Origin of the sequence: Sporosarcina sp. FSL K6-6792 (assembly GCF_038004885.1) — a bacterium.
Taxonomy (GTDB): Bacteria; Bacillota; Bacilli; order Bacillales_A; family Planococcaceae; genus Sporosarcina; species Sporosarcina psychrophila.
In genome coordinates this window covers 749,731-807,401 of sequence record NZ_JBBOSA010000001.1, presented here as the reverse complement: position 1 = coordinate 807,401, position 57,671 = coordinate 749,731, and the positions used below count along the sequence as shown (strand labels likewise).

Sequence of the window (57,671 nt, the reverse complement as noted above, 5' to 3'; positions counted from 1 at the left end):
TGTTTATATGGGTGCAGAATTTATGAGATCCACTTTTGATTATCATTCTGATATAGAAGAATCTCTTACCTCCCTTAATATTGATACTACTCAAATAGAAATGGACGCTAGTTACTATAACGATACTGAAATTTATCAAACACTCCTGTATTGTAAAGAACATGAAGAAACATTATATCGAGACAATTTGCGAAAATTGAACTTTATCCGTTGGCATGAATATTCGATGGATGTTCTACCTCTTGGCGGCTCTAAAGCGAAGGGAATTGAAAAGTTCATTGAGAAGAAAGGGTTCTCGAAAGATCAAGTCTATGCTTTTGGTGATAATTTAAATGATATTGAAATGCTTCAGTATGCTGGACATAGTGTTGCGATGGGGAATGCTCCTGAGGAAGTGAAAAAAGCAGCAAGATATGTTACGAAAGATGTGGGCGAAGATGGTATTGCTTACGGATTGCAGATGGTTGGATTATTATCTTAACTAATTGGAGAAATAAATGATCTATTACAATTGCCTACAGTGAAAACAACAATTAGTCATTCAAATGAATGGCTGATTGTTGTTTTTATTTTCGTGGATTTAATTCGATAACTTACACATTATGTAATATGATTTCATCGCTAAATCGCTAATAATACCCTATTCTCAAAACAAATTTTAGTTGTTTTGGAGAAGGGTTTCTTTTTATTTAATTAGAATGTTTGTTTTTCAAAGATTCGGGGCAATACTTGTGGAAACAAATTATCGATTGCTGTTTAGGATAAGCAATCGTATTTGAAATGAAGGAGGAGACTTTTGTTGAAAATGAAAATATTTTTGTTAGCCCTAATTTTTGCGTTTTCCACTTATTCAGTAACAGATGCGGCGATACTCTCAGATGCCCAACTGAGTGATGATGAACTGACATATTTACAAACCCTTTCAAATGCAGTTGACATGATTTTGGGAGAAGCAGAAGAAAGTAAGGTACCTGATCAAGAAGTAGTAGATCAGGAATTAGTCGCACCAGTGGAATCAACTCCGAAGCCGAAAAGTTATACAGTAAACGCAGGCGATAATTTGTATCGAATTGCACTTAATCATAACATTACTATAGAATCTCTCACGAGTTGGAACGGCCTAACAGGCGAGGTGATCCACCCTGGTGATGTATTAATCGTCAGTGGGCATGTAGAAGATGCGGGAACGAAAGATACAATTGCGGCTGCAATCGTGCCAACGCCACCACCTGCAAGTGATGGAAAAGAGATGCTGGTTACAGCGACAGCCTATACAGCCTACTGTACGGGCTGTTCAGGAACTACCGCTTACGGCATTGACTTACGTTCTAATCCAAATCAGAAAGTAATTGCAGTAGATCCAAAACTTATTCCGCTAGGTACAAAGGTTTGGGTGGAAGGCTATGGAGAAGCGATAGCTGGAGATACAGGAGGAGCCATTAAAGGGAATAAAATCGATGTTTTCATTCCATCTTATAATAATGCAATGGAGTGGGGAGTCAAAAAAGTGAAACTTAAAGTACTCAATTAATAAAGAAAACCTGTGCAAAAATACTACTTTTGCACAGGCCTTTCATTCTAGTTAAGATAGACGGTTTCTAAAATCGTCATACCCAAACTGTTTAATCACTTGAATACCATCACTAACGGTATTTAAGGCGATAGAAGGTAAGTTAACACCATTAAATGTATTGTTTTTCACCATCGAATAGTGGCCCATATCACAAAAGACAAGCTTATCACCAGGCTTTAAAGGCTCATCAAAAGAATAATCGCCAATGACGTCTCCAGCTAGGCAAGTAGGTCCACCGAATCGATAGGTGTAAGCCTTTTCGTTTGGCATTCCTGCACCAATGATTTCAGGGCGATAAGGCATCTCCAATACATCAGGCATATGACATGCTGCTGAAGTATCTAAAATAGCAATTGGCATACCGTTGTGGAGGGTGTCCAAAACAGTCGCAACAAGATAGCCAGTATTCAATGCAACAGCTTCACCAGGCTCTAAATACACTTGTACACCGTATTTATTCTTCATAAACAGTATCGAACGGATAAGTGTTTCGATATCATAATCGGGTCTTGTGATATGATGCCCACCGCCGAAGTTGATCCACTTCATATTTTTAATGTATTCCCCAAATTTTTCATCGACAACTTGCACGGTGCGCTCCAGCGTATCAGAGTTTTGTTCGCACATCGTATGGAAGTGTAAGCCATCGATGCCTTCAAGCTGGTCAGCTTCAAAATTCTCAAGCGTAACGCCAAACCTTGAATGCGAAAAACAAGGATTGTACATATCGACTTCGATTTCAGAGTATTCAGGATTAATGCGAAGTCCAATTTCTATTTGTTTTGGATGGTTTTTAATTTTTTCTTTGAATTGATTATATTGTTGAAATGAATTAAAGACGATGTGATCTGAATAAGAAAGAATCTCATCAATCTCTGTTTCCGAAAAGGCAGGGGCGTAGGTGTGTACTTCCTTGCCCATTTCTTCGAAGCCCAGTCTTGCTTCGTGTACGGAACTAGATGTTACCCCGTTCAAGTATTCTCCGATTAACGGATAAACTGAGAACATCGAAAATCCTTTTTGAGCAAGTAGAATCTTACAGCCCGTCTGGTCAATAACAGACTTCATTTTTTCCAAGTTTTTAATAAGCAATCCTTCGTCCACTACATAGCAGGGGGAGGGGAGTGCATTTAAATCAATATTCAATTTCAAGCCCTCCTCAGTCAATCAATTCAGGATTGAAGCTTTCCTGCCATGGTAGACCATATTTGTTGAGTGCTTCCATGAATGGATCAGGATTGAACTCTTCGATATTGTGTACGCCAGGATTCTTCCATTTACCCGTCATTACCAGCATCGCACCGATCATTGCAGGGACACCCGTTGTATACGAAATTGCTTGTGAACCTACTTCTTTGTAACATTCTTGATGGTCACAAATATTGTAAACATAATACGTTTTCTCTTCGCCGTCTTTGATACCTTGGAAAATACAGCCGATATTCGTTTTTCCTATTGTTCTTGGCCCAAGAGAAGCTGGATCCGGTAGCACAGCTTTTAAGAATTGAAGGGGAGCGATTTCTTTCCCTTCGAAAAGGATTGGTTCAATAGAAGTCATTCCAACGTTTTCAAGCACTTTTAAGTGGTTCAAATAGTTCTCTGAGAACGTCATCCAGAAACGAATTTTTTTGATACCTGTAATATTGAGTGCAAGGGATTCCAGTTCCTCGTGATGTAATAAGTAAACATCTTTTGGACCGATTTCAGGAAGATTATAGACACGTTTAATTGATAATGGTTCAGTTTCGATGAACTCACCATTTTCAAAATAGCTTCCATTAGCTGTGATTTCACGGATGTTAATTTCAGGATTAAAGTTAGTAGCGAAAGGATAGCCGTGATCACCAGCGTTTGCGTCCACAATGTCAATCGTATGAATTTCATCGAAATGATGTTTTAGTGCATGTGCAGAGAAGACACCTGTAACGCCCGGATCGAAGCCGCTTCCAAGTAGGGCAGTGATGCCAGCTTTTTCAAAACGTTCTCTGTAAGCCCATTGCCAGCTGTATTCAAACTTAGCTTCGTCAAGAGGTTCGTAGTTTGCTGTATCGACATAGTCAACGCCAGTAGCAAGACATGCATCCATGATCGTTAAATCCTGATATGGCAATGCAACGTTAATGACGATATCTGGTTGAAATTTATTAATAAGTTCAACCAGTTCTTCCACATTATCAGCATCTACTTGAGCCGTTTGAATTTTAGTACGGCCGCCATCCAGTTTTTCTTTTAACGCATCACATTTAGATACTGTACGACTTGCGATACAGATTTCTTCGAATACGTCAGGAACCTGACAACATTTATGAACAACTACTCCTGCAACTCCACCAGCACCAATAATTAACGCTTTTCCCATAATGAACACCCGCCTATAATATAGTTTTTTTTAGATTGAAAAGTTGAAGTAAAGAATTCCTTCAAATCTGTTGCGGCGCTAGGGGATGCCTCCCGCCAAGATTAATCGAGATATCCTTGAACCTAAAGGAAATAACCTCTGGACATTAACTGTATAATTTCTGCAAAGTACTCAGAAATTATACAAACCGACCTTTCGTTGTTCGGTTGGCTATCCCTTTTAATGCGCCTACGCTCAGTTTGTACATGTATCCAAACGCCACACCTCGGTGCCAGTTACTGCCACCGAATTCAAATTGCCAATAACAATTCGCGTAGTACTTTACATGCTACCGCTGTCGAGACACCGCTTTGATCGTAAATCGGAGATAGCTCGTTTACATCACAAGCAACAATATTGAGGCCGCTTACTGTTAACATGGCATTCAGTAATTCCATAAAGCTGACTCCGCCGGCTTCAGGTGTACCTGTTCCAGGAAATACAGAAGGGTCCAATACATCCAAATCGATGGTTAAATAGACTGGTTTTCCTTTAAGCTTTTCAACGACTTCTTCTAATCCGTTAAAGTTAAACTTGTTCGTAAACACATGGTCTTTACCCCATTGGAATTCACTGCGGTCTCCAGAGCGGATACCGAATTGGAAGATCTTGTCGTCTCCGAGTAAGTCCCATACTCTGTGAATAACCGTGGCATGAGAAAGGGTTTCCCCAAGATAGTCCTCACGTAAATCTGCATGTGCGTCAAATTGAATGACATGAAGGTCAGGATGTTTTTTGGCAACAGCACGCATTGCACCGAGTGTCACCAGATGTTCCCCGCCAATCATGCAGGGAATCTTGCCGTCATCCAAAATTTGAGTTGTGAAATCTTCAATTTGTCCTAATGCTCTTGTCGTGTTCCCAAAACTTAATTCTAAATCGCCACCGTCAAATACAGCGATATCCTCTAAGTCTTTATCCTGATAAGGGCTATACGTCTCAATTCCAAACGATTCACCACGCATTGCTTTACTTGCGAAGCGTGTACCAGGACGAAAAGAAGTTGTAGAGTCAAAAGGAGCTCCGAAAATAACGATTTTCGATTCTTCGTACTCATTGTCACAGCCAATAAACGTTTCAATATTTCTATTCAACATCTTTTAATTGCTCCTTTACATAGTTTGGAAGTGCAAATGAACCAACATGAATGTCTGTATTGTAATACCTTGTTTTCAAGTCAAGGTCATTCCATGCTGTTGCATCCAAATCTTGAATAGGGTCAAATTTCTTCGACGCAAAACCAAACAACCAATGACCGGATGGATAAGTTGGCATGTGAAATTGATAAACTTTACAAACAGGGAAGAAGCCCACGATTTTTTGGTGTGCTTTCCTCATACCAAGCGCATCCTCAGCGTAAAAGGGACTTTCATGTTGATTCACAAGAATCCCATCTTCTTTCAGCGCTTTATAACAGTTGCCGTAGAATTCTTTTGTGAATAGCCCTTCACCTGGACCGAATGGATCTGTCGAGTCCACAATGATCAAATCATAATCATTTTCGATTTTACGAACAAATTTTAGCCCGTCTTCAAAGTACAGATTAACCCTCGGGTCATCTAATTTCGAGGCTGTCTGCGGTAAATATTCTCTGCAGACATCAACAACCATCTTATCAATTTCAACCATGTCGATTTGTTCAATAGTTGGGTAAGCAGTCAATTCACGGATTGTTCCACCATCACCAGCCCCAATGACTAGTACTTTTTTTATAGTAGGATTGGTTGCCATTGCTACATGCGTAATCATCTCGTGATATATAAATTCATCTTTTTCAGTACACATTACGAGTCCATCTAGTGTGAGAACACGGCCAAACTCCGACGTTTGTAAAATATCGATTTTTTGAAAATCACTTTTACCCGTGTAGAGGTGCTCTTCCACTTCCAATGAAAAACGGACATTAGGCGAATGATTTTCTGTATACCATAAATTCATTTCGCCAACTCCTTCAACACATTAATATTTGCAATGTCGCTGTCTTCAGTACCTGTTAAGAAACAGCCTTTGTCTTTGGAGTATTGAATGAAATCCAAAATTTCCTCTGTAATCCGTTCACCAGGCGCCAAAATCGGGATACCTGGGGGGTAACACATAACGAATTCACTGGAAATATAACCTGCGCTCTCCGAAATGGGCAACTTTTGCTTAGGCGCATAAAAGGCTTCTTGCGGTGTGAAAGCAACTTGTGGACGAATGTAATCATGGATGAAAACGCTGTTTTTATTCTTAGAATAGCGGCGTTTTATTTCAGCGAGTGCTGCGACTAACCGTTCAAGATCTAGATGCCTGTCACCTACTGAAATATAGGCCAAAATATTACCGATATCGCCAAATTCAATTTGAATATCATACTCATCCCGAAGAATGTCATAGACTTCAATTCCGGCTAAGCCAATGTCGCGGGTATCCACCGAAAGTTTCGTAACATCAAAGTCGAAAATCGTATCTCCATTAATCAATTCTTTCGAATAGGCGTAATAGCCGCCAATCTTATTGATTTCAGTCCTTGTATAGTGTGCCATTTCGGCAACCTTTTGAAATATCTCTTTTCCGTTAAGCGCTAAACTTCTTCTCGATATATCCAGGGAAGAGAGCAGTAAATAAGATCCGCTTGTCGTTTGTGTCAAATTGATAATCTGCCTCGTATAACCTTCGCTGACGTCATTGTTTATCAACAAAAAAGAGCTTTGTGTCAATGACCCGCCGGATTTGTGCATACTAACGGATGCCATATCAGCACCAACTGACATAGCAGAAGCGGGAAGATTATCACCAAAGTAAAAATGAGTACCATGTGCCTCATCGACAAGGACGAGCATATCGTGTTGATGTGCAAGATCGGTAAGAGCTTGCAGGTTTGAACAAATCCCATAATAAGTAGGATTGTTGATGAGAATGGCTTTAGCATCTGTGTTTTCTAAGATAGCTTGTTCTACATCTTTTACGGCCATCCCTAAAGGAATGCCAAGTTCACTGTGTACGCCCGGATTTACATAGATAGGAACGGCACCACTTAAAATGAGGGCATTAATCGCACTGCGATGTACGTTCCGTGGCATAATGATTTTATCCCCAGCTTTACATGCCGTCATGATCATTGCCTGTACTGCAGATGTTGTACCATTGACCATGAAAAAGGCGTGCTTGGCATTAAATGCTTGAGCTGCTAATTCTTCTGCCTCTTTTATGACCGAAACAGGGTGGCAGAGATTATCAAGTGGTTTCATGGAATTGACATCCATAGTCAAGCATTGTTCACCTAAAAATGCAGCTAATTCAGGATTACCTCTTCCACGTTTATGACCTGGAACGTCAAAAGGGACGACGCGCATTGATTTGTATTGATTCAGCGCCTCCATTATGGGGGCTTTATGTTGCAAAAGATGTGTCACGTAATCACCCCTCATTCATCTATATTAGAACCATTAAAAATTTCAGTCATCTCTTTTCGTAGCATGGTTGTGATTTCGAGCCTTTCATTAAGAGGTAGCTCCGAGACATCTGTATTGAACAAATAGTCCTGCAGGTTTATGTCTTTTATAAGTAGCTTTGTATGAAAGATATTGGATTGGTGGACATTTATATCTTTCCAATGGTATTTCAGCAATGTATTGCTGTCAATATAATCCCGAATGGACTCTATAGAATGATCTATATACAATTTTTCGCCTTCCATATTGCGTGTAAATCCACGCACTCGGTAATCAGTTGTAATAATGTCTGAGTCGAAACTCCCGATCAGATAATCAAGTGCATTCAACGGAGAAATTGTGCCGCACGTTGAAACATCAATATCGACTCGAAAAGTAGCGATAGAATTATCGGGATGATATTCCGGATATGTGTGAACAGTAACGTGACTTTTATCGAGGTGACCAACGACTGTTTTACGAGTTCCCAAAATGGTTCGTTCACCTTTATTACACGATTCATCAATCAATGCGATAGGAAAGGCTTCTTCCGAAATAAGAATGGTCACACTTGCACCTTGTGGATCATAATCCTGTTTACTGACATTCAAGACATGTGCCCCGATAATATCAGTCACTTCGTACAGGATACTGGTTAATCTATCGGAATTATATTGCTCATCAATATAAGCAATATATTCACTTTGCTCCCGCTCACTTTTCGCATAGCAAACATCATAGATGTTGAAGCTAAGAGTCTTTGTGAGGTTGTTAAAGCCATAAAGCTTCAGCTTATTTTCCAACCCTACCATCACGCCTTTCATGTAAAACAAATCTTATTATAAAGTATAACATTTCTTAGTCAATAGAATTTATTCTTCATAAATTAAAATAAAGAATCCCATTGAATTCGCTTCGGCGCTAGGGGATGCCTCTCGCCTTAAGCCAAGCAGCTTCGCGGCCAGTCTTAAGGCTTTTGCTACCCTTTGTAAGACGCCTGCGCTCGGTTGATATAGGTATATGCAGATAAAATATTTAGTAGGCATTCACTAGAGTTGCAGTAGAAAAAAAGTGGAACTACTTTAAAATATTATTAATTACTTGCGAAAAAATGCCCCTAATTAGTAGTAAGGAAACGACGACTAAATCAGTTACCTATACTATTAAAAGGAGCTTCATGAAAAGTGTAAACTAAAGTTTAATCTTTCGTCAATAGTTTTTAAATTCAGTGTTAGTTGACTATGGAAAAAATGGGGTGGAAAATAGGTTGAAGTAGTGCAAATAAAAATGAAAAATCAATATTTTTATGTTATATACTAATTTAAAATATTTATTTATTAATTAAGTTTATTCTTCTGGAAATAGGATGGTTTCAAAATGTGAGAAGATTATTTCCTGGGAAACTAATTTTGATTATTCTTAATACAAGGAACTCTTAACGAGAGTATGTGTATTTTAAAGAATAATTTGCGTTAGATAATTTATCTGACACGGTAAAAGATGGGAATAATATCTTTCATGGCTGTATTTTCAGAAAAATACAACATGTTAATAAAGTGTATCCATTCCGCTTGTAGTTCATACGCTATTGAGTGAGTATGAAACGGAGGGAATATTGCATGATAGATGTTGTGAATTTACAGGCGATTATTGAGGAGCATCGAAGACAAATAAAGCCTAGGAGAATGACAAGTGGAGAGAAGCGAGTTCTTTCACTGCAAAAAGAGGACAGACGACTTAACGGGCAAAAGCCCTGACAGTCGTTTTTTTGATTATTTTAAAGGACGTGTGTAGTAGTATAGATGAGTATCCATTGTTCTAATAATTATCTTCAAAACTGATTCTGATTAGGGAAGAGTTATAAATCCATACCTATATAAACTGAGCGAAGGAGCTTTACAAGGGGCAGTCGAAGCCCTAGCGTCGTAGCGAATTCAATAAGGTTCTTTATTTCTACATTTATAGTACCGTAAATACACACGTTGTAGATGAATACACCAAACTGGCAAACTAAAATGTACACTTATTATTTTTGTATAGTCATGTTACACTTAAATGTATTCTTAATTAGTTAAAGGACGTGTTTATGTGATTGGACGTAATGATCCATGCCTCTGTGGCAGTGGGAAAAAATATAAAAAATGTTGTGAATCGAAAGCGACATTTTCAATAGAAGAAGTGCAATCGGAAGAGCTTGAAAGAATTTTGCAAGCGTTTTATGAAGAGTATCCTGAAAAACGTGACCTAAATGAATTCTTGAGCTTGGTGAAAAAATGGAGTGAGCCACTTAAGGAATATTTAGTCGAGGAAATGATTGAAGCGATTGTCATGGATGAATTCTTTTTCCATCACAAACCGGACATTTGGACGAATTATATGAAGAAACAACAAAAGAAAATTATCCGTCCATCTGTAGTGAAAGTGTTAGAAACATGGTCTGATCCACGTATTTTCATTGGAGAAGTAGTAGCTGTAGATGATACATATATGTCCATTAAAAATATATTAGAAGACGAAACGATACGTTTACGACGTGAAAGTGAAAAGCCTGTTCCAGTAGGCGTCCATGTGTATTGCTTCATTTTACCGGATGGCTCATCCAAAGATAATCACTATTTGGCGATTTCAAGCTTGATTTTCTTCCCAACCGATTATACAAAAGCATTCGGGAGATTTGTGAAGCAATTTGAATCACAAGAAGAACAATCTGTTCCCTCATTTTTAAAAGAAAATGGAATTGCATTTTGGAAGCTACTTGGTGAGGATGGCTACGACGGAGGAGAATTTACAAACTTTGAAGCGGGTGTACTCCAAAAAGCAATAGAGTTTTTAGAGGAAAATGAACGTGAATCTGAGCAATTAATAGAAATAATAGAAGATTATTTAGTAGAACAGCAGCCGAACGCACGTAAAGAAGTAGCGATTGCAGCTGGAGCAATTCGATTTGGCCAAGAAAATGCCTTATTTGAACCTCTTACGATAACTGTGAAAGAGATTGCTGAATGGTTTGAAGTGTCTACCTCTTCATTGAATAAATATTATAATGATTTAAATGCGTATTATACTAGCAAAGACTGATCCATATTTTTATAAAGAACATCCTACTCATTTGAAAAAATGGAGTGGGATGTTCTTTTTTTATTTCATCAAAAAATGAATTGATTTGTATCTTAAACTCGTTATAGCAAGAGAATATGCTGACTCTTCACGGGTCGCATTGTCATTCAAAGTCTTGGAGAAAAACAAAAAATCATAAAAACTGTATGTAGTATGAAGAAGACAAAGAGAAATGGGAGGTGCCATTATAATAGGTAGATTCACATATTTGTTTTGTCATGAAGCACTGCAAAGGAGGAACTCCATAAATTTTGGAGTCTTTTTTAAGTGCTTATAAGTGTTAGGGTTTTCTTCCGAATGTTGGTAAATGGTAATCCTTTAATTGTAATGAATAAATTTAAGTTTGTTAGGGCAAGTGCTGATATAATGAAATTTAACTCTTTGGAATAATCGGTTCTCAGTAAACGCGGGAGGTGACGTAGTCATTTAAGTAATTGGTTATTACGTTAATGGAATACATAGAACTTCTTAACTGGAACGTACGTGCTTTTGTGGAAGGGAGTAGAATACATGAAACTACATTTTTATAATCATGCTTTTGCTAAACTCATAGAAAACTATACACTAAGTGGCGAACAGCTACGATTTACGGGAACCCCAAAAGATTCTATTGATCTCTCGAATGCAGAAGAGAATCGCTATTCGATTTTAGCGGTAGAAAATGAGCAACTTGTAACGTTCTTTAGCCTACATAAAGGTGAAGGGGTTAACCCTTTTTCTCCTAATGACGATGCTATATTAATTAGAAGCTTTTCAACGGATTTTCATCAGCAAGGTAAAGGTTATGGAAAGAAAGCATTGATGCTTATACCAGAATTTGTTAGAAGTAATTTTATTGGTATTGTTGAGATCGTACTAGCTGTAAATGTTAAAAATGAGATAGCTCAAGCCCTGTATAAAAAGTGTGGCTATATTGATGAAGGCGTTCGGAAGATGGGGAGGAGTGGTGAACTCATTGTGATGAGCTACCACCTGTAGGGAATTCTTTTATAACGAGCAAGTGGAGGGAATAAACAGTGGACCAACAAGTACTAGTGGAAGAATATCGTAATGACATTTTAGAGAACGTTCATATGGGTGTTATTTGTGGAATCAATGCAATTGGCGATATCCTTTATTCTGTTGGCAACGAAAATCATATGACATTTCTTCGTTCGGCGGCAAAACCATTTCAGGCGATTCCAGTTATTCAAAACGGAGTGGATGACAAGTTCGGACTTACATCCAAAGAAGCTACTTTATTTGCTGCTTCGCATCGTGGAGAAGACTATCACATCGAGGCGCTGGAATCGATTTTACAAAAGACCGGGATTGATGAAGAGCAATTTTATTGCTGTCCAACCTATCCGCTGAATGAAGAGCCAAAAGCGGACTATCATCGAAAGCACGGGAAGCAGCGAAAGCTTTACCATAACTGTTCAGGAAAGCATAGCGGTTTTATCGCTTTGGCAAAAGTGCTGGGATACGACATTGACGGTTATTGGAAGCTAGAACATCCCGTACAGCAGCAAAGCTTGGCCGCGATGGCTGATATGGCCAATTATTCGAAGAAAGATATTGGCATTGGAATTGATGGATGTGGATTCCCTGTGTATGCAATGCCGCTTCAGAACATTGCTCAAGCGTACCTGAAACTTGCTTGTCCAGATTTGATTCAGCAACGAGAAATGGGAGAAGCTGTCGTTAAAATTACTCGCTATATGAATGCACATCCGGAAATGATTGCGAGTCATGATTTCATTTGCTCTGTTTTATTGGCGGACCCAAATATCGTTGCTAAAGGTGGAGCTAAGGGCGTGTATGGTTTTGCACTTAAGAATGAGCGAATGGGCTTTGCATTAAAAGTAATGGATGGATCCGAGCTTGTGTGGCCAATCATTATTGCATCTATTTTGGAGCAGATCGGTTATGAAAACCATGAAACGATTGAGCGTTTGTATAAGTTAGCGCCAAAAGAAATTATAAATGATAATAATGTGATTGTCGGGGAAAGAAAAGTCGTATTTGATTTACAAAAATAAAATGCATTCATAGGAGGTGTAACCAAAATGATGTTAGAAATTATAGCTACAAGTTTGACGGATGCAATTGCTGCAGAACGAAGTGGTGCCGACCGATTGGAACTTTGCGTAGCTTTGACTGAAGGTGGCCTAACGCCAAGTTTGGGATTGGTGGAAGCAGTGGTTGCAGGTGTAAATATTCCAGTCCATGTAATCGTTCGGCCACATAGTCGAACTTTTCACTATGATGACAACGATTTAGCTGTAATGATAGCTGACATTCGCCAAATTAAACGTGCGGGAGCTACGGGAGTTGTTGTTGGAGTACTAACTGAAGAGCGTAAAGTGAATACGGATGCCCTCTCACGTTTGTTGGAGGAAACTGGAGAGATGAAAGTCACTTTTCACCGTGCATTTGATGAGATAGAAGATCAGCTGGAAGCTTTAGAAGTCATTGCTCGTTTCCCACAGATTCAGCGGATTTTGACTTCAGGGGGACAAGCTCCAGCGCCAGAAGCTGCTGAACAGCTGAAAAAGTTGGTGGACAAGTCTAAAGATACTTCTGTCCTAATTTTAGCAGGGAATGGTATGAACCCTGAAACGCTGTCTTCATTGGTGTCTGCAACAGGGCTAGAAGAAGTTCATTTTGGGTCGGCTGTTCGTGTTAACAGGAGCTTCATGTATCCGATTGATGGAGCGATTATTACAGCGATAAAAAGTGAACTTGAGCATAGTTGAATTTGGAGAAAAGTGAAATTATACCTACAAACATTGGGATTACGACAAATGAGATTATAGAAATAATAGTTGAAATAGGTTCGGAGGATCGAATGGAAAACAAAACCTTTATTGGAAATGTGAAATTACTACTACAAATGCATGCTGAAGGCTTGCTTGGCGGTGAAATAATGCCAGAGGATGCTCTGATTGGAATTGTTCCCAAAGATGATTTAATGAATGTACTGACATTAGGAATGGTTTTAAATTATCAAAGAAACTCATATAAATTATGGGAGTCGGTTGCACAAGCTTATTTGGATAAAAGTTCTCGTTGGATCTTTAATCCAAAAGTCGTATCTGAAAGTAATTTGGATGAATTACGTAGTATTTTGGTTTATTACCGAGTTGCTTTACAACCCAATCGCCACCCGGAAATTTGGCAACGTGTGTCTAAGGGAATAACTCAATCATCTCAAAGAGGTGACGTAATAGGATTGATTGAATCTGCTCAATTTGATATAGCCATCTTAAAAAGCATTATGGAAATCAATAGAAAGCCAGAATTTCCATATCTTTCTGGACCTAAGATTTTCAATTACTGGTTATATGCCATGGAAACGTATACGGGAGTTTGCTGGAGGTCTCGAGAATTGATTACAATAGCTCCTGATACGCATATTTTGAAAGCTAGCGTAAATTTAGGTCTATGTTCTTCTGAGGTATTAGAAGGTTCGTCGGATAATAGACAGGTAGTTGCTAAATCATGGGAAAAGGCGCTAATTGATAGTGAGTTATCTCCAATTGATGTTCATACCCCTTTATGGTTGTGGAGTCGTGCTGGTTTTCCACCTCTTTCAGTCTAATAACTTTGAAATGTTACACAAAAGCTAGCTATTAAAATGAATAGAATTATATGTTTGAGTAAGCAGTAACTGATAATAATAGTGTAGTTACGACTAGATAAGTAAGAGAACCGCTTGTGTTATTAGAATCAAATTATTCCCTTGTATGACATCGGGATAGCAGGATACTTTGATACAAAAGCTAATTAATCTTGACTGACTTTTTGTTCTTAAACCAATTGAATATAGGACGAGTAATCAGCCATTTAACGAATGTGACTGATTTTTTTGATTTCCCAAAACTGTTGTGATCTCACTATCATTCTGCATATATTAGTGAATAGGGGGATTAGAAAAAAATCTAGTCTTACTCTCTTTATTTATTGACAAAAAAACAGCAAGTTATGTAAGATGATAAAGTTGATTCATAGCTACTAGTACTAGATAAGCTATTGGTCACCGCGTGTAAAAGGAGTGAAAATCGTGCGTTAAATGTAAATCGGAAAACAGTTAAAGCGCCAGTGCTGAAGAAATCGGACGTTACTAATTTTCAGCAGACGAGGTGGAGGAGTATCGAACTTTCGGCGGAAGCCTCCCAATCGCAATTGCCCGGTTGTATTTTTTGCTAGTAAATCATTTGAGCAATCGGATGGACAAAGGAGCAAAAAGGCAAAATCATTCAAACAATATGTAAGGACACTTCGCTAATTCAGCTGAGGTGTAGTTAAGTATTGCTTATTTTGCAAATATCGGAGGAAAAAATATGTGTGGAATAGTAGGTTATATTGGTGATTTAGATGCGAAAGAAATTCTATTAAAGGGACTTGAAAGGCTAGAATATCGTGGGTATGATTCGGCGGGAATCGCACTCCGCAATGAAAAAGGTATTACTGTTATAAAAGAAAAAGGACGTATTACAGACCTACGTGCAGCAGTAGATTCAACAGTGTTAGCGTCAACTGGAATTGGTCAAACACGCTGGGCGACTCATGGCGTTCCAAATCAAACAAATGCACATCCACATCAAAGCACATCGAGTCGGTTTACACTTGTGCACAATGGTGTAATCGAGAATTATCATAACCTTCAAAAAGAGTATTTACAGGACGTTCAAATGATTTCTGACACGGATACGGAAATCATCGTACAACTTGTTGAAAAGTTTGTTAATGATGGTATGACTACTGAAACAGCTTTCCGTCACACGCTGTCTTTACTCCATGGTTCCTATGCAATCGCCATGTTAGATGCTGATGAGGCAGACACTATTTTTGTTGCCAAAAACAAGAGCCCATTATTAATAGGAGTTGGAGACAACTTCAATGTGGTTGCTTCTGATGCGATGGCGATGTTACAAGTAACAAACCAATACGTTGAACTACACGATCAAGAAGTTGTCATTGTTCGTAAACAAGCAATCGAACTGATGACATTGGATGGCGAAACTATTGACCGTGCACCTTTTACTGCAGAGCTCGATATGAGTGATATTGAGAAAGGCATGTACCCTCACTTTATGCTGAAAGAAATGGACGAACAGCCAGGTGTTATTCGTAAAATTCTTCAAGCATATGAAAACGAGCAAGGTGAACTTGCAATGGATGAGAATATTGTAAATGCGTTTAACGAAGCTGACCGTCTTTATATAATTGCAGCGGGCACAAGCTATCACGCTGGTCTAATCGGCAAGCACTATTTTGAAAAAATTGCTGGTATTCCGGTTGAAGTGCATATTTCAAGTGAATTTGGCTATAACATGCCACTTCTTTCGGAAAAACCGTTATTTCTTTTCATTACACAATCTGGAGAGACTGCGGACAGCCGTCAAGTATTGGTGAAAATAAAAGCGTTAGGCTACCCAAGTATTACGTTAACAAACGCTACAGGCTCCACACTTTCGCGTGAAGCGGATCATACATTACTGTTATACGCTGGTCCGGAAATTGCCGTAGCTTCGACAAAAGCATATACAGCTCAAGTAGCAGTTCTTGCAATCGCAGCTTATGTTGCAGCCAAAAAACGAGGGAAAACAGTAGAAATTGACTTGAAGAAAGAGCTTGCCATCACAGCGAATGCAATCCAAACACTTGTGGATTCAAAAGAGGAAATGGAGCAAATCGCACATGAATTTTTAGCTGTTTCTCGAAATGCTTTCTTCATCGGGCGGAACCTAGACTATTACGTTAGCTTAGAAGGTGCACTTAAAGTAAAAGAAATTTCCTACATTCAAGCAGAGGGCTTCGCAGGTGGGGAATTAAAACATGGGACGATTGCGCTGATTGAAGAGGGCACACCTGTGTTTGCAATTGTTACACAACAAGCAGTGAGTCTCAACACTCGTGGTAATGTTAAAGAAGTTGTCGCGCGCGGAGCGAATCCTTGCATACTGTCAATGGAAGGGTTGGAAGAAGAGAATGATCGTTTTGTTCTGCCCAAAGTGCATGCCTTACTTACACCTCTTGTTGCCGTTATCCCCTTGCAGCTAATTAGCTATTACGCTGCTCTTCATAGAGGATGCGACGTTGACAAACCTCGTAATTTAGCAAAATCAGTTACGGTGGAGTGAGGTTAGTTTCAGTATCAATTTTTTGATGTGATGTAGCTTTGAAATAAAGTTGTGGATTTAAAATAAAGTCGCGATGTTTGTAAAAAAATGCGACGTTTATAAAAAAGTTACGAAACACCCCTGTGGATTTTTATCCAAAGGGGTGTTTCGTTGTAAAAGGGCTTATTTAATGAAATAGTTGAGTGTAAACTGGATTTATAGAAATAAATGAAATGATATATGGAAGTTTGTTGAGGAATGTACTTAAACTCCTAGGAAAATAAAAAAACTCATATTATTGATAATAGTGCATAAATATACAAGGGGAGTTGAAACTGTACGGGTTCATTAAGGGAAATCTAAAGTAGAGAGCTTCATTCGTACTCGTTTAGCGCATATGGTGATCGCAATGAAGCTGTACTTCAAGACAGATTAAAGGTATGGAAATTTTTTCTTGGATGCGGAGATATGAATCATCCAAAATGGATAAGATGGTAAACAAAATCATTACGGAATTAATCAAGAAATAAGTTCGGAGTACACGAGTCTCTTTGAATGACTAATGGTTTCAGAACCTGGTATCATTCAATAAAAAGTATACTCGAAGTATTCTATAATTAAGGGAATATAGATTTTAAGGAAGGAGACATTTTACAATGGGAACTTCAAACAGGAGCTTACGAATATGTAGCAACGGACACAACTATTATAAAAGTAGTGATTGTCCAAGCTGTCCGATATGCGAGAAAGAACGTGAGCCGGACAAGGGATTTCTCTCAAAGCTCTCAGCACCTGCAAGGAGAGCGTTAGAGCATCACGGTATTGGAACGTTACAACAACTATCAATGTTTAGCGAAAAAGAAATTTTACAATTTCACGGTATTGGCCCAGCTTCTCTGCCTATACTTAGAAACTCTTTGGAGGAAATTGGATTAGTATTTAAACCTTAAAGACAGGATCGGTCTCCTTATTTTTGCGAAGGTACCAAAGCGAATTCAATGGGATTTATTGTATGAGTGTATCTAGGTCGGTACTACGTGTTTGAATTATGAAATCTGCATACCAATCATTTTCAATTAATGCGGCAATAAATGCCATTTTAGTAATCAAAGAGGAGGTTGATCATGTATATTCCCAAGTATTTTAAAGTTACAGACGTAGATGAAATTAAAGAATTTGTTCAAGAGAACTCATTTGGAACTATTGTTACAATAAAACAAAATAAACCAATTGCTAGTCATTTACCTTTGGCGCTAAATAAAAAAGGAGATGATTATTATATTACCGGGCACATGGCATATGGGAATCCACAATGGAGAACATTCCAAGGCTGTGATGATGTACTAGTTATGTTCCAGGGGCCACATGCTTATATTTCTTCTTCTTGGTACGGGCATGAAAATGTTCCAACATGGAATTATCAAGCCGTACATGTATATGGCATTGCGAGTATTTTGGATGAAGAGGAGTTAAAACAAGACCTAATAATGATGCTGCAAAAATACGAGAAACATCGTAAGAATCCGATTTTATGGGACAAACTATCTCCTCAGTTAGTAGAAAAAGAACTAAAAGGAATTGTTGGATTTAAGATTAAAGTACGAGAAATTCAAGCTGCCTATAAATTAAGTCAGAATCGTAATGAGGAGGATTATCTTAACATAGTTGATAAACTGCATGGGGAAGAAGAAACAAGTTCCCAACAAATGGCGAAGGTGATGAAAAAGAGAGTAGAGAATTACGGAGATTCTGATTAATACGTTAATAAATCCGATAATGGCGTGGAAAATCCTTTCCCTAAATGCCAAATAATGCTTACTTGAAAATCAAAAGGGTACTATTTGGCGTTTAGAATAAGAGGTTCACTAAATAGAAATACAAACAACAAATTGGAACTTCAAATTGGTATACTATCTTTTGGTCATGTCCTAACAAAATTTCTTTCGAGTAAAGCCCAATATAATATAGTTAAGTAGAATAATTCGCTTGTGAATATAAGTATATTCTTATATGATGATCTGAGGAGGGATGACTAATGAATGAAACAGTAACGATTGATATGCAGCAAGCATCGCAACTCTTAAAATTACTCGGAGATCCAACCCGTTTGACCATGATGCAGCTACTCAAGTCACATGAATGCTGTGTGTGTGAATTTGTTGAGATTTTTAATATGAGTCAGCCAGCAATCAGCCAACACTTGCGTAAACTTAGAGATATTAAGGTAGTGAAAGAAGAACGTAGAGGACAATGGATTTTCTTCTCGATTAACAAAAGTCATGAAGACTATCCGTTTATTCAAAGCATTCTTGAACAGCTTCCTGAACAGAATGAGTCTATAGCTAGATTGGAAGCGCAAGGGCTTAGAGTTTGCTGTGAGTAGGAAGGGGAAAGAGCGTTGGTTTCAGTAATAATGGCATCATTGATATTCATCATTACACTTATTTTTGTTATTTGGCAGCCTAGAAATTTATCAATTGGATGGTCCGCTTGTATTGGAGCAATAATCGCTTTATTAGTAGGAGTGGTTAACTTTCAAGACGTTATTGATGTTACAGGGATTGTATGGAATGCTACTCTTGCTTTCATCGCCATTATAATCATCTCATTGATCTTAGATGAAATCGGATTCTTTGAGTGGGCTGCCTTACATATGGCTAGATTAGCTAAAGGCAGTGGGATTCGCATGTTTGTTTACGTCAGTATTTTAGGTGCAGTTGTTGCGGCTTTGTTCGCAAACGATGGGGCTGCATTAATACTAACGCCAATTGTTCTTGCAATGGTCAGAAATTTGAATTTCAATGAAAAGATGATTTTTCCATTTATTATTGCAAGTGGTTTTATAGCTGATACCACTTCGTTGCCATTAGTTGTGAGTAACTTAGTCAATATTGTTTCAGCAGACTTTTTCGGTATCGGATTTGTTGAATATGCAACCAGAATGATTGTTCCGAATTTATTTGCATTAGTTGCGAGCATTTTAGTGTTGTTGTTATTCTTCCGTAAAAGTATTCCTAAAGACTATGATGTCTCGGATTTAAAAGAACCGAAGGATGCTATCAAGGATATAAAAATGTTCCGACTAACTTGGCTGATTTTAAGCGTATTACTCTTAGGTTATTTCTCTAGTGGGTTTACGGGATTGCCTGTTTCTATTATTGCTGGGCTTACGGCGATATTCTTTATGGCCATGGCACAAAGAAGTCCAGCTGTACACACGAAGCAAGTACTTAAAGGGGCACCTTGGGCCATCGTTTTCTTCTCTGTTGGGATGTACGTTGTTGTCTACGGATTACGTAATGTTGGTCTTACAGCTGTATTGGGCGATGTCATTCAATTGGCAGCCAATCAAGGACTCTTTATTGCAACGATTTCTATGGGGTTTATTGCAGCGATATTGTCATCACTTATGAATAATATGCCTACGGTCATGATTAACGCGTTAGCTATATCAGAAACGACTACGACAGGTCCTATTCGCGAGGCTTTGATTTATGCAAATATCATCGGATCGGATTTAGGTCCCAAAATAACACCAATCGGTTCGTTGGCCACTTTACTATGGCTACATGTTTTATCTCAAAAAGGTGTGAAGATATCTTGGGGTAGCTATTTTAAAATCGGAATTATTTTAACGGTTCCTACACTTCTGATTACACTAATAGGACTGTATTTATGGCTGTCAATCATACAATAAAACACAAAAGGTGGCTTTAATTATGTCGAAAAAAACACTCTATTTCTTATGTACAGGTAACTCATGCCGTAGCCAAATGGCTGAAGGTTGGGGCAAAAAGTATCTTGGTGAAGAATGGCAGGTTCTCAGTGCTGGAATTGAAGCACATGGAGTTAATCCAAATGCTGTCAAAGCCATGAATGAGGCTGGCGTCGACATTTCGAATCAGACTTCGGATAGTATTGATCCACAAATCTTAAATGATGCAGATTTTATCGTCACGCTTTGTGGGGATGCTGCTGACAAGTGTCCGATGACACCACCCCATGTAAAGCGTGATCATTGGGGATTTGATGATCCTGCAAAGGCAGAAGGAACGAATGAAGAGAAGTGGGCTTTTTTCCAAAGTGTTCGTAATGAAATTGGTGATCGTATTAGGTACTTTGCTGAAACTGGGAAATAAATAATTAATAAAGGTCGGGAGAAACCATCTCTCGACCTTTATTCCGAAATGCATATAAGTATATTATTATCTTTTTATGAAGGGGTCGATCCCAAGATGAATATCTAACGTACGACTTTGAATCAGCACAAAAAGTGGAACTGGATTTACCAAAAACAGGAGTATGCAATGTGAATCTGACACCAATAAGCAAGAACAGTCTTGATGCCGTTAAGTCAGCTAATGATTCTGCAATAATATAGGCGTTAGGTGATGAGATGAATAAAGAGGATCATGATTTTTATGCAAAAGGAAAAGTATTGTAAACCATTAGTCTTAAAAATAGAGTAGGATTAGTATTGAAGGGAAATCGAAAGCCTCAAGAACGCAACTGGGAGGGGATGGAAGAACGTGATATGTATTGACATACCATTAGGAACAAGTTAGTATAATTTTAAGCTTTGAAAGGAGCGATAGAGGTGGGATTTTTACAACTATACTGATCGATATGTACATATTTTGTTGACCACTCTTTTGAGGGGTTATTTGTTGTGCGTACTAGGTTAGATAGGGAGTAGAAGCTTTATCGCTCTACGGATATCTTTACCATTTTTTAAGTACGCAGTAAAATGCGTACTTTTTTTTATAGACTTTGGGAGACAGGTGCTGTAGTCGTTTCTAAGCAGTCGCATTGTGATTTTATGATTTGGAGGGATTTCACTATGATGATGTTACTTTTCTATTGATACGGGCTTAGTAAGTCAAGCTCGTATCGGTGAAGAATCGATACGCAATTTCAGGAGGTATCGATTATAATGGAAAATAAAAATTGGAAACGAAAATTTATTGCGTTATATACAGGACAGTTTTTCTCATTGCTGAGTAGTGCCGCTGTTCAATTTAGTATTATTTGGTGGTTGACAGATACAACGGGTTCTCCACTTGTATTAGCACTGGCAGGGATAGCCGGCTTTTTACCGCAAGCTTTGCTCGGTCCATTTGCAGGGACGATTGTTGATCGTCATTCCCGTAAAGTGATGATGATTTTAGCAGATCTGATTGTTGCACTGGGTAGTTTATTCTTGTTTTTATGGATGTATTATAGCGAGCCAAATATCACGTTAGTCATACTTGTGTTAATTGTTCGATCCCTTGCAACTGCTTTTCATATGCCGGCAATGCAAGCTTCTGTACCATTGCTTGCACCAAAAGAGCATCTTACAAAGGTTGCAGGCTGGGGGCAGATGGTGAGTTCAATGACCAATATTGCAGGACCCGCAGTAGGGGTGTCGTTACTGGCAGTTAGCTCCCTTGAATGGGTGTTATTGTTCGATGTTTTTGGCGCTATTATCGCTTGTAGCGTGCTATTGTTCATCCGAATTCCGAGCGTAACAAGAACAGAAGAAATGGCCACTGATAACTTGATAGCTGAAATGAAAGAAGGCTATCATGCGATTGTGAAACATCGCCTTGTCCTAAAGCTAACCATCGTGATGATCGTTGTAGCTGTTCTATTCATTCCCGTTGGAACTTATTTCCCGCTTATGGTACGGAATCATTTTGAAAAAGGCGTAGTAGAAGCAGGTATCGTTGAGATCGTATTTGCAATTGGTTTGATTGTAGGCGCTTCGTTTTTAGGTGTACTGGGAGATCGGTTCGATAAGGTTAAAACAATGGCAGCAGGCATGATCTTGATGGGCATTTCCTTATTTATTTCCGGTCTGCTTTTGCCGTCGATGTTCTATGTGTTCGTAGTGATGAGTTTTTTAGTCGGTTTAGCTGGTCCATTATTTTCAGCGCCATTCTATGCTTTTATCCAAGCGGAAATTGAACCTCAATTGCTTGGACGGGTATTCAGTTTTGTGACAAGTCTATCGTTATTGGCAGCACCAATTGGATTAGGTTTAGCTGGATTTTTTACGGAACTCACGAATGTAGCCGTCTTCTTTAGCGCGGCAGGTCTCCTTATTGTTCTAAATGCGGCAGTGACTATAAAAGTGAAGTAGGAGGAAGCGACATGCAATTTTTATTATTCTTTTAATACGAGCTTGAAATAGAAGCTCGTATCGATTCTAGCTATCGGTACGAAATTATAATATTTCGGAGGTAGTGAATTTGGAACAAATCTGTTTTGAAATAAAAAATGTTGAAATGACTTATTTAGATAAAGAAATATTGAAAATTGAACGGTTAGCTGTCCATCAATTTGACCGGATTGGTATTGTTGGGAAAAATGGTGCTGGGAAAAGTACATTATTGAAATTGTTAGCTAATAATATTAAACCGACACGTGGAACAGTGAAACTTCATGTGGAGGGCGGTTACTTTGAGCAACTGGGCCCCACTGTTGTAGAGGCGGACGGGGCCTTACTTGGAAGATTGGCAGTTCCGCAATATTCTGAAGAGCTAAGTGGTGGTGAGCAAACAAGGTTGAAGTTGGCACAGTTGTTTACGCATTATTACGAAGCACTATTGATTGATGAGCCGACTACGCATTTAGATCAAGAAGGTATATCTTTTTTACTCGATGAACTGCGCTATTACTACGGGGCACTAGTATTAATTAGCCATGACCGCGCTGTTTTAGACTCGCTCGTTACCACAGTATGGGAAGTGAATGACGGAGTAGTACATGTCTATTCAGGAAATTACAGTGATTACCAGACGCAAAAACAGCTCGAACGTGAACAACAAAGTCAATCGCACGAACAATTCGTAAAAGAGAAGAACCGTCTTGAAAAAGCAGTGCAAGAAAAAATGAAAATAAACAATTGAATCAAGTGTAATTTCTAGTGAAATCTAAGCCGTTGAGAATATCTCAACGGCTTATTTTTCAGGGGCCTGGTGGAGAATATTCTGTTCGAGAACTGTTCACATCAGTCGAACTGATATATTGTACAGTAGGAAACCCTTTTTTTATATTAAATTTCTCTAAATTTGCTAAGAACCTGGTTTTCACAAAATTAGTAAGGATATCGATTGCTTACGCTTAGATAGTAGCTAAACAAATTCGCAAATGATTTGCAGAAGAGGGGGTTAATTTTAGATTGAAGTAACTTTTGCAAGCTATGGATTTGATTGAGGGGGATAGGTTTTGCTTGATTGTCAAGGCTATGGTTCGATTTTCCAAGAAATTATCATTGTAATATATAAATACGATTAGTGTAGAGTGCTTCTCGATTCTTGTGGATAAAACAGTTACATGTGCATGAAAAGATAGAGCAAATCCCACAGTGAGTGGAATAGAAAAGCATTAGGAAATTAAACGTAGCAGGCAAAATTAATAATTGCATTGGTACAAAGAGGCTGTCCCGTCAGCCGATAATTTACAACTCATGGACAGCCCCTTTTTAATTTGGGTAGTACAATACCATACTTAAACGAGTCAATGTTTCTCCTGAATTATGATAGCTATGGGGTCTGTCGGCTTTAAATCGGATGGAATCACCGCTTTCAATGGTATACTCCTCGTAATTTACACGTACCGTTAGCTCCCCCTCAAAAATTGTTAATAGCTCTTCGGTACCCTCCATATGTGAATCTGCACTTAGGAATCCACCTTTGTCTATCTCAACTGCATACACTTCAAAGCGTTTGTCTTCATCAAATGGAAAATGGGGGTATACTCGATATTTTCCATTATCTTCGGACAAGATTTGAATATCACTTTTCGATACTACTATTGTGTCGGGCTGAGGGTGATTGATGAGTGAAGTAAAAGAAACTTTCAAACCATTAGCTATTTTCCAGATAGTTGTAATGGTTGGAGCTGATTCGCCACGTTCAATTTGACCGATCATTGTTTTACTTACACCAGTCAATTCAGCCACTTTTTCAAGACTTAATTTTTTACTCTCCCTTATTGCTTTTAAATTCTTGGCAATGATAAGATGAATTTCCATTTTTAAAACACTCCTATTTCTCTGTACAACATAACGTCTGAACTGTACAATAAAAAGAAAACGTTATAGTGCCTATTATGGACAGTATAACATATTCAATAGGGGGAGGTCGAATATGCCAGTACTAACATTCTTGTTGTATGTTTTTGTCATGAGTTTTACGCCAGGTCCGAATAATATTATGGCGATGTTATTTGCGAATCAGTATGGATTTAAGAAGACACTTCGATTTTGCCTAGGCGTAGGCGCAGGTTTTTTTGTCATCATGATATTATCGAGTTACTTTAATCTAATCCTACATAACTTCATTCCGAAAATTGAGTTGCCTATGATGCTTCTAGGTGCGGCCTATATGCTATATCTGGCAATCAAAATAATTACTAGTTCGACTAGTACTAATGGTGATGAGGGCGGTAAATATAACAGTTTTTTGGCAGGGATGCTGTTACAGTTTGTCAATCCGAAAGGTGTTTTATATGGTATTACGGTAATTGCAACGTTCATTCTTCCATATTATAGTTCAACAATTGACTTACTACTATTTTCGTTGTTTCTAGGTTTCGTCGGTATAATGAGCACTTGTAGTTGGAGCCTTTTTGGTTCGATATTTCAGAAATTCCTATCGGATTATAGAAAGCAATTTAATATTGTGATGGCATTGTTATTGATGTATAGTGCAGTTTCGATTTTTTTGTAATAAGTAATATTAAGTGCGAGGGTTACAAATGAGGCTGTTGTTAAAAGATGCGCGAAGTGGATTGAATACTCTGAAATACGTAAAACGCATTTAGAACTTGTTTTATCATGGAAGTTAAAATGAAAATACTGAGCTGTCAGTAATGATCTTGATGTTGTTTTCATTCAATTAAGATCTCCCTAAATAGAAAATCCAATCAAGATATAAAATATCTTGATTGGATTTTTAGTAGCTATAAATTTTCAGTACACTTTATCTCCATTAAAAATGGAGTTTTTTACAATGACATAATCCACTGTTCGGATGGCTTCAAGTTTGCTACCGCCAGCATAGGAGATGGACGATTGTAAATCTTGTTGCATTTCGTCTAAAGTGTCCATTAGTGGACCTTTATATTCGACGTACATTTTTTTACCTTCAACGTTTTTCTTTTCGCCCTTTTGGAATTCAGAGGCTGATCCAAAGTATTCTTTGAAACGTTGTCCATCTATTTCAATTGTTTGACCGGGAGATTCTTCGTGTCCAGCAAATAGAGAACCGATCATGACCATTGAAGCACCGAAACGTACCGATTTAGCAATGTCGCCGTGTGTACGTATGCCGCCATCTGCGATGATAGGTTTAGTAGCTGCTTTCGCACACCAACGTAGTGCAGCTAACTGCCAACCGCCTGTACCGAAGCCCGTTTTTATTTTTGTAATACATACTTTACCTGGTCCAATACCAACTTTCGTAGCATCAGCACCGGCATTTTCAAGTTCGCGTACGGCTTCTGGTGTGCCAACGTTACCAGCTATGACAAAGCTTTCAGGCAGATGCTTTTTAATATGTTGAATCATATTAATGACTGCATTGGAATGTCCATGAGCAATATCGATAGTGATGAATTCAGGTGTAAGTTCGTCAGCAGCTAGTTGTACAATGAAAGTGTAGTCCTCATCTTTAACACCAACGCTAATAGAAGCGATTAAACTACGTGATTGCATGTCTTTAACAAAGTTTGCTCGTTTTTCTGGGTTAAAACGATGCATAATATAGAAGTAACCACTTTCAGCTAATTGGATAGCGATACTTTCATCAATAATTGTTTGCATATTTGCTGGTACAACTGGAATTTTAAATGTATGTCCGCCAAGTAGTATAGAAGTGTCACACTCAGAACGACTATTTACCACACACTTTGCAGGAATCAGCTGGATATCTTCATAATCAAATACGTTTTCCATAGATAGCACCTCGAAATCCGAATAATATCATTCGTTTAGTTTGAAACGTTCGTACTTTAATAATTTACAACAATTTAAGTAGTATGTCAAAATATTTAAGAGTGATTTGCAAAACGTATAAAATCTGATTCCATTTCCTTTTGAGTTTAATAACTACTTTTTGTTATACAAATAATTAAAAAAATAAGCAAAAAGAGCTTTCGTGGACTCTTTTTGCTTATTCCTATGTGTCGATAGCATCTACTGTACAAACACGCAAAGAGAGGCATTGAATGGTGAGTATCCCATATTACCGAATCGGGGGTATCGAAGTTTCAATGGTTTAAAAGTCTGTTATCTTCTTACGAGACCTTTTTATCAATAGATCTTCATATAACGTTCAACTTCCCAAGGGTGTACGGTAATTCGGTAACTTTCCCATTCTAATTTTTTCTCTGCCATAAAGTTTGTGAAAATGTGATTGCCAAGAGCTTCTTGGATAATTTCATCCTTACCTAGCGCGATGAGTGCATGGTCAAGGTCAGTAGGTAGTGTCCCGATACCTAATTCTTGAAGTTCGAAAGGTTTCATTTCGTAAATATTGCGGTCGACTGGCATTGGCGGTTCGAGTTCACGTTTAATGCCATTTAAACCTGCTTTTAATATAGCCGCCATTGCAAGATATGGGTTTGCAGCCGAGTCGACGGAACGGACTTCGATGCGAGTGCTTATTCCCCGAGATGCTGGAATTCGGATAAGAGGGCTGCGGTTTTGGGCAGACCAGGCGATGTAGCAGGGCGCTTCGTAGCCCGGAACAAGTCGCTTATAAGAGTTAACTGTCGGATTTGTAATTGCTGTAAATCCAGGAACATGTTCGAGAACGCCAGCCATGAACTGATATGCTGTTGTACTTAATTGTAATTCACCATTTTCGTCAACAAAGGCATTTTCACCGTCTTTGAATAGGGAAACATTACAATGCATACCTGATCCACTCACACCGAAAAGGGGTTTTGGCATGAACGTTGCGTGCAAACCATGTTTACGAGCAATTGTTTTGACGACGAGTTTGAATGTTTGAATGTTGTCGCAAGCGGTAAGAACATCCGCATATTTAAAGTCGATTTCGTGTTGTCCTGGAGCGCACTCATGGTGCGATGCTTCAACCTCGAAGCCCATTTCCTCTAACTCCAAGACGATATCGCGTCGACAATTTTCTCCAAGGTCCATTGGTGCAAGATCGAAATAGCCGCCATTGTCGTTTAACTCCATTGTCGGTTGCATATTTTCATCGAGTTTGAATAAGAAGAATTCTGGTTCTGGTCCCAGATTGAAATCAGTAAATCCAAGCTCCTTCATTTCTGTCAATACACGTTTTAAATTGCCGCGAGGATCCCCTGTAAACGGCTTACCATTGGAAAGAGAAATATCACAGATTAAACGTGCAACTCTTCCTTTTCCTGAGGGCCAAGGGAACACCATCCATGTGTTAAGATCTGGTATGAGGTACATATCGGATTCCTCAATACGCACAAATCCTTCAATTGAAGAGCCGTCGAACATCATTTTATTGTTAAGCGCCTTATCGAGCTGGCTGATGGGAATTTCCACGTTTTTGATCATACCTAAAATATCTGTGAATTGAAGTCGAACGAAATTCACATTTTCTTCTCCTACAAATTTGCGAATGTCTTCTTTTGTATAATTCCTCATCATACCACTCTCCTTAAGTATCATTAATTACGGATTACTCCATAACATTTTTCTATAATAAAGCAAAAAGTTACCATTAACAAGAATTTTATTTAAATCTAATTAATTTGTATAAAGCTAGCTTTCAATAATCTAAATCATAATACTGAAAATAAACCATTTGTTGGAAAAAAGAAGGGGGGATTGCTTATTATTCTTAATCTTCATTTTTAGGGTGAACCGGAAATAATTCAACAGTAATTGAGATAAAAGAGTAAATAGGCCTGCGTAAGCAAATTAAAAAAAGCGAAGCCCCTTTTATTGAAATGGGTTTCGCTTTTTTTTGACAGAATCTATTATACTATAATATGTTGGCATAAAGAATCCTCTCAACAACGCTCGGGGATGCCTTTGCTGGAGATTATATAGAATCATTAGTTCAACATATAAATATATTTTTAGTTCGTTTTCAAGTTTTTGAGTCGTCTGTCCAAAATGAAATTGCCAAAGGGGATAAATGCTGAAAGAAGTGCACCGATCGTAAACCTAAACGGCCATTTCACCTTAATCATCGTATATACAATTGCTGCGATATAAGCTAGAAATATATAGCCATGAAGTGTTCCGATGATTGTTACTGCACTCTTCATACCGAACCAATACTTTAATGGCATTGCGATAAACAATAGGATCAGTAGTGAACTGCCTTCCAATATACCAATCAAACGAAAACGTCCTAAAGCATTTTTCAACATGATTCCACTTCCTCTACTTACTACATTTCATCAATTACTTTACAATATGAAAATTATCATGTACAGGAATGTGACTTGCTGTGAAGGAAAGGGGCAGGGAGAGTTGAAACTCAGGATTATTGACCTTCAGCCTGTAGCACCTATACTTCAAAGTAGAAATACAGTTAAAATCGTCGAAACATTATTTAATTCTCTGGCTTTATTTTAATACCAACGATTGTTGTTTGAGAGAGCTTGCCAATTGTTCGGTGATTTTTTTCATCTTTCATTAATTTGTGGAGGTTACTTTTGAACACTTTTCAAGACCTTGCAAAAACAGTTATTATTAGAAAGGAAAATCGTTGCATTCCTATATAAAAAAGGACTATTGTCATCATATAGGTCATGATTTATGTTTTAATTGTTCAAATTGAACGCATTATGGTCTAGGGACTAATAGTATGATATTTCCGTGTGTGAATTGACTGATAAAATAGAAAAACTATAGGTTTTTTAATTAATTTTAGAAAATCCCCAGTAGTCATCGAATTTCGGTTATACTAGAGAGAAGTAAAATCAATCATTATTCAATAGTAAGGAGGATTTTAAATGACTGAAAACAATGAAACAAATGAACACGAAGCGCCAAAGAAAAAGATAAGCTTAAAAGAAGTGATACAACAACAGTTAGAAGCGAAGAAGAACCAAACTGCTGATAACAACGCAAAAGGCAATCCAGCACAATCTGCTAAAAAAATGCAAAGCCAACAAGCAAAAAAAGTTAGCAGTGCCCGTAGAAAAATGGGGTCATAATGTAACAGCGCAAACCGATTACCTATTGGTTTGCGTTTTTTTTTTGGAGAAATAAAACGTCTGTTGATTAACCATTTTATTGCGTAAAGTGCAGGTATTAAAGACTTGGAAAACTCTATTTTCACTGGATCATTTCCGGTCCGCTTTCGATGAATTATTCAAGGCATCTCGATAATGGTATAGAAGTGGTTCAATTCAAAGCGAACCAAAAGCAACTATACACGGAGTACTTGATATTTGAGTAAGTCTTTTTGGTGAATTTTGGTTAATCAATACATGTGTAAGTCCAGGGGAAATCTAGTACTTTATGTGTTCCATTAATTAGAACACAAAGTTCGAAAAGCTGGCTAAATTGAAGAAGAAACCAGCTCATTTTGAATGGTATACTGGCAATATTGGAGATGATGAACTTTGAGTTTACATACTGAAAAACATAGATTACATCTAGAAGCCGTGCAATTCATACATAGATGTTATGCAGAACTTGGGATGACAACAGAGCAACAGATGAAGCGAATAGAGGAAGTGCGAAGTGAAATAAATGAAACTGGAACGTATAGCCATACTTCGCAAGAACTTCAACATGGAGCTAGAATGGCTTGGCGTAATAATAATCGTTGTATTGGACGTTTATTTTGGGACAGGCTTCAAGTGTTTGACGAGAGGGCATTAGAAACCGCTGAAGATGTGCAGAGCGCATTATTGAACCATATTGAATATGCGACAAATGACGGAAAAATTCGTTCATCGATTACGATTTTCCCACCACGACATAGCGGAATTGATCCGATACGAATATGGAACCATCAGCTTATACGCTACGCAGGATATGAAGAGGCTGAACAGATTATTGGAGATTCCACATCAGTTGAATTTACGAGGATGTGCGAAATGTTAGGTTGGAAAGGGGAGAGGACTCCTTATGATGTTCTTCCTCTTGTCTTTCAATTGGAAGGAGAATCGCCCCAAATCATTGAAATACCAAAAAAACTAGTAAAAGAAGTGACGATTACCCATCCACAACTAGAGTGTTTTGAAGAACTAGGTATAAAATGGTATGCGGTGCCAATTATCTCGGATATGCGGTTGGAGATTGGTGGGATTAACTATCCGACCGCTCCATTTAATGGATGGTATATGGGAACCGAAATCGGTGCGAGAAATTTGGCGGATGAAGATCGTTATAATCTACTCCCAAAAGTTGCAGAGTTGATGGGACTGGATACAAGATCAAACCGTTCACTATGGAAGGATAAAGCGCTAGTAGAACTAAATATTGCGGTGTTGAATTCTTATCAAAAAGCGGGTGTTACGTTAGTCGACCATCATACTGCCGCCAAGCAATTTAAAAGTTTTGAAAAAAATGAGTGTACAGTAGGGCGAGGTATTACAGGAAATTGGTCTTGGCTGATTCCACCACTTTCGCCTGCAACGACTCATGTCTTTCACAAACCTTATAGCAATGACGTCGTTAAACCAAATTATTTTCATCAGAAAAATCCGGGTGAAAGCTAATAGGATTTTATAATTCCGCAAAAAATCAGAGTATCCATTTGCACACTTGTTTGAAAAACATAAATTTATGAGATAAGAATAAAAACAGCCATGTAAGAGAATGGCTGTTTCGGGCAATCTATATTCAGGATATAGTAAGGGGAAAAATTAACTATACTTTCATGGAAATCTATCTCGCAAAAAAATATTTGAGCGGTTTTATCACTTTTAATTTCCCAGTTATACAAGTGGACATTTTTCTAAGATAACACCAATCCATCTTTCATTGTAATGATATGATCCGCAAAAGAAAGCATTTCTTCATCATGAGTTACCATCAACGTTGTAATGTTCAATGTTTTCGTCAACTCACGGATCAATGTCATGACGTCTTTCGATCTTTTAGAATCTAGGCTTGCTGTCGGCTCATCTGCAAACAACATCTTCGGTTTGTGGATAATCGCACGTGCAATTGCCACACGCTGTTTTTCACCCCCTGATAATGAAGCAGGGTAGGCATCTTTTCGATGATTCATATCCACCAATTTGAGGATTTTTTCGACTTCCACTTTTTGTTCACGTTTTTTAAGTTTGGTTTCAGAAACGTCAAGCATCAGCAATAATTGTTCTTCTACGGTTAGAAAAGGGACTAGGTGTGAGGATTGAAAGACAAATCCGAACTCGCTCGCTCTAATTTTTCTGATCTGATCCTGATTCATGTCAGTCATGTTTTGACCTTCAAATAGCACTTTTCCGTCCGTTGCACTTTGAAGTCCCGCTGCTATTGTAAGAATTGTACTTTTACCAGAACCTGAAGCGCCTACTAACGCTGTTATTTCACCTTCTCGAAGTGAAATATTAATCCCTTTTAATACTTGTTCGTCCACTTCACCATTCGTAAATGTTTTTGTAACTTCATCAATTGTGAAAATCGTCATATTAAACCTCTCCTTGTTGGATAGCTTGCAATGGTTCTACTTTTTTAATTTGCAGACCGGACAGCGTCGCCCCTATAAAGCCAATGATAAGGAATACAACCGATAATTGAACAGTTGTTTCAAGTGTTAAACTAAATGGCATTCCTTGAGGTGCAATTAAAGAGAAGCCTTGGCTTAAAGCAACTGACAGTCCAAGTGCAATCACGGTGATGAAAATCATCTGGTACCACATCATACCGAACAATCTGCTTGTTTTAACGCCAAGTGCTTTTAAGATGCCATATAATCCAATCTTTTGAACGTTCATCATGTAGAAGAATATTGCGAACAACATTCCACTAATGGCAACCAAAAACCAAATGATCATATTAAGTGACATCTGTTCTGCACTGTAACTTGGAATTGTATTGAGGAATTCTTTATTTGAAAATGATTGTAAACCCGTCACCACTGGTGCTTGTTCTGTACCTGGTACAAAAATCAATTGCATTTCATTGACACGGTAAATTTCTTTATAGTTTTCCATGTTAATAAAAGCAACAGGCGCATGGCTGTATTTCTTTTGTTCAACAAAGCCCATTACTTTAAATTCACCGCTAAACTGATTATTGGTTAATATATCGCCAACCTTAATCCCTTCATCTTCTAATGAACGATCTAGGATGACTTCTCCTTTACCGACAGTTTCAAACGATTTTGAATCTGTTGAAGTAACGAAAGCTATACTATACTGCTTGTCGTCCATATCGTTGACAAAACCCATCTGAATGGAGAGTGCATTTGCATCTTTTTGTTCATTTAAAACAGTGGTTTGTACGCTTTCATCTATTCTTGAAAGGTTGTATGTTTCGTTTGCATCAGCGTTCATGTAAAATTGACCATCTGGTAAATCTTTAATTAACGCTGCGTTATCTTGGGATAAACCGTTCGATAACCCCGAGATGATAAATGTTAAAAAGCTGACGAGAAAAATGATTGATCCTAAAATAATAAATTTTGTTTTATTCTTCTTAATTTCTTTCCATGCAATATTCATCTTTGCGCCCCCCGTATTTCTTAATAACTTAACTATAATCGGACTAGGTGAACGGAATATTAACAGATGATTACACTTAATAAGCGGCTGATTACATGAAAAAAGGTATGTAGTTCAGCAGATAATGGTACAATACATATTGAAGGGTATTGTATTTAATATGTAGCGTTACCCTTAACTAAACAGGATATTGAAATAGAAGGAGATTGGATCACTTGACTAATGGAATTAAAAACGAAATGCCGCCAAATTACGATGAATTACGGAAGGCAGTTAACCGAGCATCGAATTGGAGACTACGTTTAGAAGCTATTGAAGAATTAGGAAAATGGAAACATAAACGGACTATCGATGTACTTTTACACAGAATGAACAACGATGCCGTATATAAAGTGGTAGAAGCCGCTCACCGTAATCTTGTGAAATTTGGTGAAGATGTTGAATTACCACCACGAAATCGATTTGAACTGATTAAAGATGCCAACAAAGTTTTCCTTCGAATTAAGAAAAGCTTGCCAAGAGATCACTCGTTCGAAGAGTACAAAGAAAAGTTGAAAAATATGAGACTTGATTTGTATGATACCTATGAAGGTGACAAAGGCGATGAATTTGAAGCATGGCTTGAAAACGTTTGGGAGACGGCAAATAAAAAGTAAAACGTTTCAAAGTTATATACATACTGAAAAACGATTGCAAAATAGCTGCAATCGTTTTTCAGTATGTGTTGATTGTCATATTAAGTTGCGGGTAGTTCTTTAGTGGTGTATTATACCTATAGGAAATATGGAGATGAGTGAATAACATGAAATATAGTGGTAGAATAATCGCGATGTCAGTAGTTAGTTTATTCAATATTCTACGGTATTTTTATTATCATCAATATTTGGAGCTTCCATTTAAAGCGAACTTTTTTATTTTGACATTCATCTTTTTATCGGTTGCTTTGTGGTGTGGAATGCAGTTCGATCGAGTAAAATACTACTCTGAAAAAGATCCTTTAACGGATACTTACAACCGTCGAACGGTAGAAAAATATTTTCGGGAAATCACACGAACAATTAGAAACAAGAATCAAAAATTAGGTGTCATTATGATCGACCTCAACAAATTTAAAGAAATTAACGATACATATGGACATCATAAAGGTGATGAACTATTGATCCATCTTGCCTATATTATAAACAAGTCTGTTAAGAAGAGTGATAGGGTAGCACGTTGGGGTGGAGATGAATTTTTGATTCTAGTACCTACAAGTACTAATGATTTTGAGTCAGATTATATACAGGAATTTCAACGAAAATTGGAAAATGAGAACTTTGATGAATTCCCATCTGTAGGAGTATCTCTTGGCTTTTCGATTTATCCGGATGATGGGCAAGATTTTCAAGAGTTGATACAAATTGCTGATGGGGCGATGTATAAGGCAAAAGAAAAAGAAGTGGCTATATGAATATTGATGGTCACTTAATTCCCTTATAACACGGTCATTTCTTTCAAATGGATCTGGTGTAACGTCTGTACTCCTCCTTCTAATGTGCTAAGTTTTTTGCACATTAGAAGGAGGAGTTTTTTAAAATTCATATCATATTTTTAGTGTTGGCTTTGTTTAGTACGAGGCGAGAGGAAAAAAGAATGAATTTCTCTTGTTTGGGACCTGTCCAAACTCCCGTTGTTTAGCACACGGCAATTTCCATCGGAATGGCTATAATTGGAGTTCCAAAGCGCTCAAAAATCGATTAACTTGTTACGAATTATTGAGTAATCGATTTTAATTGGACTATATTCTTGTTTGATAATTGAAAAAAACACTGCCTACACCGCACGATGTTTAACGATTTATTGAGGATATGAATCTATACAAAATATGGTGATTTTTACTTGTTAAATTTACAGAAATTATTGAATTATTAGATATGTAGATTGACTTTCAAATATCTTTGTTCGATAATAAAGGAATAGGAAAGATGGTAGTTGCGCTACTGAGTACGGGGAAATTGGCAGGATAGATTATATTAACAGTGACTTTATCAGTATTTTAGTTGTATGATTCTTTAGTTTCTATTGCCATTCTAGTGTGTATGGAAAGCTAGTAAGCGTTTTCAATTCACATGAGACTAAACTGTTTTATCTGATGAAAAATGGAGAAAACAGATGAAAATAGTATGTAAATAGAAGGGGGAAAAGAAATGAAGAAGAATCTAATTTTGGTACTAATCACGATTTTTATGATTGGTATTATTGCGGGTTGTGGTACAGATAACGAAAAAGGGCAAGAAAAAGAAAGCAGTGGAAAAGGCGTGTTGGATCGCATTGAAAAATCGAAAGTATTGAATGTCGCTTTCGAAGGCACATATCCTCCCTTTAATTTTTTAAATGACAAAGATGAGTTTCAAGGTTTTGACGTAGATATCTCCAATGAAATAGCCAATAAATTAGGCGTCAAAGCCAACTTTATTGCAACAAAATGGGATGGACTAATCGGCGGTCTAAAGGCCGATAAATTTGATATCATCATTGGGCAGATGACTGTAACGGAAGAACGCAAAAAAAGCGTTGATTTCACTGACCCGTATGTCATAACTGGTTCCGTATTAATAACTCGTGAAGATACCGATGACATTACAAAACTTGAGGACATTAAAGGCAAGAAAGTCGGCGTTGGTGGTGGAACAACTTTTGAAGAAGTTGCGAATAGCGTCGAAGGTGCTGACGTGAAATTATACAAAGCTGTAAGTGACTATATTCAAGACCTTACGAATAAAAGGTTGGATGTCATTATCAACGACCAGTTATTAATGGCCTACAATATTAAAGAAAATAGCCTTCCATTAAAAATTACAAGTGACATAGTAAATAAAGATGAAATAGGGATGGCAGTTAATAAGGGAAACGAAGATTTTATTACGGAAGTAAATAAAGCATTGAGTGAAATGAAAGAGGATGGAACATATAATGATATTTATAAAAAATGGTTTGGAACAGAGCCTTTAGACAAATAAAAGTAAGCATAGAGTGATCAAAGGGGAGATATTGATTGCTCTATGTTTTATTACATGTAAAAACCAAGTATTGGGGGCAGATTAATTTGCACATTGCCATATTGGGAACCGGAATGATAGGTACGACAGTAGTTAGTGAAATTGCTAAATTTACTGGTATTGATGCAATTACAGCTGTTGATGTTAGTCAAGGGAGTATTGATAAGTGTTTAGAAATCGCCAATAATCCCAAAGTGATAGGGAAAGTGGCCACGTTAGAAACTGAGGATGATATTGCAAAAGTGCTAAAAGATGTAGACGTAGCTGTGGCGTGTCTACCACACTCATTGAGTTTATTAGCCGTAAAAGCTGCAATAAAAGCAAAATGCCATCTAGTGGACCTTGTCGGATCAAACTTTAATGAAAAAATAGCATTGGATAATGAAGCACAAGAAGCAGGTGTAATCATCATCCCTGGTTGTGGTGTTGCTCCCGGAATAACAAACTTTTTAGCTGCGCAAGGTATTGAGATGTTAGATGAAGCAGAGGAGGCAATCATGACTTGTGGTGGCATTCCAAGATATCCTGTTCCACCACTATGGTATCAAGTAGTTTTCCGTCTTGAAAGCGTATTAGGTCTTTATACAAAACCTGCAATGGCCGTTAAAGATGGAAAACTTGTAAAGTTGCCTCCTCTTTCAGGGCTAGAGAAGATTATTTTTCCAGATCCGGTAGGTGTCTGTGAAGCTGTTATTACAGATGCACATAGCACAGCGTTCATTTTAAAAGATAAAGTGAAAAATTTATATGAAAAAACGGTTCGCTATCCAGGACATTGGGGGAAAATGAGTGTTTTAGGCGAATTAGGTTTTTTAGATATCGATCCCATTACAATTGATGGAATTACAACTACGCCTCGTGCATTAGCAGAAAAAATACTAGCAACAAAAATGGTTGGAGATTCGAATGAAGATATTACTGTAGTAAGGGTTGAGGTAAGCGGGGTTAAAGGTGGAAAGTCCACAAAGTATACTTGGGAAATGATTGACTACTATGATCATGGCCGGAATATCACTTCAATGGCAAAAACTACTGCTATTCCTGCTTCATTGGCAGCCAAATGGATTGCTATGAAAAAAATAACAGAGACAGGTGTTGTTCCAATAGAAAGCATAATCATCAAAGATCGGTTTCAACCATTTATTGAAGAGTTGGCCAGTTTAGGAATTGAAATTGAACGTAAAGAGGAAACCATAGTATAATCAATGGTTTTACTGAGTAGCTTGTCTGACAGGGGGAGGATGTATGGACGCCACAATCATTATTGATTCATTACCATCTCTACTTAAAGCTACGTTGATGACCATTTTTTTGGCAGCTATATCAATAGTAATTGCACTCATTATTGGTTTTTTCACAGCAATCGTAAGGATAGTAAAAGTTAAAATCTTAAATGGGATCGCTAGTACCTACATTTCAATAATCCGTGGAACGCCACTTCTTGTGCAAATTTTTGTTATCTATTATGGTTTACCGCAAGTAGGAATTGCTTTAGACCCGATATCATCGGGGATCTTAGCCTTAAGTTTAAATGCAGGTGCATATCTGTCTGAATCTTTTCGCGCATCAATACTTGCTGTGGACAATGGGCAAATGGAAGCGTCAATGTCAATGGGAATGACCTATTCTCAAGCCTTAAGGAGAATAATACTACCACAGAGTCTACGAATTGCTATTCCCACATTGTCAAACACATTTATCGTGCTTATTAAAGATACTTCACTTGTCTCTGTCATCACTGTAACGGAATTATTACAAATGTCGAGCTTGATAATCGCAAAAACATTTGAACCCCTCACGATTTATTTAATTGCCGCTGCAATTTATTGGGTTCTCATAACTTTCTTTACAACGCTATTAAACAAACTAGAGATTAAAACATCCAACTATTTGGTTCGTTAAATAAAATATTTGAAAATACTAATGTGAGGAGAATACCATGAGTATTATTCAAATTACCAATTTGAAAAAGAGCTTTGGATTGAATGAAGTTTTGCAGGGAATCGACCTAACTATAAATAAGAGTGAAGTGGTCGTAATAATGGGGCCAAGTGGATCTGGGAAATCAACTTTTTTACGTTGTTTAACTTTCTTGGAGGAGCCATCCGATGGAATCATTGAAATTGGTGAGTTTACAGTGCTTGCAGGTGGAAAAATAGAACGCAAACGAAAAAAAGTAATAAGAGAATTAAGGAAAAAAACAGGATTTGTGTTTCAGTCGTTCAATCTATTCCCTCATAAAACCGCCATTGAAAATGTAATGGAAGGACCTATTATTATTCATGGAACTAAACCGGTCGAGGCGAGGAAATTAGCGGAAGCATTGCTTATTAAAGTTGGACTTGGGGACCGTTGTGATCATTATCCAGCCCAACTGTCGGGTGGCCAACAGCAAAGGGTAGCAATCGCCAGGTCGCTTGCATTGAATCCGTTGGTTATGCTCTTCGATGAACCTACTTCTGCTCTCGACCCAGAACTTGTTCGTGAAGTTTTGCAAGTTATTAAAGATTTGGCTCAAGAGGGAATGACTATGATAATTGTGACACATGAAATGAACTTTGCGAAAGATGTCGCCGATAGGATCGTATTTATGGATGAAGGATTAATTGTTGAGCAAGGAACGTCAGCAGAAATATTTCAAACTCCAAAAGAGGAAAGGACAAGACGATTTTTGTCAAAAGTAGAATAATTGCAGCGCCTCCTTCTATGGCATAAAGTCTTGTAAGTAGTTTTTATGTCTATAAAAATTACAAATTAACGCTTGATGCATATATGTTGAAAACACCTTTTCGCCTTTCATTTAATCTGAAATAATAGGAGCGCAATGAAGTTAATCATCAATCATAGTGGGGGGGCTTACTGCCCGTTAGTGCGCAATAAAGAATATCATATTATAATCAATGAAAATGGCTACAATTTAATTACAGGTGTCTGTATTCCTGATTAAATCGGCATCGTGTATGAGACTGTTAGGTAAGTAATCTTTTAACCATATAATAGCTAATACCTCTTTCGATTTAGAAAGGGGTATTTTTTATCGTAAATTCATAAAAGAGCGAATTATCTTGACAGAGTAATTATTCGTAGCTTACTATTAGTTAAATTCCGATGAAACCTATCGGAATGATTAGCATAGTATAAACTACTAATTAAAAGATAGCTTAGCTTCATTAGAAGACATTAGGGGGAGAAATGGTGAATAGCATATTTGTCAAAACAGAACGTCAAAAGACTTGGTTAGAGAAGTTGTATAAGAAAGAAATAAATTTCAAAAATACGTCAGCACAAACTGATGAGTTAGCCATCTTCCCTACGGAAAACATTCAAGAGTTAATCCAAATGGGTTATACGAGTAGTACAATTCCAACAGCTTACGGCGGAGAAGGGTTAAAGGTGTACGATATGGTACTCCTTCAAGAAACATTAGCGAGTTTTGATGGAAATACAGCACTTTCCATCGGATGGAATCTCGGAGTTGTCGGAGAACTTTTCGGAAAAGGGTTATGGAATGATAAAAATCTTGAATTCTTTGCCAAGGAAGTTCTGAATGGAGCTTTAGTGAACCGCTCTGTGAGTGAAGCACAAACAGGGAGTCCAACTCGGGGAGGACGTCCTGGTACAAATGCGGTAAAACAAGATGGTTCATGGGTATTATCGGGACGTAAAACATTTACAACGGCTTCTCCAGTATTAACATATTTTCTAACATCTGCGTGGATTGAAGAACAACAACAAGTAGGATTCTTCCTGCTTCACAAAGATTTAGAAGGACTAACAATTGATCATACATGGGACGTCATTTCAATGAGAGGAACTGGAAGTCACGATCTCGTTCTCGATAATGTCAAAGTCGAAGAGTCAAAACTTGTTGAACTTCCTGACAAGCCAAGTGGCGCTCCGTTTAGTGGTTGGCTTCTTCACATACCAGCATGTTATCTAGGAATTGCACAGGCAGCACGTGATTATGCTGTGCATTTTGCAAATAATTATTCACCTAACAGCCTGAATGGACCAATTAGTCAATTGCCAAATGTTCAACAATTACTAGGAGAAATTGATTTGGAATTAACCCAGGCAAGGCATCTGATTTATAGTGTGGCGGAGGCCTATGATGATGAATCACGAAGAGGCTATCTGACAAATGAGGTCGCTGTTGTCAAGCACACCATTACGAATTCAGCCATTACGATTGTCGATAAAGCAATGAGAATTGTAGGTGCAAAAAGTCTTCAACGGACGAATCCATTACAGCGCTATTATCGGGATGTCAGGGCAGGTTTGCACAATCCTCCTATGGACGATATGACAATTAAGAAATTGGCACTGACTGCAATTGAACAAGATACAATAAAAAACGCTATCCAAATGTAAGCATATTGGATTGAAGCGAAAAAGGGGATTTCATGATGAGAAGAAGAAGCGTGTTTCAACTTGCGGCAATTGGTTTAGCATTAACTACTATTTTAGCTGGATGTAACTCAAGTAAAGCGGCCGATGGTAATGATTCAGACATACAAAAAGTGAAAATCGCCTATGATCAAGCTTCAAAACCAATGTCCTGGTTGGATGAAAAAGGAAATGCAACTGGATATGATGTTGAAGTGATGAAACTAGTTGATGAATTACTTCCACAATACGAATTTGAGTACGTTGGAACGACAAGCGATGACCTACTTGTGGGTGTCGAACAAGGGAAATACCAGGTAGGGGTTAAAAATGCATTTTGGACACAAGAAAGAACAGAAAAATTTATCTTCCCGAAAGAATTTATCGGCTTAAGCAGTGCGGGTCTTGTGCTTAAGAAAGAGAATGAACATATCAAATCCCTATCAGACTTCGCTTCTGCCGGCTTTTCGTTGGCACCTATTGCAGCTAATAATGCTCAATACACTGTAATTGATGAATATAACAAAGAAAATCCGGGTAATAAAGTGCAGTTGAAAGCTGGAGATGCTTTCACAGTTGACGTTGTTCAGTGGGTGAATGAAGGTCGCGTAGATGGTGGTGTTATCATTGAGGGTCCTTTTGAAAAGCAAGTGACTGCTGAAGATGGCCCGTATCATAATCTGGCAGACGAGGTTGTTTACAATGAATTTGCAGTCATAAAAACATGGCCTTTATTCAATAAGAAAGAACAGGAATTTGCGGATGCCTATGATCAAGCAGTTAAACAATTGAAAGAAGAAAAGAAGACAAGTGAATTAAGCACATCGTTTTACGGCAGAGATTTGTTTGAAGTGTTGGACGCTGTAGAGAGATAACGCTAAAGATATAAAGGCTGTTGGGTGTGCGATATGCTCAACAGCCTTTGTCAATCAAATGGTTACAATTTGAAAATGAAAGCGGGGTGGATACATGGAGAAGTATTTTGACGCATCATATATATGGGAATCCATCCCACTACTAATTCCTTTTTTAAAAATGACATTTATGGTTGCAGGTCTTTCCGTCCTGTTCGGTACGTTCCTGGGCTTTATCTTAACGGCGGCGAAAATAGGGAAAAGTAAATTTGCAAGGAAGGTAGCTAATGGTTATACAACGATATTAAGGTGTACACCCTCTATCGTACTCCTTTTTTTAGTATATTATGGACTTCCTGCAATCGGTGATCGTGTCGGTCTGAATTTGAACAATATACACACAGCTGTATTTGTCATAATCACTTTTACACTTCAATTTGCGGCGGCTATGTCCGAGGTCATGCGCTCAGCTTTTCAATCAATTGACAAGGGACAATTTGAGGCCGCAGTAAGTGTTGGGCTAAGCAATTCACAGGCTTATAGACGAATCGTATTTCCCCAAGCTTTTGTAGTCGCATTACCGAACTTTGGAAACAGCTTGCTGGCAGTACTTCAAGAAGGATCGTTAGCATATACAATCGGGTTGATAGATGTTGTCGGAAAAGCAAATCTTATTATTGCGGGCAACTATAACGCACATGCATTAGAAATATTTCTTGCATTAGCAATTATTTACTGGATACTTTCAATAGCAATTGAACAGTTCTTCTTAAAATTAGAGAAAGTATTTAGTAAGGGGAAACAAGGATTGAAAACTGTATAGGGGGGTGAGAAAGTGTCTGAAGGATTAAATTACAAGTTTTTAGTAGATACATTTTTTATCGCATTATCAGGTGTTCCTATAGCGCTATTCATTACAATTGTAGCTTTGCTCTTTGCGTTGCCGTTAGGATTTTTACTGGCACTAACAAGAATCAATCGAATTCCCGTGTTACATCGTTTTGCACAAGTATACGTTTCTTTTGTCAGAGGAACCCCAATTATCATTCAGATTTTCATCGTCTATAGTAGTGTCCCCTTATTGCTAAGTTCACTATTTACAAAGTTTAATATTGGGATGAATGTGTATGAAGTGAATCCAATTTGGTACGCATTCATTGTCTTCACTTTTAACACTACAGCGGTCCTGATTGAAGTTTTTCGCTCTGCACTAAGCACGGTGAACAAGGGGCAGTTGGAAGCTGCCCAATCAGTGGGGCTAACGAATGTGCAAGCATACAGAAGAATTATTATTCCACAGGCATTGGTCGTTGCAATGCCGAATATCTGTACAGCGACAGTCAACTTAATCAAAGCGACATCTCTCGGGTATGCAATGTCATTACAAGAAATTACGTTGAAAGCAAAAGTGGCAGCGAACGTAGGCTACAATTATGTTGAGGCCTATATCGATATCTTTCTTGTCTATTTACTGTTATGCAGTGCAGTCGAATTCGCATTTAAACTATATGAAAAACGTTTGAGTAAATATAAACCGTCAGTCGTTTAAGTATGAAAAGGAGGGATCCGAAGCATGTTAGAAATTAGAGATATCCATAAGTCATTCGGTAAAACTGAAATCTTAAAAGGTGTTGACGTAACAATAGATAAAGGCGATGTTGTTGTTATACTGGGGCCAAGTGGATCCGGTAAGACAACATTACTGAGATGTATCAATTTTTTAGAAAAAGCGGATCAAGGCCGTGCTATTTTTGGGGATATAGACGTGAATTTAAAAACAGCATCCAAAAAACAAATCCATCAGATTAGACAGAAAATCGCTTTTGTATTTCAAAACAATAATTTGTTCAATAATAAAACAGCTTTAGAAAACGTTACAGAAGGACTTATTATCGGAAGAAAAATCCCGACAGCAGAAGCGGTTGAGATAGGGAAAAAAGCGTTGGATAAAGTGGGGCTGTCGGATAAATACAATGCATATCCCAGTGAATTATCGGGAGGGCAGCAGCAAAGGGTAGGCATTGCAAGAGCAGTTGCTTTGAATCCAGACATTATTTTATTTGACGAACCAACTTCTGCATTGGATCCAGAATTAGTCGGGGAAGTTTTGACAGTTATGAAGAATATCGCGAAAGAAGGAACAACTATGTTAGTTGTCACACATGAAATGGGTTTTGCGAAGGATGTAGCTAACAAAGTAATATTTATGGATGGGGGAGTCGTAGTAGAGGAAGGAGCACCCCATGAAATCTTTGTAAATCCAAAGGAAGAACGAACACAGAAATTTTTAAAAAGGGTATTGCCCGAGGACTTTACGTATCATATTTAATAGTCATTATCCATGAGGGTGACTTTCATTATATTAATAATGAAAGATAATTGAAATTTCATTCAAACTGATTCATTATAATAACTAGACCGTCTTTTTAGTAAACCTTGGCTTAAGGTTGCTCAGAAGAAATAAGTTCATAAAGGAAGTTTGTCAATGCAAGAGACTAACATTACGAGAATAGAATTAGACGGTAGAGAACTAATACTTATTGGAACTGCCCATGTTTCCAAGCAAAGTGCAGAACAAGTAAAAGAGGTAATCGACAAGGAAAGACCCGATTCAGTATGCATTGAATTGGATGAACAAAGGTTTCAATCTATAATGGATAGTAATAAGTGGAAAGAAACGGATATTTTCAAGGTGATTAAAGAGAAGAAAGCTACATTGCTCTTAATGAATCTGGCAATATCCTCCTTTCAAAATCGTTTGGCAAAGCAATTTGATATTAAACCTGGACAGGAAATGATTCAGGGGATTGAATCAGCAAAAGAAGTCGGTGCAAATTTGGTGCTTGCTGACCGTAATATCCAAATTACTTTTTCCCGAATTTGGGGGAATATTGGACTTAAGGGGAAAAGTCAGCTTCTGATGTCGGTTTTTTATAGTATCTTCAGCAAAGAGACGATTTCTGAAGAAGAATTGGAGAAAATGAAATCAAAGGACACGCTAAATGCCGTTCTAACTGACTTTACGGAATCATTTCCAAGGTTAAAGACGCCCTTAATCGATGAGAGAGACCAGTATTTAGCACAGAAAATCAAAGATGCACCAGGTAAAAAGGTCGTTGCAGTCATTGGTGCAGCACATGTTCCAGGGATTACAAAAGAAATCTATAATGACCATGATTTAGTCGCATTAGCGCAAACACCACCAAAATCAAAAATCCCAAAAATTATCGGATGGGCAATTCCGATTCTTCTATTATCAATTATCGCCTACACCTTTATCGCAAATCCATCTGCCGGTTTCGATCAAGCGTTAAGCTGGGTCTTATGGACAGGTAGCCTGTCAGCTATTGGTGCTGCGGTGGCTCTTGGACACCCGCTGGCCATTTTAGCGGCCTTTGTATCAGCCCCTATTACTACCTTGCATCCACTGATAGCGGCCGGTTGGGTTTCAGGAATTGTTCAAGCATTTTTTCGCCGCCCAAGTGTTGGTGATTTTGAAACGCTTTCTGCAGATGTTTTTACGATTAAAGGTTTTTGGGCAAATAAGGTGACACGGGTCTTGTTGGTAATCGTTTTGACTAACTTGGGAGGAACGTTGGGGACCTTCTTAGGCGGAGCCGACGTTATCCGTGTATTCTTTGAAAACTTAAAGTGAAATCAATTGATCAGCATTTTCTTTTAAACGTTTTATAGTAATAATGGGGTGGGGGTGGGGACCGGATGAATCGAATCAGTTTTTGCTTGTTAGTGATTTTGACGACTGGACTAATGGGTTCTTCTTTTACAATAGGGAAGTTAGGGTTAGCCTATTCATCTCCACTCCTATTAGTCGCTCTGCGTTTTACGCTTGCAGGGATTATTATGGCAACTATCGTTAAAATCTTAAACAAGCCACATCCAGTAAAAGCAATCGACTGGTTGTGGCTTGTTCTAATTGGACTTTTCCAAACAGCTTTTGTAATGGGCTGTATATTTATGGCACTGCGTACAATCACTTCTGGAGAGACGTCTATCCTAACGTTTATGAATCCTTTACTCGTTGTCGTTTTTGGGACGCTTTTTTTAAAATCGCGTTACCATATTCAGCAATGGATAGGTGTACTGTTAGGTTTTATCGGGGTTTTTCTCACGTTAGGTTCACATCTTGACTTTAAAGTCGGTACCATATTAGGGCTTTTGTCGGCTGTTTCATGGGCGATTGCTACGCTATTGATAAAAATACATGGTTTCAAATTTGATACGTATGTAATGACAGCCTATCAAATGCTTTTTGGTGGATTAATTCTCTTTCTGGGAAGCTTACTACTGGAAGAGACTTTCTTTAAAATGACTACTCAATCTATCCTGATTTTGTTATGGCTTACCATTGCAGCTTCAATTATTCAGTTTTCTATTTGGTTTTATCTTCTCCAAAGAGGTAATCAAGAACGAACTAGTGCATTCCTTTTTTTAGCGCCATTCTTCGGTGTACTCACAGGATGGTTTTTACTCCATGAAAGACTAACCTGGTCTATCCTTTTTGGTGGCTTACTAATATTTGCAGGAATCTTTCTTGTTAATTGGAAAAATAATTATGAAAAGGAAATAGAGAAAACCAATGAGAACAACGAAAGGTTAAGTGAGAGTTAACAAACATATTTCCTAGCGCACTGAAAAGTAGTTTAAAGTGCCTTTTATATGTGCAAGAAGATCGCCTTTAATTCCAACTAAACTGATATGATTGAAAATAAATTCTGATAAGTCATTGACTTTGAATTTTTGATAATGTAGTATTGGTCTCAACTTAATAGTTTATATCTTATCTAGAGAGGTTGAGGGACTGGCCCGATGAAACCTCGGCAACAGACTGTTTAGTACTGTGCCAATTCCAGTAAACGAAAGTTTAGCAGATAAGAGGAGTAATATGTGTTCGATTCTATTAACCTCTTCTTGCTCTATTTAGAAGTGGTTTTTTTATTTCTTTACTGTAAAGGTTGTAAGTCATTTATCATTTTAACAATTTCATACATGCTAATTAGACAACTAAAGGCAACTTTCTAATCGATTATTTGAATCGGAAAAAGGTGTCTTTTTTGTATATAAAAATTAAACTGAAACAAATGATTTAGGGGGGCAAACAATGACAGAGTCTACAAATATCGTTTGGCATGAATCAGAGGTAACAAAAGAAAATCGTCAAGAACTAAAGGGCCATAAGAGTGCTATTCTTTGGTTCACAGGGCTATCAGGGTCAGGGAAATCAACAGTTTCAGTAGCGCTAGAAACAGAGTTACACGCGAAAGGCATTCACACTTATCGACTGGATGGAGATAATGTCCGGCACGGTTTAAATAAGAATCTGGGGTTTAGTCCAAATGATCGGACGGAAAATATTCGCAGAATCGGTGAAGTTTCAAAACTTATGGTCGACGCTGGCTTATTCACATTGACAGCATTCATATCGCCTTATCAGGAAGATCGAGATCAGGTGCGAGAAATTGTCAAATCCGATGAGTTTATCGAAATATACGTCAAGGCCAGTTTAGAAACTTGTGAAGAACGGGATCCGAAGGGGCTTTATAAGAAAGCAAGATTGGGTGAAATTAAAGGCTTTACAGGAATTGATGCTCCTTATGAAGAACCTGTTAACCCGGAAATAATCATTGATACCAATCAATTAAATATTGTAGAGTCTGTCAAAGTCATCGTTTCTTATTTAAAAGAAAATAACTATATCTAAAAAAATTACTCAATGCGTAACATATTGGGGTTTTAGGAATAGAATGTATTTAAACCTACTTGACACATAGGATTAATAAAGTTAATATAAACGCTAATCACATGCCGACTGGAAATCCAGAAGCTAATGGACAATCGTGAACATACGAACAATTCGCTGACTAAAAAATTAGAGGCGACTTTAATCAATAGTAGATTAAAGTCGCCTTTTTTAAAAAAAGATAATGTAATAGAGTTATTGAGTTTAGAGGGGGGATTAGTATGGCGAAGTTGACGTACAAATCTTGGGCTGAGACTAGTGAAGTTTTTCCAATCGATGACGAGTCAAAAGGTGCGTTAAACGTCTTGCGATGGGCTTACGGAGAATACGACGATGAACTTGTATATGCGTGTAGTTTTGGGGTTGAAGGTATCGTAATGATAGATTTAATCTCGCAAATAAAACCAACTGCTAAAGTGGTCTTTCTCGAAACCGGATTTCATTTTCAAGAAACGCATACCTTAATCGATGAAGTAAAGAAACGTTATCCAAAGCTTGTAATTGAAATGAAGACTCCCGGCTTAACGGTTGAGGAACAAGCTGACAAGTATGGCGATCGACTATGGGAAAGACAGCCGGATCGTTGTTGTCATATGAGGAAAGTAATTCCACTCCGTGAAGCAATGAGCGGTACGACCGCTTGGTTATCCGGACTTAGGCGCGAACAATCACCATCAAGAAGTCAGACAAACTTTGTGAACAAAGATGAAACCTTTCAATCGGTTAAAATTTGCCCGCTGATTCATTGGACGTGGATTGATATTTGGGATTATGTAAAAAAACATAATTTGCCTTATAATCCACTCCATGACCAAGGCTATCCCAGTATCGGTTGTTCACACTGCACATTCAAAGGGGATACAACGACGGGGTCGAGGTCAGGGCGCTGGGCAAATCAGGCGAAGACAGAGTGTGGCTTGCATAATGCTAATGAAAATGGGGGAATTTAAATGAGTTTGAGTCAACCGCATGGTGGTACATTAATTAATCGCTGGAATCCTGGTTTTCAATACGAAGGAATAACTGAAACAGTTGAATTAGACGAAATTGCTAGTAGTGACTTGGATTTGATTGGTACGGGTGCTTATAGCCCTTTAAGTGGATTTCTTACAGAAGTAGACTACAATTCTGTTATTACAACAATGAGATTATCTACTGGAGTACCTTGGACAATTCCGATTACATTGCCAACGACAGAGGTGAACGCACAAGGTATCGCTGTTGGGGAATTTGTGAAATTGGTGAGAGATGGAGTTGTCTATGGTGTTCTCGAAGTATCGGATATTTTTACACCAGATAAGGAAAAAGAAGCTAAACTAGTCTATCAAACGACAGACCGTGAGCACCCAGGCGTCAAGAAGTTGTTTGAGCGCCCTAATGTCTATCTGGGTGGAACCATCACACTAATTCAGCGAAGGCCGCTGAATGAGTTTTCGGAGTACTTATATGACCCGATTGAAACAAGAGGGAAATTCCAAGAACTTGGCTGGCAAACAGTCGTCGGTTTCCAAACGAGAAACCCAGTTCATAGGGCACATGAATATATTCAAAAGTCTGCATTGGAAATTGTAGATGGATTATTTTTGAATCCACTTGTTGGTGAAACGAAATCGGATGATATTCCAGCAGATGTGCGCCTGGAAAGCTATGAAGTCTTGCTAGAAAAATATTATGCGAAAGAGCATGTATTTTTAGGTGTGTTTACAGCGGCAATGCGCTATGCCGGACCAAGAGAAGCCGTTTTTCATGCGATGGTTCGAAAGAATTTTGGTTGTACACACTTTATCGTCGGTCGTGATCATGCGGGTGTTGGTAATTATTACGGTACGTATGATGCTCAGAAAATCTTTAGCAACTTTACGCTTGGAGAACTTGGGATTACGTTATTATTTTTCGAACATAGCTTTTACTGCAATAAGTGTGGCAACATGGCAACACCAAAAACATGTCCGCATGATGCCAGTCACCATGTGATCTTGTCGGGAACAAAAGTGAGAGAAATGCTTCGTAAGGGAGAACAACTGCCATCGACATTTAGCCGACCGGAAGTGATCGAAGTATTAATTGCAGGAATGCAAAAAGAAGAGATTCATTCATAACGATGATTTTATTGTAGAACTGAGCGGTGAGAGGAGAGATGAGAATGGGAAAAGTATTTATAGTTGGAGCTGGACCTGGAGATGTTGATTTAATCACCGTTAAAGGGATGAAATGTATTCAACAAGCGGATGTCATCTTGTATGATCGTTTAATTAATAAAGAGTTGCTCTCCTATGCAAAACCGGGAGCGGACTTAATTTATTGTGGAAAACTCCCAAATTACCATGCAATGATTCAGGAGACGATTAACCACTTTTTAGTGAAATATGCGAAGCAGGGAAAAATCGTCACACGCTTAAAAGGTGGAGATCCATTCGTTTTTGGCAGAGGTGCTGAAGAGGCAGAAGTTCTTGCAGACAACGGAATCCCTTTTGAGGTGGTTCCAGGAATTACTGCTGGAATTGCGGCTCCTGCTTATGCGGGAATCCCAGTCACACATCGTGATTTAAGTTCTAGTTTTGCGATTGTAACTGGCCATATGCGTGCTGGAAAAAGCGATTCCATTCATTGGGAAAGTCTTGCAGTTGGTATTGATACATTAGCGATTTATATGGGTGTCGGAAACTTACCTTATATTTGTGAGCAACTGACTAAGCATGGCCGACCTGAAAACACGCCAGTTGCACTTGTTCATTGGGGGACGACAGAAGCGCAGTATACGATTACAGGTACACTGTCGACCATTGTAGAGATTGCGAGAGATTCCGAAATTAAAAATCCAAGTATGATCATTGTCGGCGAAGTTGTGAAATTGCGAGAGAAGATTCAATGGTTTGAACAAACAGAGTTGAACCAAAATAGTATTAAAGAAGTATCTGCATACTAGCAGTTTAACTTCATTCAGCAGTGGTGAAAATCCCTGCTTAATAATAAAGAAAGGTTAACTTAGTCTTGATACGAGGAGGGATTAGCATGCAGGCAGTTTTATATGTGGGCCACGGTAGCCGAATTAAAGCAGGTGTCGAAGAAGCCGTTCAGTTTATTAAGAGCAGTCAAGCAATGATCGATGTTCCGATTCAAGAGATTTGTTTTTTAGAACTGGCGGCACCAAGCGTGGATGAAGGGATTACGAAATGCGTGGAACGCGGAGCTACTAAAATTGCCATTGTACCTATACTTTTATTAACTGCAGCGCATGCAAATGAAGATATTCCATTTGAAATCGAAGTTGGAAAAATCATGTATCCCGATATCGAATTTACATACGGAAAAGCATTTGGCATTCATCCGAAGATTGTTGATAGTTTATATGACCGAGTTGTTGAACAACAAGTAGCGATTGCAGAAGATGCTCAAGTGTTAATCGTAGGCAGGGGGAGTAGTGATCCCGCAGTTAAGCATGATTTAAACGAAATTGCACAGCTTCTTGCTGACAAGTACGCCTTTAATAAAGTAACTGTTTGTTTTCTTTACGGAGCAGATCCTCATTTCGATGAAGCATTACTGCAACTACAGGAAGCACCTCAAAAGCAAGTTTTCATTATTCCGTACTTATTATTTACAGGTATTTTAATGAATGGAATTGAGAAAAAGATTGTGACACAGTCTCCTAATGACCAGCAGCTTATTCTTTGTGAAAATCTTGGTTATCACAAATATGTCCAGGATGTACTTGTAGAACGGGTGAATGAGTTACTTGAAAAAGAGCAAATCAGTCAGCTTATTTAAATGAAGATATTTTGTCTGAGAGGATGAAAGGAACTATGGAGAAACGGGAACAAAATCTTGAACTTACTATTGAAAATGTTAAAAAGATGCTGAGCACGATGAATTATGGCTCTATCACATTGGTTATTCAAGACAATGTTGTGGTTCAAATAGAGAGAAACGAGAAAATTAGATTGAAATAATGCTCTTTTTATAGCTGTGTATGTTGAAATAAAGAATTCTTTTGAATTCGCTATGACGCTTGAGGATACCTCAGCTTAGTTTATATAAGTATTCGCGTGTTCAGCATATATATGTAAAATACTAATTTTGCGGGGTGGGAAATTTTGGCGCTTCAAGTGATAAACAGTCCTTTTAATCAGGAGCAGGTAGAACTCCTAAATCAACTTTTACCAATACTGACGGAGACACAACAAATCTGGTTGGGCGGCTATCTGAGTGCGAGTCAATTAGCTACGCAATCAAACGCTTCAGGCAGCGTGGCTGTTCTGGAAGCTCCGTCAAAACAAATAGAAGTCATCTCAAAAGAAGTGACAATTCTCTATGGATCTCAGACTGGTAACGGGCAGGCTTTAGCTGAAAAACTGACGAAGAATTTAAAAGCAGAAGAGTTTCAAGTAACGCTTGCTTCTATGAATGAATTTAAACCGAATTCGCTTAAGAAAATTGAGAACTTACTACTTATTGTAAGTACACATGGTGAAGGTGATCCACCAGATAATGCATTGCCATTCTATGAATTTCTTCATGGTAAAAGAGCGCCACAATTGGATACTCTACATTATTCGATCCTGTCTTTGGGGGATAGTTCTTATGAGTTTTTCTGTCAGACAGGTAAACAATTTGATGAACGATTACTAGAGTTAGGTGCAAAACAACTTAGTCCACGTGTGGATTGCGACTTGGATTATGATGAATCTGCCGCGGAATGGTTTACGAATGTTTTAGCCACATTAAATGAGCAACAAGGAAGCAGTTCTACAACGGTCCAACAACCAGCCAACAAGGGTGTTACGGAACAACTGGAGTATTCTAGAACAAATCCATTTAAAGCTGAAATCCTAGAGAATCTGAATTTAAACGGCCGTGGTTCAAACAAAGAAACACGTCATCTTGAGTTATCACTTGAAGGATCGAACCTTGAGTTTGAACCAGGAGACAGTTTAGGCATTTTCCCAGAAAATGATACAGAATTAGTAGATACCTTGATTGCAGAGATGGGCTGGAATGCTAGCGAAGCAGTGAAGGTCAATAACCAGGGTGAACTTAAGCCCTTGCGCGAGGCGTTGATTTCTAATTTTGAAATCACTGTATTGACGAAACCATTACTACAAAAAGCAGTGCAATTTACCGCTAACAATGAATTAAAGGAACTCTTGGAATCAGCAAAGGAGCAAGAATGCAGGGATTATCTCTATGGTCGTGATCTATTGGATCTAGTACGGGATTTTGCACCATGGGAAGTCTCTTTAAGTGATTTTGTCGCAATATTACGTAAAATACCCTCGCGCTTATATTCAATTGCCAGTAGTTCAAAAGCAAATCCAGATGAAGTTCATCTCACGATTGGAACTGTTCGTTATGAGGCACATGGTCGCGATCGGGTTGGAGTCTGTTCAGATGAATGTGCTGTACGTGCGCAACCAGGAGATCATTTACCGGTATATGTTCAGCGTAACTCGAACTTTAAATTACCAGAAGATCCTAACACGCCTTTGATTATGATTGGACCTGGTACTGGAATAGCTCCGTTTAGATCATTCTTGGAAGAACGCGAGGAGATTGGCGCCGAAGGGAAAACATGGTTGTTCTTTGGTGATCAACACTTCGTTACAGACTTTCTGTATCAGGTTGAATGGCAACAATGGCTCAAAGAGGGTGTATTGACGAGAATGGATGTTGCATTTTCCCGTGATACGAAAGATAAAGTCTATGTCCAACACCGAATGATTGAGAACAGCCAAGCTATTTTTAAGTGGCTAGAAGAGGGTGCTGTACTCTACGTCTGCGGCGATGAAAAGCATATGGCTGCTGACGTCCATACTACTTTGGAAAAAATCCTTGAAGAAGAGGGTGCCATGAGTTCTAAGGAAGCATCTGATTATTTAGCTGACATGCAACAGCAGAAACGTTATCAACGTGATGTCTATTGAAACAAGTGAGAGAGGAGCTAGTTACATGACTAAAAAAATAATTCTTCCGCCACAACCCGGTCCACCTAGTGATGTTGAGCGGATTAAGAGTGAGAGTAACTATTTACGAGGAACGCTTGTGGAGACGCTTGAATATCCGATTAGTTCCGGGATACCTGACGACGATAATCGATTGATGAAACACCATGGGAGTTATCTGCAAGATGATCGGGATTTACGCAATGAGCGACAACGTCAAAAATTAGAGCCGGCATACCAGTTCATGGTCCGTGTTCGCGCTCCGGGCGGCGTTGCAACCTCGGCGCAATGGCTAGCAATGGACGGTGTTGCCAATAAATTTGGTAATGGAACGTTGAAATTGACTACCCGACAAGCATTTCAAATGCATGGGATTTTAAAGTGGAATATGAAGGAAAATATTCAGGAAATTAATGCGGCATTGATGGATACACTAGCGGCTTGTGGTGATGTGAACCGGAATGTCATGTGTAACCCAAACCCTTATCAATCGGATATTCATGCTGAGGTCTATGGTTGGGCTCAGAAACTAAGTGATTATCTTTCGCCACGGACCAATGCGTACCATGAAATTTGGCTTGATGGTGAAAAAGTAATCGACAGTCAAGAAACAGAGGAAGAAATCGAACCATTATATGGTGCGCTCTATTTACCACGGAAATTTAAAATTGGTGTAGCAGTTCCTCCTAATAATGATGTTGACGTCTTTTCGCAGGATCTTGGTCTAATTGCCATTTTAGAAGAAGGTAAATTAGTAGGATTCAACATTGCAGTCGGAGGCGGCATGGGGATGACACATGGAGATACAGACACCTATCCTCAGGTAGCACGGGTGATTGGATTTTGTACAACAGATCAGATTATCGAAGTAGCCGAAAAAATCATTACGATTCAACGTGATTACGGGAATCGTTCTGTTCGAAAGTATGCACGTTTTAAATACACAATTGATACACGTGGACTTGATTGGGTCGTAAAAGAACTCAATGAGCGATTAGGCTGGGAACTAGAAACCGCGCGTGATTATCATTTTGAACATAATGGAGATCGTTACGGTTGGATAGAAGGAAGCGATGGCAATTGGCATTTCACGCTCTTTATCCAAAATGGTCGAATCCAAGACTTGGATGATTATCCACTGATGACTGGCTTGCGCGAAATTGCCAAGATTCACACAGGAGATTTCCGCCTTAGCCCAAACCAAAACCTGATTATCAGCAATGTTTCGAGTCAAAATAAGAAAAAAATCGTCGAACTGATTGAACAGCATGGATTGACTGATGGACAGCATCATTCTGCATTACGTCGAAGTTCAATGGCTTGTGTTGCTTTTCCAACTTGCGGACTAGCGATGGCTGAAGCTGAACGTTATCTGCCTTCGCTGTTGGATAAGATGGAACTGATTTTGGATGAAGCGGGCTTGCGTGAAAAAGAGATTATCATACGTATTTCAGGGTGTCCGAACGGTTGTTCTCGTCCTTCTTTAGGGGAAATAGCCTTTATCGGTAAATCTCCTGGAAAATATAATATGTATCTAGGGGCTGGCTTTGTTGGAGATCGACTGAACAAATTATATCGAGAAAACATTGGAGAAGAAGAGATTCTAGCACTACTTAGACCACTATTTTTCCAATACGCGAAGGAAAGACAAGAAGGCGAGCATTTTGGAGATTTTGTTATCCGTGCAGGACATGTGAAAGCAGTCCAATCTGGATTGGACTTTCACGATTAATAAGAAAAGCGCAAGCGCCTAGGTAGACCCGAAAAGCGCTGGAGGGCCTAAAGAGAAAGGCGCACTTTGCCGTTAACTTAAGGACTGAAGCGACTCGAGGGACTAGGCGCCGGAGTCTAGACAATAAGAAAAGCGCAAGCGCCTTGGTAGACCCGAAAAGCGCTGGAGGGCCTAAAGAGAAAGGCGCACTTTGCCTTTAACTTAAGGACTGAAGCGACTCGAGGGGCTAGGCGCTGAAGTCTAGACAATGCTCCAAGTGAAAAACTTATACTTTCTAATAGTATAAAAAGCTAAGTAGGACCGCTGATTTTACGGTCTTTTCCAGAATAACTTTACAGCGGCAGGTGGATAAAACAATGAAATCCTATCCGATTATGTTGAACATCGAAGGCAAAGCTGTAGTAGTAGTTGGTGGTGGTCTGATTGCCTACAGAAAAGTTACCGGCTTGCTACAGGCAGGTGCTTATATAACTGTGATTAGTCCGGTGATTCATTCGAAAATAGAACAACTCTTTATTGAGAACAAGATTTCCTGGAAAAATAAATCGTTTGAACCGGTTGATCTTGATTCCGCATTGATTGTTATTGCAGCCACAAATAGTGAAATCGTGAACACATTCGTTGCATCGTCTGCTGGCAAGCATCAACTGGTCAATATCGTTGATAATCCGGAGTTAAGCACCTTTCATGTCCCTGCAAAGCTGACAAGGGGTGACCTAACGATAAGTGTTGCAACGGGCGGCGGAAGTCCGACACTTTCCAAAAGCATTCGTGATGAACTTGCCGTAATTTACGACGATACTTATGGCGATTATCTTGAATTTCTAACGCTGTCGAGAGAAAAAGTTAAGCATTCTATCTTTGATCAAACAATAAAAACGAAATTACTTAAAGCAATCACGAATGACATGTACAGGCAATCTAACAATATGCAAAATGCCTTTCTAGAATTAATAAGTGGATATCAAAACATGTCCTAAATGTAACTGGGAGGATGACAGATATGCGCGTCGTAAACAATATAGCTGAATTGATTGGAAATACTCCGCTTGTGAGATTGAATAGACTGCCAGATTCAGAAGGAGCAGCTGTCTATGTGAAACTTGAATATTTTAATCCAAGCGGGAGCGTAAAAGACCGAGCTGCTTACAATATGATTGTCGAAGCAGAAAAAAGTGGGGAATTGGTTGCGGCGGCAACGATTATTGAACCGACATCAGGCAATACAGGAATAGGATTGGCAATGAATGCCGCGGCAAGAGGTTATGGAGCGATTTTCGTCATGCCGGATAATGCAACGATTGAACGCATTAATTTAATGAAAGCATATGGTGCGGAGGTCGTTCTAACTCCAAGTGAGGAAAGAATGCCAGGTGCAATCGCCAAAGCAAATGAATTAGCTGCACAAATTGAAAACAGTTTTATCCCCATGCAATTTGAAAACTCTGCAAATCCAGATATTCATCGGACAACAACGGCTGTTGAAATTAGTGAAGCGATGAAGTCCATTGGAAGAAAGCTTAATGCTTTTGTTTGTACATCAGGAACGGGAGGGACAGTGACAGGTACCGGAGAAGCACTTAAAGAACTTGATGCTAGAATAACGGTCCATGTTGTTGAGCCCGCCGGATCACCTGTCTTATCGGGCGGAGAGCCTGGTAAGCATAAGCTTGTTGGAACAAGTCCAGGTTTTATTCCTTCCGTTTTGAATACGAACGTCTATGATGAAATATTTATGATACAAGACGATGAAGCTTACAAGACAGTCCGGTCTTTAGCCGCGAATGAAGGGATTCTTATTGGCCCTTCGGGAGGCGCTGCCGTATATGCGGCTTTGACCGTTGCAAGGCGATTGACTCCGAATGATACGGTCGTCTGTATTGCACCTGATTCCGGTGAACGCTATTTATCGAGCGATTTGTTCGAATTTTAAAACTAAATCTTCAATTTACGGAGTGCGTGAATAATAAATAGAGCTACTAAATTAGTTGAACAAATGAAAACCTATATAAACTAAACGAAGTGGCCTTAAAAGGAATTCTTTATTTCAACCTATATAGATTTACTTGTAGGGAATTTTAGGGAAGGGGTATTTGAATGTATTTAACAATAGACGGCATTGTGAAAAGCTTTCCCCACAAAGAAAATGGTCATGTCAAAGTGCTGGATAATATCTCGTTAGACGTGGAAAAAGGACAGTTTGTTTCAATTGTTGGTCCTTCCGGTTGCGGGAAGTCGACATTGCTCTATCTGATTGCTGGTCTTGAAAAGGCTGATCAAGGGGAAATTCGGATTGCTGGAAAAGTAGTGACGGATCCCGGACCAGATCGTGTCGTTGTATTCCAACAGGATGGATTATTTCCATGGTTAACGGTTCTTGATAATGTCACGTATGGCTTACGTTTAAAGGGTCTGCCAAAAAAAGAGGCAGAGGACAAAGCGAGAGAAATGTTGAAAATGGTCCATCTAAGTAATTTTATCGACGCCTATCCACATCAGCTGTCCGGAGGTATGAAACAACGTGTTGCTATCGCACGCGCACTTGTTATGGAGCCCGCAATTTTACTGATGGATGAGCCATTTGCGGCACTGGATGAGCAGACCAGAATGGTGTTACATAATGAACTTCTGGAAATTTGGCAAAAAACGAAGGTGACAATCTTTTTCGTTACGCATAACATTCGGGAAGCTGTCCTTTTATCCGAAAAGATTATTGTATTTGAAACA

General features: G+C 38.5%; 53 protein-coding genes, 1 pseudogene and 1 riboswitch (2 of these 55 only partly in view). Of the genes and pseudogenes, 42 read left to right on the top strand and 12 right to left on the bottom strand.

The window, feature by feature from the left end; translation table 11 throughout:
• Positions 1-481 carry the 3' portion of a Cof-type HAD-IIB family hydrolase gene (locus MKZ26_RS04030; RefSeq protein ID WP_340764560.1) on the top strand. 302 nt of this gene lie to the left of the window's left edge, so the window shows 481 of its 783 coding nt (coding positions 303-783); its start codon lies off the left edge, out of view; it ends in the stop codon at positions 479-481.
• A gap of 324 nt (positions 482-805) precedes the next feature.
• Positions 806-1,531 carry a 3D domain-containing protein gene (locus tag MKZ26_RS04025; protein WP_340767603.1) on the top strand — a complete coding sequence of 242 codons (726 nt, stop codon included), beginning with the start codon at positions 806-808 and terminating at the stop codon, positions 1,529-1,531.
• Between the two features lie 51 nt (positions 1,532-1,582).
• On the opposite strand, the gene nspC is transcribed toward MKZ26_RS04025, so the two are convergent.
• The 6 genes from nspC to speD all read right to left on the bottom strand — a co-directional run bounded on the left by nspC (position 1,583) and on the right by speD (position 8,208).
• A complete protein-coding gene (gene nspC / locus MKZ26_RS04020) occupies positions 1,583-2,719 on the bottom strand; it encodes a carboxynorspermidine decarboxylase (RefSeq protein WP_067208849.1) in 1,137 nt (378 codons plus the stop codon).
• 13 nt (positions 2,720-2,732) lie between these two features.
• Complete coding sequence (locus MKZ26_RS04015; protein ID WP_187047683.1) at positions 2,733-3,932, bottom strand: saccharopine dehydrogenase family protein; 1,200 nt, start codon at positions 3,930-3,932, stop codon at positions 2,733-2,735.
• A gap of 290 nt (positions 3,933-4,222) precedes the next feature.
• A complete protein-coding gene (gene speB, locus MKZ26_RS04010; RefSeq protein ID WP_340764559.1) occupies positions 4,223-5,068 on the bottom strand; it encodes an agmatinase in 846 nt (281 codons plus the stop codon).
• A complete protein-coding gene (speE, locus tag MKZ26_RS04005) occupies positions 5,058-5,909 on the bottom strand; it encodes a polyamine aminopropyltransferase (protein ID WP_067208855.1) in 852 nt (283 codons plus the stop codon). Before speE ends, speB begins: the two co-directional genes overlap by 11 nt.
• On the bottom strand, positions 5,906-7,333 hold the full coding sequence (locus tag MKZ26_RS04000) for an aminotransferase class I/II-fold pyridoxal phosphate-dependent enzyme (RefSeq protein WP_231885831.1): 1,428 nt from the start codon (positions 7,331-7,333) through the stop codon (positions 5,906-5,908). Before MKZ26_RS04000 ends, speE begins: the two co-directional genes overlap by 4 nt.
• A gap of 44 nt (positions 7,334-7,377) precedes the next feature.
• Complete coding sequence (speD, locus tag MKZ26_RS03995; protein ID WP_231885804.1) at positions 7,378-8,208, bottom strand: adenosylmethionine decarboxylase; 831 nt, start codon at positions 8,206-8,208, stop codon at positions 7,378-7,380.
• 1,264 nt (positions 8,209-9,472) lie between these two features.
• On the opposite strand from speD, the gene MKZ26_RS03990 reads away from it, so the two are divergent.
• The 13 genes and pseudogenes from MKZ26_RS03990 to MKZ26_RS03930 form a co-directional block, all read left to right on the top strand.
• The gene (locus MKZ26_RS03990; protein WP_067208860.1) at positions 9,473-10,462 is read left to right on the top strand and encodes a YecA family protein; all 990 of its coding nucleotides are present in this window, start codon (positions 9,473-9,475) and stop codon (positions 10,460-10,462) included.
• A 549-nt stretch (positions 10,463-11,011) separates the two neighbouring features.
• Complete coding sequence (locus tag MKZ26_RS03985; protein ID WP_340764557.1) at positions 11,012-11,479, top strand: GNAT family N-acetyltransferase; 468 nt, start codon at positions 11,012-11,014, stop codon at positions 11,477-11,479.
• A gap of 38 nt (positions 11,480-11,517) precedes the next feature.
• Positions 11,518-12,522, top strand: a complete 1,005-nt coding sequence (locus tag MKZ26_RS03980; RefSeq protein WP_340764555.1) for an asparaginase — start codon at positions 11,518-11,520, stop codon at positions 12,520-12,522.
• 27 nt (positions 12,523-12,549) lie between these two features.
• The gene (locus MKZ26_RS03975) at positions 12,550-13,239 is read left to right on the top strand and encodes a copper homeostasis protein CutC (protein WP_340764553.1); all 690 of its coding nucleotides are present in this window, start codon (positions 12,550-12,552) and stop codon (positions 13,237-13,239) included.
• 92 nt (positions 13,240-13,331) lie between these two features.
• Positions 13,332-14,084, top strand: coding sequence for a hypothetical protein (locus MKZ26_RS03970; RefSeq protein ID WP_340764552.1), 753 nt, complete (start codon positions 13,332-13,334; stop codon positions 14,082-14,084).
• A 742-nt stretch (positions 14,085-14,826) separates the two neighbouring features.
• The gene (glmS, locus tag MKZ26_RS03965) at positions 14,827-16,629 is read left to right on the top strand and encodes a glutamine--fructose-6-phosphate transaminase (isomerizing) (RefSeq protein WP_340764551.1); all 1,803 of its coding nucleotides are present in this window, start codon (positions 14,827-14,829) and stop codon (positions 16,627-16,629) included.
• A 635-nt stretch (positions 16,630-17,264) separates the two neighbouring features.
• On the top strand, positions 17,265-17,558 hold the full coding sequence (locus MKZ26_RS03960) for an RNA polymerase alpha subunit C-terminal domain-containing protein (RefSeq protein WP_340764549.1): 294 nt from the start codon (positions 17,265-17,267) through the stop codon (positions 17,556-17,558).
• A 174-nt stretch (positions 17,559-17,732) separates the two neighbouring features.
• The gene (locus tag MKZ26_RS03955) at positions 17,733-18,365 is read left to right on the top strand and encodes an FMN-binding negative transcriptional regulator (protein ID WP_340764547.1); all 633 of its coding nucleotides are present in this window, start codon (positions 17,733-17,735) and stop codon (positions 18,363-18,365) included.
• Between the two features lie 278 nt (positions 18,366-18,643).
• Positions 18,644-18,991: an ArsR/SmtB family transcription factor gene (locus MKZ26_RS03950; protein WP_340764546.1), complete on the top strand. Its 348-nt coding sequence runs from the start codon at positions 18,644-18,646 to the stop codon at positions 18,989-18,991.
• Between the two features lie 15 nt (positions 18,992-19,006).
• A complete protein-coding gene (locus MKZ26_RS03945) occupies positions 19,007-20,305 on the top strand; it encodes an arsenic transporter (RefSeq protein WP_340764544.1) in 1,299 nt (432 codons plus the stop codon).
• 22 nt (positions 20,306-20,327) lie between these two features.
• Complete coding sequence (gene arsC / locus MKZ26_RS03940; protein WP_340764542.1) at positions 20,328-20,747, top strand: arsenate reductase (thioredoxin); 420 nt, start codon at positions 20,328-20,330, stop codon at positions 20,745-20,747.
• A 794-nt stretch (positions 20,748-21,541) separates the two neighbouring features.
• Positions 21,542-22,732 carry an MFS transporter gene (locus tag MKZ26_RS03935; RefSeq protein ID WP_340764541.1) on the top strand — a complete coding sequence of 397 codons (1,191 nt, stop codon included), beginning with the start codon at positions 21,542-21,544 and terminating at the stop codon, positions 22,730-22,732.
• A 109-nt stretch (positions 22,733-22,841) separates the two neighbouring features.
• Positions 22,842-23,489: pseudogene (locus MKZ26_RS03930) on the top strand (ATP-binding cassette domain-containing protein); the annotation flags it as partial.
• Between the two features lie 587 nt (positions 23,490-24,076).
• Here the strand turns inward: MKZ26_RS03930 and MKZ26_RS03925 are convergent.
• Entirely contained in the window at positions 24,077-24,628 is a 552-nt protein-coding gene (locus tag MKZ26_RS03925) for a helix-turn-helix domain-containing protein (protein WP_340764540.1), read from the bottom strand.
• A gap of 115 nt (positions 24,629-24,743) precedes the next feature.
• Between MKZ26_RS03925 and MKZ26_RS03920 the strand changes: the two genes are divergently transcribed.
• On the top strand, positions 24,744-25,325 hold the full coding sequence (locus MKZ26_RS03920; RefSeq protein WP_340764538.1) for a LysE family transporter: 582 nt from the start codon (positions 24,744-24,746) through the stop codon (positions 25,323-25,325).
• Positions 25,326-25,567: 242 nt separating this feature from the next.
• Here the strand turns inward: MKZ26_RS03920 and guaC are convergent, their stop codons facing one another.
• The 3 genes from guaC to MKZ26_RS03905 all read right to left on the bottom strand — a co-directional run bounded on the left by guaC (position 25,568) and on the right by MKZ26_RS03905 (position 28,977).
• Positions 25,568-26,551, bottom strand: coding sequence for a GMP reductase (guaC, locus tag MKZ26_RS03915; RefSeq protein WP_340764537.1), 984 nt, complete (start codon positions 26,549-26,551; stop codon positions 25,568-25,570).
• A gap of 357 nt (positions 26,552-26,908) precedes the next feature.
• Positions 26,909-28,243: a type I glutamate--ammonia ligase gene (gene glnA, locus MKZ26_RS03910; protein WP_340764536.1), complete on the bottom strand. Its 1,335-nt coding sequence runs from the start codon at positions 28,241-28,243 to the stop codon at positions 26,909-26,911.
• Between the two features lie 437 nt (positions 28,244-28,680).
• On the bottom strand, positions 28,681-28,977 hold the full coding sequence (locus MKZ26_RS03905) for a DUF3817 domain-containing protein (RefSeq protein WP_340764534.1): 297 nt from the start codon (positions 28,975-28,977) through the stop codon (positions 28,681-28,683).
• A 588-nt stretch (positions 28,978-29,565) separates the two neighbouring features.
• On the opposite strand from MKZ26_RS03905, the gene MKZ26_RS03900 reads away from it, so the two are divergent.
• Complete coding sequence (locus MKZ26_RS03900; protein WP_067208898.1) at positions 29,566-29,769, top strand: hypothetical protein; 204 nt, start codon at positions 29,566-29,568, stop codon at positions 29,767-29,769.
• Between the two features lie 411 nt (positions 29,770-30,180).
• On the top strand, positions 30,181-31,284 hold the full coding sequence (locus MKZ26_RS03895) for a nitric oxide synthase oxygenase (RefSeq protein WP_340764532.1): 1,104 nt from the start codon (positions 30,181-30,183) through the stop codon (positions 31,282-31,284).
• A gap of 239 nt (positions 31,285-31,523) precedes the next feature.
• Here MKZ26_RS03895 and MKZ26_RS03890 read toward each other — a convergent pair whose 3' ends face one another.
• Entirely contained in the window at positions 31,524-32,201 is a 678-nt protein-coding gene (locus MKZ26_RS03890) for an ABC transporter ATP-binding protein (protein WP_067208901.1), read from the bottom strand.
• Between the two features lies 1 nt (position 32,202).
• Positions 32,203-33,237 carry an ABC transporter permease gene (locus MKZ26_RS03885; protein WP_340764530.1) on the bottom strand — a complete coding sequence of 345 codons (1,035 nt, stop codon included), beginning with the start codon at positions 33,235-33,237 and terminating at the stop codon, positions 32,203-32,205.
• Positions 33,238-33,476: 239 nt separating this feature from the next.
• On the opposite strand from MKZ26_RS03885, the gene MKZ26_RS03880 reads away from it, so the two are divergent.
• The 24 genes from MKZ26_RS03880 to MKZ26_RS03765 all read left to right on the top strand — a co-directional run.
• The gene (locus MKZ26_RS03880) at positions 33,477-33,893 is read left to right on the top strand and encodes a HEAT repeat domain-containing protein (protein WP_445683451.1); all 417 of its coding nucleotides are present in this window, start codon (positions 33,477-33,479) and stop codon (positions 33,891-33,893) included.
• Positions 33,894-34,039: 146 nt separating this feature from the next.
• Positions 34,040-34,687, top strand: a complete 648-nt coding sequence (locus MKZ26_RS03875; RefSeq protein ID WP_340764528.1) for a GGDEF domain-containing protein — start codon at positions 34,040-34,042, stop codon at positions 34,685-34,687.
• A 736-nt stretch (positions 34,688-35,423) separates the two neighbouring features.
• Entirely contained in the window at positions 35,424-36,236 is an 813-nt protein-coding gene (locus tag MKZ26_RS03870) for a transporter substrate-binding domain-containing protein (protein WP_340764526.1), read from the top strand.
• Between the two features lie 86 nt (positions 36,237-36,322).
• The gene (locus tag MKZ26_RS03865) at positions 36,323-37,477 is read left to right on the top strand and encodes a saccharopine dehydrogenase family protein (protein WP_067208915.1); all 1,155 of its coding nucleotides are present in this window, start codon (positions 36,323-36,325) and stop codon (positions 37,475-37,477) included.
• A gap of 43 nt (positions 37,478-37,520) precedes the next feature.
• Positions 37,521-38,177 carry an amino acid ABC transporter permease gene (locus tag MKZ26_RS03860; protein WP_067208918.1) on the top strand — a complete coding sequence of 219 codons (657 nt, stop codon included), beginning with the start codon at positions 37,521-37,523 and terminating at the stop codon, positions 38,175-38,177.
• Positions 38,178-38,220: 43 nt separating this feature from the next.
• Entirely contained in the window at positions 38,221-38,964 is a 744-nt protein-coding gene (locus tag MKZ26_RS03855) for an amino acid ABC transporter ATP-binding protein (protein ID WP_067213936.1), read from the top strand.
• Positions 38,965-39,470: 506 nt separating this feature from the next.
• Positions 39,471-40,646, top strand: a complete 1,176-nt coding sequence (locus MKZ26_RS03850; protein ID WP_340764523.1) for an acyl-CoA dehydrogenase family protein — start codon at positions 39,471-39,473, stop codon at positions 40,644-40,646.
• Between the two features lie 35 nt (positions 40,647-40,681).
• A complete protein-coding gene (locus MKZ26_RS03845; RefSeq protein ID WP_187047878.1) occupies positions 40,682-41,536 on the top strand; it encodes a transporter substrate-binding domain-containing protein in 855 nt (284 codons plus the stop codon).
• Positions 41,537-41,630: 94 nt separating this feature from the next.
• A complete protein-coding gene (locus MKZ26_RS03840) occupies positions 41,631-42,338 on the top strand; it encodes an amino acid ABC transporter permease (RefSeq protein WP_340764521.1) in 708 nt (235 codons plus the stop codon).
• A gap of 12 nt (positions 42,339-42,350) precedes the next feature.
• Positions 42,351-43,064 carry an amino acid ABC transporter permease gene (locus MKZ26_RS03835; RefSeq protein WP_340764519.1) on the top strand — a complete coding sequence of 238 codons (714 nt, stop codon included), beginning with the start codon at positions 42,351-42,353 and terminating at the stop codon, positions 43,062-43,064.
• Positions 43,065-43,088: 24 nt separating this feature from the next.
• Complete coding sequence (locus tag MKZ26_RS03830; protein ID WP_340764517.1) at positions 43,089-43,844, top strand: amino acid ABC transporter ATP-binding protein; 756 nt, start codon at positions 43,089-43,091, stop codon at positions 43,842-43,844.
• Positions 43,845-44,000: 156 nt separating this feature from the next.
• Positions 44,001-45,170, top strand: coding sequence for a TraB/GumN family protein (locus MKZ26_RS03825; RefSeq protein ID WP_067208930.1), 1,170 nt, complete (start codon positions 44,001-44,003; stop codon positions 45,168-45,170).
• A gap of 65 nt (positions 45,171-45,235) precedes the next feature.
• Positions 45,236-46,144 (top strand): DMT family transporter, encoded by a 909-nt coding sequence (locus tag MKZ26_RS03820; RefSeq protein ID WP_340764515.1) that lies wholly within the window; start codon positions 45,236-45,238, stop codon positions 46,142-46,144.
• 166 nt (positions 46,145-46,310) lie between these two features.
• A riboswitch (SAM riboswitch) is annotated at positions 46,311-46,411 on the top strand.
• Positions 46,412-46,634: 223 nt separating this feature from the next.
• Complete coding sequence (cysC, locus tag MKZ26_RS03815) at positions 46,635-47,234, top strand: adenylyl-sulfate kinase (RefSeq protein ID WP_340764513.1); 600 nt, start codon at positions 46,635-46,637, stop codon at positions 47,232-47,234.
• Between the two features lie 260 nt (positions 47,235-47,494).
• Positions 47,495-48,223 carry a phosphoadenylyl-sulfate reductase gene (locus tag MKZ26_RS03810; RefSeq protein ID WP_067208939.1) on the top strand — a complete coding sequence of 243 codons (729 nt, stop codon included), beginning with the start codon at positions 47,495-47,497 and terminating at the stop codon, positions 48,221-48,223.
• Positions 48,224-49,372 carry a sulfate adenylyltransferase gene (gene sat / locus MKZ26_RS03805; RefSeq protein WP_340764511.1) on the top strand — a complete coding sequence of 383 codons (1,149 nt, stop codon included), beginning with the start codon at positions 48,224-48,226 and terminating at the stop codon, positions 49,370-49,372.
• 44 nt (positions 49,373-49,416) lie between these two features.
• Positions 49,417-50,199 (top strand): uroporphyrinogen-III C-methyltransferase, encoded by a 783-nt coding sequence (gene cobA / locus MKZ26_RS03800; protein ID WP_067208943.1) that lies wholly within the window; start codon positions 49,417-49,419, stop codon positions 50,197-50,199.
• 86 nt (positions 50,200-50,285) lie between these two features.
• Positions 50,286-51,041, top strand: coding sequence for a sirohydrochlorin chelatase (locus MKZ26_RS03795; protein WP_340764509.1), 756 nt, complete (start codon positions 50,286-50,288; stop codon positions 51,039-51,041).
• Positions 51,042-51,076: 35 nt separating this feature from the next.
• The gene (locus tag MKZ26_RS03790) at positions 51,077-51,223 is read left to right on the top strand and encodes a YezD family protein (RefSeq protein ID WP_082786557.1); all 147 of its coding nucleotides are present in this window, start codon (positions 51,077-51,079) and stop codon (positions 51,221-51,223) included.
• A gap of 144 nt (positions 51,224-51,367) precedes the next feature.
• Positions 51,368-53,194, top strand: a complete 1,827-nt coding sequence (locus MKZ26_RS03785; protein WP_340764508.1) for an assimilatory sulfite reductase (NADPH) flavoprotein subunit — start codon at positions 51,368-51,370, stop codon at positions 53,192-53,194.
• 25 nt (positions 53,195-53,219) lie between these two features.
• Entirely contained in the window at positions 53,220-54,944 is a 1,725-nt protein-coding gene (gene cysI, locus MKZ26_RS03780) for an assimilatory sulfite reductase (NADPH) hemoprotein subunit (protein ID WP_340764506.1), read from the top strand.
• Between the two features lie 356 nt (positions 54,945-55,300).
• On the top strand, positions 55,301-55,924 hold the full coding sequence (locus MKZ26_RS03775) for a precorrin-2 dehydrogenase/sirohydrochlorin ferrochelatase family protein (RefSeq protein WP_340764504.1): 624 nt from the start codon (positions 55,301-55,303) through the stop codon (positions 55,922-55,924).
• Positions 55,925-55,947: 23 nt separating this feature from the next.
• Complete coding sequence (gene cysK / locus MKZ26_RS03770) at positions 55,948-56,877, top strand: cysteine synthase A (protein ID WP_340764502.1); 930 nt, start codon at positions 55,948-55,950, stop codon at positions 56,875-56,877.
• A gap of 164 nt (positions 56,878-57,041) precedes the next feature.
• A protein-coding gene (locus MKZ26_RS03765; protein ID WP_067208968.1) for an ABC transporter ATP-binding protein crosses the window boundary here: on the top strand, positions 57,042-57,671 show its 5' portion. Its footprint extends 213 nt past the window's final position; the window shows 630 of its 843 coding nt (coding positions 1-630); it begins with the start codon at positions 57,042-57,044; its stop codon lies beyond the right edge, outside the window.

Excerpts from the sequence above, each read along its gene's own strand:
- speB (WP_340764559.1), bottom strand. The coding sequence starts at position 5,068 with ATGTTGAATAGAAATATTGAAACGTTTATTGGCTGTGACAATGAGTAC.
- MKZ26_RS03825 (WP_067208930.1), top strand. The coding sequence starts at position 44,001 with ATGCAAGAGACTAACATTACGAGAATAGAATTAGACGGTAGAGAACTA.
- MKZ26_RS04000 (WP_231885831.1), bottom strand. The coding sequence starts at position 7,333 with ATGGAGGCGCTGAATCAATACAAATCAATGCGCGTCGTCCCTTTTGAC.
- MKZ26_RS03905 (WP_340764534.1), bottom strand. The coding sequence starts at position 28,977 with ATGTTGAAAAATGCTTTAGGACGTTTTCGTTTGATTGGTATATTGGAA.
- MKZ26_RS03775 (WP_340764504.1), top strand. The coding sequence starts at position 55,301 with ATGAAATCCTATCCGATTATGTTGAACATCGAAGGCAAAGCTGTAGTA.
- MKZ26_RS03830 (WP_340764517.1), top strand. The coding sequence starts at position 43,089 with ATGTTAGAAATTAGAGATATCCATAAGTCATTCGGTAAAACTGAAATC.
- MKZ26_RS03860 (WP_067208918.1), top strand. The coding sequence starts at position 37,521 with ATGGACGCCACAATCATTATTGATTCATTACCATCTCTACTTAAAGCT.
- MKZ26_RS03820 (WP_340764515.1), top strand. The coding sequence starts at position 45,236 with ATGAATCGAATCAGTTTTTGCTTGTTAGTGATTTTGACGACTGGACTA.
- MKZ26_RS03795 (WP_340764509.1), top strand. The coding sequence starts at position 50,286 with ATGCAGGCAGTTTTATATGTGGGCCACGGTAGCCGAATTAAAGCAGGT.
- speE (WP_067208855.1), bottom strand. The coding sequence starts at position 5,909 with ATGAATTTATGGTATACAGAAAATCATTCGCCTAATGTCCGTTTTTCA.
- MKZ26_RS03900 (WP_067208898.1), top strand. The coding sequence starts at position 29,566 with ATGACTGAAAACAATGAAACAAATGAACACGAAGCGCCAAAGAAAAAG.
- MKZ26_RS03880 (WP_445683451.1), top strand. The coding sequence starts at position 33,477 with ATGCCGCCAAATTACGATGAATTACGGAAGGCAGTTAACCGAGCATCG.
- MKZ26_RS03955 (WP_340764547.1), top strand. The coding sequence starts at position 17,733 with ATGTATATTCCCAAGTATTTTAAAGTTACAGACGTAGATGAAATTAAA.
- MKZ26_RS04015 (WP_187047683.1), bottom strand. The coding sequence starts at position 3,932 with ATGGGAAAAGCGTTAATTATTGGTGCTGGTGGAGTTGCAGGAGTAGTT.
- speD (WP_231885804.1), bottom strand. The coding sequence starts at position 8,208 with ATGAAAGGCGTGATGGTAGGGTTGGAAAATAAGCTGAAGCTTTATGGC.
- MKZ26_RS03985 (WP_340764557.1), top strand. The coding sequence starts at position 11,012 with ATGAAACTACATTTTTATAATCATGCTTTTGCTAAACTCATAGAAAAC.
- cobA (WP_067208943.1), top strand. The coding sequence starts at position 49,417 with ATGGGAAAAGTATTTATAGTTGGAGCTGGACCTGGAGATGTTGATTTA.
- MKZ26_RS03840 (WP_340764521.1), top strand. The coding sequence starts at position 41,631 with ATGGAGAAGTATTTTGACGCATCATATATATGGGAATCCATCCCACTA.
- MKZ26_RS03925 (WP_340764540.1), bottom strand. The coding sequence starts at position 24,628 with ATGGAAATTCATCTTATCATTGCCAAGAATTTAAAAGCAATAAGGGAG.
- MKZ26_RS03960 (WP_340764549.1), top strand. The coding sequence starts at position 17,265 with ATGGGAACTTCAAACAGGAGCTTACGAATATGTAGCAACGGACACAAC.
- MKZ26_RS03790 (WP_082786557.1), top strand. The coding sequence starts at position 51,077 with ATGGAGAAACGGGAACAAAATCTTGAACTTACTATTGAAAATGTTAAA.
- MKZ26_RS03975 (WP_340764553.1), top strand. The coding sequence starts at position 12,550 with ATGATGTTAGAAATTATAGCTACAAGTTTGACGGATGCAATTGCTGCA.
- sat (WP_340764511.1), top strand. The coding sequence starts at position 48,224 with ATGAGTTTGAGTCAACCGCATGGTGGTACATTAATTAATCGCTGGAAT.
- guaC (WP_340764537.1), bottom strand. The coding sequence starts at position 26,551 with ATGGAAAACGTATTTGATTATGAAGATATCCAGCTGATTCCTGCAAAG.
- MKZ26_RS03845 (WP_187047878.1), top strand. The coding sequence starts at position 40,682 with ATGAGAAGAAGAAGCGTGTTTCAACTTGCGGCAATTGGTTTAGCATTA.
- MKZ26_RS03870 (WP_340764526.1), top strand. The coding sequence starts at position 35,424 with ATGAAGAAGAATCTAATTTTGGTACTAATCACGATTTTTATGATTGGT.
- cysK (WP_340764502.1), top strand. The coding sequence starts at position 55,948 with ATGCGCGTCGTAAACAATATAGCTGAATTGATTGGAAATACTCCGCTT.
- MKZ26_RS03920 (WP_340764538.1), top strand. The coding sequence starts at position 24,744 with ATGCCAGTACTAACATTCTTGTTGTATGTTTTTGTCATGAGTTTTACG.
- glmS (WP_340764551.1), top strand. The coding sequence starts at position 14,827 with ATGTGTGGAATAGTAGGTTATATTGGTGATTTAGATGCGAAAGAAATT.
- MKZ26_RS03810 (WP_067208939.1), top strand. The coding sequence starts at position 47,495 with ATGGCGAAGTTGACGTACAAATCTTGGGCTGAGACTAGTGAAGTTTTT.
- cysC (WP_340764513.1), top strand. The coding sequence starts at position 46,635 with ATGACAGAGTCTACAAATATCGTTTGGCATGAATCAGAGGTAACAAAA.
- MKZ26_RS03890 (WP_067208901.1), bottom strand. The coding sequence starts at position 32,201 with ATGACGATTTTCACAATTGATGAAGTTACAAAAACATTTACGAATGGT.
- arsC (WP_340764542.1), top strand. The coding sequence starts at position 20,328 with ATGTCGAAAAAAACACTCTATTTCTTATGTACAGGTAACTCATGCCGT.
- MKZ26_RS03970 (WP_340764552.1), top strand. The coding sequence starts at position 13,332 with ATGGAAAACAAAACCTTTATTGGAAATGTGAAATTACTACTACAAATG.
- glnA (WP_340764536.1), bottom strand. The coding sequence starts at position 28,243 with ATGAGGAATTATACAAAAGAAGACATTCGCAAATTTGTAGGAGAAGAA.
- MKZ26_RS03935 (WP_340764541.1), top strand. The coding sequence starts at position 21,542 with ATGGAAAATAAAAATTGGAAACGAAAATTTATTGCGTTATATACAGGA.
- MKZ26_RS03950 (WP_340764546.1), top strand. The coding sequence starts at position 18,644 with ATGAATGAAACAGTAACGATTGATATGCAGCAAGCATCGCAACTCTTA.
- MKZ26_RS03885 (WP_340764530.1), bottom strand. The coding sequence starts at position 33,237 with ATGAATATTGCATGGAAAGAAATTAAGAAGAATAAAACAAAATTTATT.
- MKZ26_RS04025 (WP_340767603.1), top strand. The coding sequence starts at position 806 with ATGAAAATATTTTTGTTAGCCCTAATTTTTGCGTTTTCCACTTATTCA.
- cysI (WP_340764506.1), top strand. The coding sequence starts at position 53,220 with ATGACTAAAAAAATAATTCTTCCGCCACAACCCGGTCCACCTAGTGAT.
- MKZ26_RS03875 (WP_340764528.1), top strand. The coding sequence starts at position 34,040 with ATGAAATATAGTGGTAGAATAATCGCGATGTCAGTAGTTAGTTTATTC.